This is a genomic window from Chryseobacterium lacus (assembly GCF_003336205.1).
In the GTDB taxonomy this organism is placed as follows: domain Bacteria; phylum Bacteroidota; class Bacteroidia; order Flavobacteriales; family Weeksellaceae; genus Chryseobacterium_A; species Chryseobacterium_A lacus.
In genome coordinates this window covers 230,687-288,357 of the sequence record NZ_QPIE01000003.1, presented here as the reverse complement: position 1 = coordinate 288,357, position 57,671 = coordinate 230,687, and the positions used below count along the sequence as shown (strand labels likewise).

At 40.5% G+C, this 57,671-nt stretch carries 49 protein-coding genes (2 of these 49 running past the window's edge); 33 read left to right on the top strand and 16 right to left on the bottom strand.

The features are described from left to right. Positions 1-470 carry the 5' portion of an alpha/beta fold hydrolase gene (locus DQ356_RS05165; RefSeq protein ID WP_114303403.1) on the bottom strand. Its footprint begins 292 nt before the window's first position, so the window shows 470 of its 762 coding nt (coding positions 1-470); its start codon is at positions 468-470; its stop codon lies beyond the left edge, outside the window. A 267-nt stretch (positions 471-737) separates the two neighbouring features. Here DQ356_RS05165 and mraZ point away from each other — a divergent pair, with 267 nt between their 5' ends. The 14 genes from mraZ to DQ356_RS05095 are packed head-to-tail and all read left to right on the top strand — an operon-like array spanning position 738 to position 16,842. Continuing rightward, positions 738-1,205 carry a division/cell wall cluster transcriptional repressor MraZ gene (mraZ, locus tag DQ356_RS05160; RefSeq protein WP_114303402.1) on the top strand — a complete coding sequence of 156 codons (468 nt, stop codon included), beginning with the start codon at positions 738-740 and terminating at the stop codon, positions 1,203-1,205. A gap of 44 nt (positions 1,206-1,249) precedes the next feature. Beyond that, positions 1,250-2,143 carry a 16S rRNA (cytosine(1402)-N(4))-methyltransferase RsmH gene (gene rsmH, locus DQ356_RS05155; RefSeq protein ID WP_114303401.1) on the top strand — a complete coding sequence of 298 codons (894 nt, stop codon included), beginning with the start codon at positions 1,250-1,252 and terminating at the stop codon, positions 2,141-2,143. 8 nt (positions 2,144-2,151) lie between these two features. Beyond that, complete coding sequence (locus DQ356_RS05150) at positions 2,152-2,511, top strand: FtsL-like putative cell division protein (RefSeq protein ID WP_114303400.1); 360 nt, start codon at positions 2,152-2,154, stop codon at positions 2,509-2,511. Then, positions 2,501-4,492: a penicillin-binding transpeptidase domain-containing protein gene (locus DQ356_RS05145; protein WP_114303399.1), complete on the top strand. Its 1,992-nt coding sequence runs from the start codon at positions 2,501-2,503 to the stop codon at positions 4,490-4,492. The genes DQ356_RS05150 and DQ356_RS05145 overlap by 11 nt, the downstream gene beginning before the upstream one ends. Before the next feature lie 21 nt (positions 4,493-4,513). After that, the gene (locus DQ356_RS05140) at positions 4,514-5,974 is read left to right on the top strand and encodes a UDP-N-acetylmuramoyl-L-alanyl-D-glutamate--2,6-diaminopimelate ligase (RefSeq protein WP_114303398.1); all 1,461 of its coding nucleotides are present in this window, start codon (positions 4,514-4,516) and stop codon (positions 5,972-5,974) included. Positions 5,975-5,995: 21 nt separating this feature from the next. After that, entirely contained in the window at positions 5,996-7,237 is a 1,242-nt protein-coding gene (gene mraY, locus DQ356_RS05135; RefSeq protein WP_114303397.1) for a phospho-N-acetylmuramoyl-pentapeptide-transferase, read from the top strand. Between the two features lies 1 nt (position 7,238). Beyond that, a complete protein-coding gene (murD, locus tag DQ356_RS05130; protein WP_114303396.1) occupies positions 7,239-8,567 on the top strand; it encodes a UDP-N-acetylmuramoyl-L-alanine--D-glutamate ligase in 1,329 nt (442 codons plus the stop codon). Beyond that, positions 8,567-9,805 carry an FtsW/RodA/SpoVE family cell cycle protein gene (locus DQ356_RS05125; RefSeq protein WP_114303395.1) on the top strand — a complete coding sequence of 413 codons (1,239 nt, stop codon included), beginning with the start codon at positions 8,567-8,569 and terminating at the stop codon, positions 9,803-9,805. The genes murD and DQ356_RS05125 overlap by 1 nt, the downstream gene beginning before the upstream one ends. 10 nt (positions 9,806-9,815) lie before the next feature. Further along, positions 9,816-10,955, top strand: a complete 1,140-nt coding sequence (gene murG, locus DQ356_RS05120; protein ID WP_114303394.1) for an undecaprenyldiphospho-muramoylpentapeptide beta-N-acetylglucosaminyltransferase — start codon at positions 9,816-9,818, stop codon at positions 10,953-10,955. Beyond that, a complete protein-coding gene (gene murC / locus DQ356_RS05115) occupies positions 10,952-12,304 on the top strand; it encodes a UDP-N-acetylmuramate--L-alanine ligase (RefSeq protein ID WP_114303393.1) in 1,353 nt (450 codons plus the stop codon). Before murG ends, murC begins: the two co-directional genes overlap by 4 nt. A 1-nt stretch (position 12,305) precedes the next feature. Further along, positions 12,306-13,136 carry a cell division protein FtsQ/DivIB gene (locus DQ356_RS05110; protein WP_228420644.1) on the top strand — a complete coding sequence of 277 codons (831 nt, stop codon included), beginning with the start codon at positions 12,306-12,308 and terminating at the stop codon, positions 13,134-13,136. A gap of 21 nt (positions 13,137-13,157) precedes the next feature. Continuing rightward, positions 13,158-14,522: a cell division protein FtsA gene (gene ftsA / locus DQ356_RS05105; protein WP_114303392.1), complete on the top strand. Its 1,365-nt coding sequence runs from the start codon at positions 13,158-13,160 to the stop codon at positions 14,520-14,522. A gap of 20 nt (positions 14,523-14,542) precedes the next feature. Beyond that, positions 14,543-16,375: a cell division protein FtsZ gene (gene ftsZ, locus DQ356_RS05100; protein ID WP_114303391.1), complete on the top strand. Its 1,833-nt coding sequence runs from the start codon at positions 14,543-14,545 to the stop codon at positions 16,373-16,375. Between the two features lie 20 nt (positions 16,376-16,395). Beyond that, complete coding sequence (locus DQ356_RS05095; protein WP_114303390.1) at positions 16,396-16,842, top strand: GatB/YqeY domain-containing protein; 447 nt, start codon at positions 16,396-16,398, stop codon at positions 16,840-16,842. Positions 16,843-16,938: 96 nt separating this feature from the next. On the opposite strand, the gene thiL is transcribed toward DQ356_RS05095, so the two are convergent. Both thiL and DQ356_RS05085 read right to left on the bottom strand, forming a co-directional pair. Then, on the bottom strand, positions 16,939-17,982 hold the full coding sequence (gene thiL / locus DQ356_RS05090) for a thiamine-phosphate kinase (protein ID WP_114303389.1): 1,044 nt from the start codon (positions 17,980-17,982) through the stop codon (positions 16,939-16,941). A 17-nt stretch (positions 17,983-17,999) separates the two neighbouring features. Further along, positions 18,000-18,503 carry an acyl-CoA thioesterase gene (locus DQ356_RS05085; protein ID WP_114303388.1) on the bottom strand — a complete coding sequence of 168 codons (504 nt, stop codon included), beginning with the start codon at positions 18,501-18,503 and terminating at the stop codon, positions 18,000-18,002. Positions 18,504-18,821: 318 nt separating this feature from the next. On the opposite strand from DQ356_RS05085, the gene DQ356_RS05080 reads away from it, so the two are divergent. From DQ356_RS05080 to DQ356_RS05060, 5 genes are read left to right on the top strand one after another with little or no spacing between them, the layout of a single operon-like run. Next, positions 18,822-23,819 (top strand): translocation/assembly module TamB domain-containing protein, encoded by a 4,998-nt coding sequence (locus DQ356_RS05080; protein WP_228420651.1) that lies wholly within the window; start codon positions 18,822-18,824, stop codon positions 23,817-23,819. Then, positions 23,819-26,137: a translocation and assembly module lipoprotein TamL gene (tamL, locus tag DQ356_RS05075; RefSeq protein ID WP_114303387.1), complete on the top strand. Its 2,319-nt coding sequence runs from the start codon at positions 23,819-23,821 to the stop codon at positions 26,135-26,137. The genes DQ356_RS05080 and tamL overlap by 1 nt, the downstream gene beginning before the upstream one ends. A gap of 34 nt (positions 26,138-26,171) precedes the next feature. Then, complete coding sequence (locus DQ356_RS05070) at positions 26,172-27,101, top strand: YihY/virulence factor BrkB family protein (RefSeq protein WP_114303471.1); 930 nt, start codon at positions 26,172-26,174, stop codon at positions 27,099-27,101. Positions 27,102-27,145: 44 nt separating this feature from the next. Then, positions 27,146-28,348, top strand: a complete 1,203-nt coding sequence (locus DQ356_RS05065; protein ID WP_114303386.1) for a BaiN/RdsA family NAD(P)/FAD-dependent oxidoreductase — start codon at positions 27,146-27,148, stop codon at positions 28,346-28,348. A 33-nt stretch (positions 28,349-28,381) separates the two neighbouring features. Beyond that, positions 28,382-28,765, top strand: a complete 384-nt coding sequence (locus DQ356_RS05060) for an energy transducer TonB (protein ID WP_114303385.1) — start codon at positions 28,382-28,384, stop codon at positions 28,763-28,765. 2 nt (positions 28,766-28,767) lie between these two features. Here DQ356_RS05060 and mutS read toward each other — a convergent pair whose 3' ends face one another. Then, positions 28,768-31,353, bottom strand: a complete 2,586-nt coding sequence (gene mutS, locus DQ356_RS05055) for a DNA mismatch repair protein MutS (protein WP_114303384.1) — start codon at positions 31,351-31,353, stop codon at positions 28,768-28,770. A 184-nt stretch (positions 31,354-31,537) separates the two neighbouring features. Here mutS and DQ356_RS05050 point away from each other — a divergent pair, with 184 nt between their 5' ends. From DQ356_RS05050 to DQ356_RS11435, 6 genes are all read left to right on the top strand, one after another. Continuing rightward, positions 31,538-32,074 carry an RNA methyltransferase gene (locus tag DQ356_RS05050; RefSeq protein ID WP_114303470.1) on the top strand — a complete coding sequence of 179 codons (537 nt, stop codon included), beginning with the start codon at positions 31,538-31,540 and terminating at the stop codon, positions 32,072-32,074. A gap of 100 nt (positions 32,075-32,174) precedes the next feature. Next, entirely contained in the window at positions 32,175-32,828 is a 654-nt protein-coding gene (locus DQ356_RS05045; protein ID WP_114303383.1) for a CBS domain-containing protein, read from the top strand. Between the two features lie 10 nt (positions 32,829-32,838). Continuing rightward, a complete protein-coding gene (locus tag DQ356_RS05040) occupies positions 32,839-33,699 on the top strand; it encodes an NAD kinase (protein ID WP_114303469.1) in 861 nt (286 codons plus the stop codon). Positions 33,700-33,782: 83 nt separating this feature from the next. Further along, positions 33,783-34,853, top strand: coding sequence for a class II fructose-bisphosphate aldolase (gene fbaA / locus DQ356_RS05035; RefSeq protein ID WP_114303382.1), 1,071 nt, complete (start codon positions 33,783-33,785; stop codon positions 34,851-34,853). 113 nt (positions 34,854-34,966) lie between these two features. Continuing rightward, entirely contained in the window at positions 34,967-35,818 is an 852-nt protein-coding gene (gene accD / locus DQ356_RS05030) for an acetyl-CoA carboxylase, carboxyltransferase subunit beta (protein ID WP_114303381.1), read from the top strand. A 54-nt stretch (positions 35,819-35,872) separates the two neighbouring features. Next, a complete protein-coding gene (locus DQ356_RS11435) occupies positions 35,873-36,382 on the top strand; it encodes a DUF6973 domain-containing protein (protein ID WP_114303380.1) in 510 nt (169 codons plus the stop codon). 10 nt (positions 36,383-36,392) lie between these two features. Here DQ356_RS11435 and DQ356_RS05020 read toward each other — a convergent pair whose 3' ends face one another. The 3 genes from DQ356_RS05020 to xrtF are packed head-to-tail and all read right to left on the bottom strand — an operon-like array spanning position 36,393 to position 38,081. Beyond that, entirely contained in the window at positions 36,393-37,130 is a 738-nt protein-coding gene (locus DQ356_RS05020; RefSeq protein WP_114303379.1) for a WG repeat-containing protein, read from the bottom strand. After that, positions 37,123-37,560 (bottom strand): exosortase F system-associated membrane protein, encoded by a 438-nt coding sequence (locus tag DQ356_RS05015; RefSeq protein ID WP_114303378.1) that lies wholly within the window; start codon positions 37,558-37,560, stop codon positions 37,123-37,125. Before DQ356_RS05015 ends, DQ356_RS05020 begins: the two co-directional genes overlap by 8 nt. Continuing rightward, positions 37,557-38,081 (bottom strand): exosortase family protein XrtF, encoded by a 525-nt coding sequence (gene xrtF, locus DQ356_RS05010; RefSeq protein WP_114303377.1) that lies wholly within the window; start codon positions 38,079-38,081, stop codon positions 37,557-37,559. Before xrtF ends, DQ356_RS05015 begins: the two co-directional genes overlap by 4 nt. Here xrtF and DQ356_RS05005 point away from each other — a divergent pair. From DQ356_RS05005 to DQ356_RS04985, 5 genes are all read left to right on the top strand, one after another. Continuing rightward, positions 38,064-39,158 (top strand): aminoglycoside phosphotransferase family protein, encoded by a 1,095-nt coding sequence (locus tag DQ356_RS05005; RefSeq protein ID WP_317048683.1) that lies wholly within the window; start codon positions 38,064-38,066, stop codon positions 39,156-39,158. The two genes, xrtF and DQ356_RS05005, sit on opposite strands and share 18 nt — an antisense overlap. Before the next feature lie 7 nt (positions 39,159-39,165). Further along, positions 39,166-39,582, top strand: coding sequence for a RapZ C-terminal domain-containing protein (locus DQ356_RS05000; RefSeq protein ID WP_114303375.1), 417 nt, complete (start codon positions 39,166-39,168; stop codon positions 39,580-39,582). Then, complete coding sequence (locus tag DQ356_RS04995) at positions 39,579-40,292, top strand: nucleotidyltransferase family protein (RefSeq protein WP_114303374.1); 714 nt, start codon at positions 39,579-39,581, stop codon at positions 40,290-40,292. The genes DQ356_RS05000 and DQ356_RS04995 overlap by 4 nt, the downstream gene beginning before the upstream one ends. Before the next feature lie 7 nt (positions 40,293-40,299). Continuing rightward, on the top strand, positions 40,300-41,061 hold the full coding sequence (locus tag DQ356_RS04990; protein WP_114303373.1) for an LOG family protein: 762 nt from the start codon (positions 40,300-40,302) through the stop codon (positions 41,059-41,061). A 109-nt stretch (positions 41,062-41,170) separates the two neighbouring features. After that, entirely contained in the window at positions 41,171-41,596 is a 426-nt protein-coding gene (locus DQ356_RS04985; protein ID WP_228420642.1) for a DUF6702 family protein, read from the top strand. A 329-nt stretch (positions 41,597-41,925) separates the two neighbouring features. Here DQ356_RS04985 and DQ356_RS04980 read toward each other — a convergent pair whose 3' ends face one another. Both DQ356_RS04980 and DQ356_RS04975 read right to left on the bottom strand, forming a co-directional pair. Beyond that, a complete protein-coding gene (locus tag DQ356_RS04980) occupies positions 41,926-43,332 on the bottom strand; it encodes a DUF5689 domain-containing protein (RefSeq protein ID WP_114303371.1) in 1,407 nt (468 codons plus the stop codon). A 34-nt stretch (positions 43,333-43,366) separates the two neighbouring features. After that, entirely contained in the window at positions 43,367-46,231 is a 2,865-nt protein-coding gene (locus DQ356_RS04975; RefSeq protein ID WP_114303370.1) for a carboxypeptidase-like regulatory domain-containing protein, read from the bottom strand. A 229-nt stretch (positions 46,232-46,460) separates the two neighbouring features. Here DQ356_RS04975 and DQ356_RS04970 point away from each other — a divergent pair, with 229 nt between their 5' ends. Next, positions 46,461-47,660 (top strand): endonuclease/exonuclease/phosphatase family protein, encoded by a 1,200-nt coding sequence (locus tag DQ356_RS04970; RefSeq protein WP_185123768.1) that lies wholly within the window; start codon positions 46,461-46,463, stop codon positions 47,658-47,660. 81 nt (positions 47,661-47,741) lie between these two features. Here DQ356_RS04970 and gdhA read toward each other — a convergent pair whose 3' ends face one another. From gdhA to DQ356_RS04955, 3 genes are all read right to left on the bottom strand, one after another. After that, complete coding sequence (gene gdhA / locus DQ356_RS04965; protein WP_114303369.1) at positions 47,742-49,100, bottom strand: NADP-specific glutamate dehydrogenase; 1,359 nt, start codon at positions 49,098-49,100, stop codon at positions 47,742-47,744. A gap of 180 nt (positions 49,101-49,280) precedes the next feature. Next, positions 49,281-50,393: a DNA-processing protein DprA gene (dprA, locus tag DQ356_RS04960; RefSeq protein WP_114303368.1), complete on the bottom strand. Its 1,113-nt coding sequence runs from the start codon at positions 50,391-50,393 to the stop codon at positions 49,281-49,283. 30 nt (positions 50,394-50,423) lie between these two features. Continuing rightward, positions 50,424-51,197, bottom strand: coding sequence for a rhomboid family intramembrane serine protease (locus tag DQ356_RS04955; RefSeq protein ID WP_114303367.1), 774 nt, complete (start codon positions 51,195-51,197; stop codon positions 50,424-50,426). 160 nt (positions 51,198-51,357) lie between these two features. Between DQ356_RS04955 and DQ356_RS04950 the strand changes: the two genes are divergently transcribed. After that, on the top strand, positions 51,358-52,473 hold the full coding sequence (locus DQ356_RS04950) for a DUF3078 domain-containing protein (protein WP_114303366.1): 1,116 nt from the start codon (positions 51,358-51,360) through the stop codon (positions 52,471-52,473). Between the two features lie 40 nt (positions 52,474-52,513). Here the strand turns inward: DQ356_RS04950 and sufD are convergent, their stop codons facing one another. The 4 genes from sufD to DQ356_RS04930 all read right to left on the bottom strand — a co-directional run bounded on the left by sufD (position 52,514) and on the right by DQ356_RS04930 (position 56,516). Beyond that, on the bottom strand, positions 52,514-53,818 hold the full coding sequence (gene sufD, locus DQ356_RS04945; protein WP_114303365.1) for a Fe-S cluster assembly protein SufD: 1,305 nt from the start codon (positions 53,816-53,818) through the stop codon (positions 52,514-52,516). Positions 53,819-53,874: 56 nt separating this feature from the next. Then, entirely contained in the window at positions 53,875-54,618 is a 744-nt protein-coding gene (gene sufC / locus DQ356_RS04940; protein WP_114303364.1) for a Fe-S cluster assembly ATPase SufC, read from the bottom strand. Positions 54,619-54,731: 113 nt separating this feature from the next. Further along, entirely contained in the window at positions 54,732-56,180 is a 1,449-nt protein-coding gene (gene sufB / locus DQ356_RS04935; RefSeq protein WP_114303363.1) for a Fe-S cluster assembly protein SufB, read from the bottom strand. 6 nt (positions 56,181-56,186) lie between these two features. Next, the gene (locus DQ356_RS04930) at positions 56,187-56,516 is read right to left on the bottom strand and encodes a HesB/IscA family protein (RefSeq protein WP_114303362.1); all 330 of its coding nucleotides are present in this window, start codon (positions 56,514-56,516) and stop codon (positions 56,187-56,189) included. Between the two features lie 170 nt (positions 56,517-56,686). Between DQ356_RS04930 and DQ356_RS04920 the strand changes: the two genes are divergently transcribed. Then, positions 56,687-57,671, top strand: the 5' portion of a protein-coding gene (locus DQ356_RS04920) for a M1 family metallopeptidase (RefSeq protein ID WP_114303360.1). The gene runs 860 nt beyond the window's last position; 985 of the gene's 1,845 nt are visible here — the first part of the coding sequence; it begins with the start codon at positions 56,687-56,689; its stop codon lies off the right edge, out of view.

The window sequence follows — 57,671 nt, the reverse complement described above, 5'->3', positions numbered from 1 at the left end:
TCTACCAGATCTTCTGTAGCAACAGTAGGGTCATAAAAAACTTCCTCTGCTTTTTTGCGGATATAATTGCGGTCATTTTTTCTGGGAAAACTGTCTCCAAAACTTCTTTCATATAACCCGGAACTACCTGTCAGCACCAGATATTTCACTAAATCAGGACGCGAAAGTGTAAGGATTAAACCTACATGTCCACCCATAGAATTGCCTATCACAATAGCCGGTTCGCCTACTTCTTCTGTTATAAATCTGGCTACAAATTTTGCGATGCTTGTTAAGTTCGTATTTAAAATTGGAAGATCATAAATGGGCAAATTCGGAAAGTAAACTTTATATCCTCTCTGAGAGAAAAAATCGATCAAAATGGTGAAGTTACTCAAACCGCCCATTAAGCCCTGTAACAGAACGATAGGCTGCCCTTCACCTTCTTCGATGAAAGTGTATTTTCTCTTTTTCTTTAATTTAAAAATCATAGATTTCAGTCAATCGCTGCAAAATTACAAATAACCCTGCATTATCATAATTTATAGCAAATATTTTATAAAAATAAAACTTAATTGTGAAACTGTGATCCCTTAAATGTTAAAATAAATCTTCAGCCCTACCTCCATTGCTTTAAGAGATTGTAAGCAAGCAAATTAGCACCAATAGTTTTACGATGAACAAAAAGTTATACACATTAAGTCAAAAAGTGGGAAAAAGTGGGAAGTTTTGGAAATTATTATATAAATTTGTCCCAAATGAAGAATTTCATAGGCACATACGAATGTAAAATTGACGACAAAGGCCGCGTTAAAGTTCCCTCTTCTCTGGCGAAGCAGATGGAGGATTTTGGCGGAGCTACTTTTGTCATCAAACGTTCTGTGTTTCAGAACTGTCTCGAAGTTTATCCGATGCAGCACTGGGACAGCCTGATGGAAAAAATCAACAAACTGAACAGGTTTGTAAAAAAGAATGCCGATTTCATCAGGATGTTTACCGCCGGAGTAAAAACCGTTGAACTCGACAGTGCCGGCAGGTTGCAGATCTCCAAAGATTTAACCCTGTTTGCCGGACTGAAGAAAGAAATGGTCATCACCAGCGCGGGAGAACTCTTTGAAATATGGGATAAGGACGCTTATGAACAGGTGATCTCGACAAACGAAGCAGACTTCGCAAATCTTGCAGAAGAAGTAATGGGCAGTACTGGCTCGGATGAATTAAATTAAAGCTGGATTCTACCAGCGCTCGCTGTAATTTGAAACGATAAAAAATGTATCACAACCCCGTATTGTTGAAGCAAAGTGTTGATGATCTGGTCACGGATCAGGATGGGATTTATGTAGACTGCACTTTCGGTGGTGGCGGACATTCAAAAGAAATACTTGCCAGACTCTCAGAAAAAGGAAAACTCTACAGTTTCGATCAGGATGCGGATGCACTTCTGAATAAGATTGGAGACAAACGCTTCACCCTGATCAATCAAAATTTCAGGTTTCTGGAAAATTCATTGCTGATGCACGGTGTAACGCAGGTAGACGGGATTTTGGCCGATTTGGGCGTATCCTCCCATCAGTTCGATGAAGCAGAACGTGGATTTTCCATCCGAAGCAATGCGCCGCTGGATATGCGAATGAACGTGATGCAAAGCTTAGATGCGAGAAAAATAATTAATAAATATGAAGAAGAACATCTCGCTGATCTTCTCTACCATTTCGGAGAACTGAGAGAAGCTCGAAAACTAGCAAGAACCATTGTTCATCACCGGAAAATCAGCGCGATAAAAACGACAGAAGATTTAAAAAAAATATTCAGTTTTATACCGCCACACAAGCAGAATAAGTTTTTTGCCCAGGTTTTTCAAGCCATTCGTATTGAGGTAAATCAGGAACTGGAAGCCTTAAAGGAAATGCTTCTTCAGGCATACAAAATCCTGAAACCACAGGGACGACTGGTGGTGATTTCGTATCACTCTCTGGAAGACCGGCTGGTGAAACGTTTCCTGAAAAACGGAATGTTCGAAGGTGAACCGGAAAGAGATATTTACGGAAATTACCGGAAATCATTCGAGCTTTTAAAAACTAAAGCCACCATTCCCGATAGCAGCGAAATAGAAGAAAACTCGCGTGCGAGAAGCGCAAAAATGAGAACAGGAATAAAATTATAAAACCAAAATTGGCCAAAGGAAAAACATACAGACCGAAAAAGAAGCTCACTTTCATTGACATTGTGAAGGGCAATTTCCTGAACCGAGAGGAAATCAAAGCGCATTACAAGTATTTTCTGTTGTTGTTTTTACTGATGATGATGATGATTTACAGCAATCATCTGGTCAATCAAAAAATAGAAATCATCAATGAGCTGAAAGAGCAGACGGAAGAATATAAATCCCGGAATGCCTATGCTCAAAGCAAACTGATAAAAGTAAGAATGGAATCTGAGCTGGGCAAAGAAATGGTTCGGGACTCATTACTGCCTTTGGAAAGCCATCCGCATAAATTGTTGATAAAACTCGATAGTACACATGCAGAATAAGAATAATTTCGATAACAAAAGACGGAAAACGTTAAGATGGGGATACCTGTTCGCACTGGTGGCCTTTCTTGCTTTTACGTTGTTTCTCGGAAAAATTATCGTTTTGCAGAACACCAATGTTCAGGAAATAAAAGACGATTACATCAGTAAAAATTACCGCGAAGCCAAATTAAAAGCTGCAAGAGGAAACCTTTACGCTTCAGACGGCTCCATTCTGGCGACAACGGTAATGCGTTACGATATTTATCTGGATCTCAAAACCATTAAAGATTCTGTTTATAAAAATAATATCGGCTCACTGACGGATTCGCTGAATGCAATGTTTGGCAAACCCCGAAATATTTACAGACAACGGTTGGATGAGCAGCGCCGGAAAGAAAACCAGTATTATTCTCTGGTAAAAGGCTTGGATTTCGACCAATATGACAGGATCCGAAAATTTCCGATTTTCAATAAAGGAAAACACAGAGGCGGCTTTATCGTTGACAGGAAATACAGGCGCGAACTTGCCACCACCGAAATAGGAGCCGGAACCATCGGAATGGACAACGGCGAATACAAATCGGGGTTGGAAGCAGCTTTTTCTAAATATCTTTCAGGAACGGACGGAACCCGTTTGGAACAACGGGTGAACTCCAACCAGTGGAAACCTATTGATTACTGGAAAGCAATAGAACCTGTAGACGGGCAGGATGTGTACACAACTCTGGATCTGAGAATTCAGGACATCGCCAGTTCTGCATTGGAAAAACAACTGATCGAATTTGATGCAGACCACGGAAGCGTTGTAGTAATGGAAGTTGCTACAGGAAAAGTGCGAGCTATGGTAAATCTCCGAAGAACAGAACCCGGAATTTATATTGATGCCTACAATTATGCTTTGAAAGATGCTACCGAACCTGGTTCCACTTTCAAAACCGTATCGCTGCTTGCTGCCATGGATGACGGATTTATCGACGAAAATACGACTGTAGATATCGGAAACGGACACTGGACTTATGCCGGACAACCCGTTTCGGACGGGCACGGAGGTGGAATTTATGACATCAGCGATGTGTTGGCTAAATCGAGCAATGTAGGTTCAGCCAAACTTATCACACAGTTTTATGGCGAAAAACCTCAGGTATTTCTGGATCATTTAAGACGGTGGAAAATGTTCGATAAAATGGATATTGAACTTCCCGGCATTACAAAACCATTTATACAGACACCGGAAAGCCCGAAATGGAGCAAAGGCGCATTAGCCTCTTTATCCTTCGGATATGCTTCGAGATTTAATTTATTGCAACTCACTACTTTCTACAACGGCATTGCCAACAAAGGGAAAATGGTGAAGCCACTGTTTATCGATAAGATCATGAAGGACGGACAGGTTTTTTACAGTGCAAAACCGGAAATTATGGTCAATAAAATGGCGTCTGACAAAGCGATTAAAATGATGACTCAAGCCCTCACAAAAGCGGTGGAGAAAGGAACTGCAAGAAGTATATTTACCCCCAATCTTAAAATGGCCGGAAAAACCGGAACAGCGCGTTTCGAATACTGGAAACCTGGTCCTGCGAAATATCAGGCTTCTTTTGCCGGGTTTTATCCCTCTGACAATCCGAAATATACGTGTATTGTAATGGTGAATCAACCGGATAACTCCAAAAGCTATTATGGTTCTACCGTTGCGGCTCCCGTTTTCAAGGAAATTGCAGGAAAAACATTTTTGAAAACGCCTCAGAATATCGAACCTCATCTTTTAGAAGATAAAAAAGTAGATCTCACGAAACTCACTGAACCCAATGTGAAAATTGCTTTTCAGGGGCAGAGAATGCCGAATGTTGTCGGACTGATTGGCAGAAATGTGATTCCTCAACTGGAAAACGCAGGATATAGAGTAGAATATAAAGGGGTAGGAAAAATTCAGGAGCAGTTTCCTTTAGTAGGAACGGTGATCAACAAAGACCAGAAAATTTACCTGAATTTACAGAATTAAAAAAGCAACGCAAGACGATAAATGAGAGCATTAGAAGTATTCAATAGAATCCCAACCTTGGAAACCCACGGCACGCTGGAAACAGAAATCTCCGGAATCGTTTTCGACAGCCGTAAAGTGACCGCAGGCGCACTGTATATCGCCGTAAAGGGTGTTGTTACAGACGGCCATGCTTTCATTGCCAATGCTGTGGACAAAGGTGCTTCTGTAGTTGTGTGCGAAATATTTCCTGAGCAATTAAAAGAAAATATCACTTACATAAAGGTCAAAAATTCAGCGAAAACTTTGGGCAAGCTGGCTTCTAATTTTTACGGAAATCCTTCCGAAAACCTACAGCTTATCGGCATTACAGGAACCAACGGAAAAACCTCTGTAGCAACACTGCTTTACGGAATATTCAAAGAATTAGGCCTGAAGTCGGCACTTATTTCCACTGTGGAATACAGAATCGGAGATGAAATTATTCCTGCAACACACACCACGCCTGATATCATCACCATCAACAAATTGTTGGCGAAAGCTCTGGAAGAAGGTTGCGAATATGCCTTTATGGAAGTCAGTTCACACGGCATTCATCAGCGAAGAATAGAAGAACTTCAGTTTTCAATAGCAGGATTTACCAACATCACCCATGATCATTTGGATTACCACAAAACTTTCGATGAATATCTGAAAATAAAAAAATCGTTTTTCGATCAACTTCCCGCTTCTGCCATCGCCATAACCAACGGCGATGATAAAAACGGAAAAATAATGCTGCAAAATACGTTAGCAACGAAGAAAACATTTGCCATGAAAACGATGGCAGATTATCACGGAAAACTACTGGAAGCCGACTTCAACGGAATGTTGCTGAACTTCAACGGAAAGGAATTCTGGACTACCCTCACGGGAAAATTTAATGCCAATAATCTGCTTTTAGCTTTTGCCATAGCATCTGAACTCGGCCAAGAGGAATCCGAAATTCTGCAAGCGATCTCGCGGCTGAAAAGAGTGAACGGAAGATTTGAAACCATGAGATCCGACGGCGGAATTTTCTTCATCGTAGATTATGCACACACGCCGGATGCTCTGGAAAACGTGTTGGACAGCATCAACGAAATTCGCACAAAAAATGAAAGATTAATCACCGTATTCGGTTGTGGTGGCGACAGAGACAAGGAAAAGCGAAGCGAGATGGGAAAAATCGCGACTCGGAAATCCACCCTCTCCATCCTTACTTCCGATAATCCGAGAACGGAAGATCCAGGAGAAATAATCCGCGAGATACAAAAAGGAGTAGAACCGCAGAATTATAGCAAATACACCACAATTCCCGACAGAAAAGAAGCAATAAAAATGGCAATTAAATTTGCCGAACCTAAAGATATTGTTCTGGTAGCTGGCAAAGGCCATGAAACCTATCAGGAAGTGAACGGCGTGAAACAGGATTTCGATGACAGAAAAATCATTGAAGAACTCTGGAAAATGATGAGTAAATAAAAACAGAATAAATTAAAAAACATGTTGTACTACCTCTACGAATATTTGACAGCCAACGGAATTCACGTTCCAGGGCTCAATCTGTTACGGTACATTTCGTTCCGCGCTGCGGTTGCTGTTTTGCTTTCTCTCATCATCGCCATGGTGTACGGCAAAAGAATCATCAATTACCTCCGGAAACGACAACTTGGGGAATTGGTACGCGATCTTGGACTGGAAGGGCAAAAGCAAAAAGAAGGAACTCCCACTATGGGCGGGCTTATCATTATTCTCGCTACCCTTATTCCGGTACTTCTTTTTACCAAAATTCTAAATATTTACATCCTGCTCCTCATCGTTTCCGTACTGTGGATGGGAGCCATCGGTTTTATTGATGATTATCTGAAGAAAATTAAGAAAAATAAAGACGGGCTCAGCGGGAAATTTAAAATTATAGGACAAGTCGGCCTGGGGCTCATCGTAGGCGTTACCATGTATTATCACTCAGATATTACTGTCAAAAGAAAATATGCAGATGCGCAGGTGTTGAACAGAAATAATGTGGAACAGAACTTTATGCCAACGGAAAAATCGACTGTTTCAACCGTTCCTTTTTTCAAAAACAATGAGTTTGATTACAGTAAAATCCTCTTTTGGATGGATGAAGAAGAACAGCAGGAATGGGCCTGGATCATCTTTATTCCCATGGTAATTTTCATCGTCACAGCCGTTTCCAATGGTGCCAATATTACTGACGGCATCGACGGCTTGGCAGCTGGAACCAGCGCCGTTATTTTGCTTACACTGGCTTTTCTGGCGTATGTTTCGGGGAATATCATTTTTGCAGATTATCTCAACATTATGTTCCTTCCAAATATGGGTGAAACCACCATTTTTGCTGTAGCCATGGTAGGTGCCGTCATCGGATTTTTCTGGTACAATACCTATCCTGCGCAGGTTTTTATGGGAGATACGGGAAGTCTGATGTTAGGAGGCGTTATCGCTGTTCTGGCGATTATTTTAAGAAAAGAACTGGTAATTCCTGTGTTGTGCGGAATTTTTCTGGTCGAAAATATCTCCGTCATGCTTCAGGTAGCCGTTTTTAAATACAGAAAGAAAAAATACGGACTAGAATATGCCCAAAACAACAGATTATTTAAAATGTCACCACTTCATCATCATTATCAGATGAATGGATATCATGAGAGTAAAATTGTAAACAGGATGATTATTATCGGAGTGATGCTCGCCATCATTTGTTTAATAACGCTGAAAGTAAGATAGTATGAGAACAGTAATTTTAGGTGGAGGAGAAAGTGGCGTCGGAGCAGCATTGTTGGCCAAAAAGAAAGGAATGGAAGTATTTCTTTCCGATATGGGCAGCATCCGCGAAAATTACAGGCAACTGCTGATTCAAAATGATATTGATTTTGAAGAAGGCATGCATACGTATGAAAAAATACTGAACGCGGATTGGATTGTAAAAAGCCCCGGAGTTCCAAAAAAAGCAGATATTATTTTGGAAATTAACCAAAAAGGAATCCGGCTTTCATCAGAAATTGAATTCGCTTCTGAGTTTACGGACTCCAAAATTATCGCAGTCACAGGCAGCAACGGCAAAACCACCACCACTTCCCTTATTTATCATATCCTGAAAAATGACGGACTGAAAGTAGGTCTGGGTGGAAATATCGGAAAGAGTTTCGCAAAACAGGTGGCTGAAGAAAATCACGATTATTACGTTTTGGAGGTAAGTTCCTTCCAGTTGGATGATATCCAGAATTTCCGGCCTTACATCTCCCTTTTGCTGAACCTGTCTAAAGATCATCTGGATCAGTACAATTACGATTACGAGGAATATGCACTGGCGAAATTCAGAATTACCGAGAATCAGGAAAATGATAATTTTTTCATTTACAATAAAGATGATGAAATGAGCAGAAACCTCCTCGAAAAACTGGAAATAAAAGCGAAAATGCTTCCTTTTTCTACGTCTGAGACTTTAGCGGAAGGAGCCTATGCAGATGAAGACCGTATTTTCATACAGCTTCATGAGGAGTTCTCACTGAAAATCGAAGAACTGGCACTCATGGGAAAACACAATGTCGCCAACAGCATGGCAGCTTCTATTGCCGGGAAACTACTGAACATCAGCAACGAAAGCATCCGGAATTCGCTGATCACGTTTCAGGCTGTCGAGCATCGTCTGGAACTTGTTTCGGAAATCAACGGTGTGCAGTACATCAACGACAGCAAAGCGACCAACGTGAACGCTACATATTATGCTTTGGAAAGCATGAAAAAACCCACCGTTTGGATTGTAGGCGGAGTAGATAAAGGAAACGATTATACGGAAATAGAGGAACTGGTGAAGAGAAAAGTAAAAGCCATTGTTTGCCTCGGTCTTGACAATCAAAAGATTATTGATTTTTTTAAAGATAAAAAACAGGCCATTTACGATACCTCCAGTATGGAAGAAGCCGTCGCGGTTTGCAGAAATATTGCAGAGAAAGGAGATACCGTATTGCTTTCGCCTTGTTGCGCAAGCTTTGATCTCTTTGAAAATTATGAAGACAGAGGAAAGAAATTTAAAGAAGAAGTCCTGAAAAAATAATGAACGGAATAACTACAGAAAACAAATTTGAATACCTGAAGGGCGACAAGGTTCTTTGGACCGCTATCATTTTGATTTCGGCATTTTCTGTTTTTCCGGTATATTCTGCGAGTTCCAATCTGGAATATATCGTGAACACCGGAACCACAACAGGGCATTTGCTAAAGCATCTCTTCTTCGTGATCCTCGGTCTCGGCCTTATGCGTGCGGTAGGATTTGTAAAATATGAATACATCGGAAAGCTCAGCACCATTTTATTAGGAATTTCAGCCATATTACTGGTGGTTACCATGTTTACAGGGCAAACCATTGATGGTGCAAGTGCTTCACGCTGGCTCAAAATTCCGGGAACGCCGTTCTCCTTTCAGCCTTCTTCGTTTGCTTATCTCATGCTCGTCATTTATTTGTGCAGGTATCTTACGAAAAAAATCAACAGGGAGAGATTGCCTATTGAAAATATCTTTTACATTTTCGGGCCGATACTTCTGGTGTTTTTCCTTGTTGCAAAAGATAACGGCTCCACAGCGTTGATGATCATGTTGGTTTCTATCGCAGTGCTCATCATCGGCCAGCTGAACTGGAAATATATCGCCGGATTTATGGCGACGGCTTTCGTAGCAGGAACCATGTTTGTGATGGTAGCCCTTCATACAGACCTCATAGGTAGCAACAGAGTTCATACCTGGATGAGCCGCGTAGAAGTTTTTTTTGATTCAAAAGATAAATCCGCCGAACTGCCGACTGAAGAATTTAAAGCAAAAAACTATCAGGTAATGCAGGCGAAAGCGGCCATCGTTCACGGTGGAATTACGGGAATGGGACCCGGAAAAAGCGCACTGAAACAAATGCTTCCACAGTCTGCATCGGATTTTATTTTTGCCATTATTGTAGAAGAATACGGCTTTATCGGAGCTTTTGCACTCATTATACTTTACCTGATTATCATCATACGAATCGTAATGATTGCCAGCAAAATGCCTGCTTTCTTCGGCTCGCTGCTCGTTATCTCCATGGGAGTGATGATTTTTATCCAGATTGCTGTCAATATTGCTGTGGCAGTCAATCTCATTCCGGTAACGGGACAGCCGCTTCCGCTCATCAGTTATGGAGGAACTTCCATGCTGGTTACCTACTTCCAGTTGGGAATAGTCTTGAATGTAAGTTCAAGAATTCAGGTGTATGATGAGGAAGGAATGGGCAAAAAACAAAGTATTGAAGAAATAAACGATATCGCATAAACAGCAGAAAATGAAAAATAATGCCACCGAAAATACCCGGAATACAAGACCGCTGCATATCCTGATGAGCGGCGGCGGAACCGGTGGGCACATCTTTCCTGCTGTTGCCATTGCCGATGAAATAAAGAAAAGATTTCCTGACGCTGAATTTCTTTTCATCGGAGCCAATAATAAAATGGAAATGGAAAAAGTTCCTGAGGCAGGATATAAAATTCAGGGTTTGAATATTACCGGCATAGACCGTGGGAATAAACTGGCAAACATCAAACTTCCCTTCCGGTTGATTTCCAGTATTTATAAAGCAAAAGATATTGTTAAGAATTTCAAACCGGATTTGGCTATTGGAACCGGCGGATTCGCCAGCGGGCCTGCACTCTATGCTGCTGCAAGCTTCGGAATCCCGGTTTTTATTCAGGAGCAGAATGCACATGCCGGGATCACCAATAAAATCCTGAGCAAAAGCGCTCAATTGATCTTTACGGCGTATCCGGAAGTAAAAGGGTTTCCGGCACCTAAAACAAGATTTTTAGGAAATCCGATTCGGGAAAGCATCATTTCCGGGCGCGTTGATTCCAAAGAAGCAAAAATAAAATTAGGCTTAGATCCTGAGAAACTGGTGATTCTTTCTGTTGGAGGCTCACTGGGTTCCAAAACGCTAAATAACAGCTGGTTGGAGCATTTAGATCTGCTCAAAGAAAGCAACTGTCAGCTCATTTGGCAAACCGGAAAACTGGAGTATCAGAAACTAGAATCAGATTCAAAAATAACCCGCCTTGGATCGCAAATCCTGCTCAGGGAATTTATTACTGATATGCCGATGGCTTATTCCGCTGCGGACATCATCGTTTCCAGAGCGGGAGCCATTGCCATCTCCGAACTTTCCGTAGCTGGAAAACCGGTGATTCTGGTTCCTTTCCCCTTTGCGGCAGAAGATCATCAGACCATGAACGCCATGAAATTGGTGGAGAAAAATGCCGCGAGAATGGTAAAGGATTCCGAAATGAAAGACAAATTTTGGGCAACGCTAACTGAACTCTGCAATGATCAGAATCTAAGAGCTACGCTGTCGCAGAATCTCAATTTCTTTGCGAAACCTAATGCTACACAGGAAATCGTGGATGAAATTTTAAAAAAATTAAAAACAGAATGAGCGTCTTAGATAAATATCAAACCTTCTATTTCGCAGGCATCGGCGGCATCGGCATGAGCAATCTTGCCCGCTATTTCCATGCTTCCGGGAAAAACGTTCTTGGATATGATAAAACAGAAACCAAACTGACCAAAGAACTTGTGGCAGAAGGGATTTCGATTACTTTTGAAGACGATATTCATAAAAATATTGCGGATTTAAATCCCGACAACACTCTGGTGGTGTATACTCCGGCCATTAAAAACCTGAAGATTCTGGATTATTTTAATGAAAATAACTTTCAGATTCTGAAACGGGCAAAAGTCCTCGGACTCATCACGGAACACACTGAATGTATTGCTGTGGCAGGCACGCATGGCAAAACCACAACGTCTACCCTCATCGCACATTTATGCAACGTGGCTGGACTTCCTTTCTCCTGTTTTCTGGGCGGAATCTCTGAGAATTTTAAATCGAATTTCCTCTATAAAGGAAATCAATATTCCGTCGTGGAAGCGGATGAATACGATAGAAGTTTCCTACAGCTTTCTCCGGATTGGGCTATTATCACTTCCGATGATGCTGATCATCTGGATATTTATGGCGATGCTGAAACCATCCGCCAGGGATTTCAGGATTTCGCAAATCTCATTCCGGAAAACCGACACCTTTTTGTGAGGAAAGGAACTCATTTAAATCGGCCCTGCATGACCTACGCCGTCAACAGTCCGGCTGATTTTTATTCGGATGAGCTTCAGATTGAGGAAGGACGGATGCATTTCAGCTTTCATTATGAGGGAAAAACAACGTCGTTTTCTTGGGAAATCCCGGGAATTCATAATGTGGAAAATGCCACAGCCGCTATTGCCCTTCTCAGCAGTTTGGGAATAGATATGCCCACATTGCAGGAAGGCATCAGCAGTTTCAAAGGCATTAAAAGAAGATACACCATTCATCATTTTGATGATAAAATTTACATCGATGATTATGCGCATCATCCCACGGAACTGGATGCTATTTTAAACTCTATCCGTACCTTTTATCCCGAGAAAAAGTTAATGGTCGTTTTCCAGCCGCACCTGTTCAGCCGCACCCGCGATTTTGCCGACGGATTTGCAAAAAGCCTCTCCAATAGTGATGAGCTGCTGTTGTTGGACATTTATCCGGCAAGAGAACTTCAGGAAGATTTCCAAGGAATCACGTCCGAATGGTTATCAGAGAAAATTATTCATCAGAACAAAAATGTAACATCGCTGGAGAACAGCCTGGAACTGATAAAAGAAAAAGATTTCGATATTATCCTTACTGCGGGTGCCGGAAATATCGACCGGCTGTATGACCCGATAGTAGAATGGCTCAGCAGAAAATAGCATGAAGAATAAGTGGAGAATACTGAAGATACTCGTAACAGTGATCCTTTTTGGGTTTCTGTTAAGCTTCTCTTTGCAGCGTTTCAGCGATGCACCAATGGAGCAGGTATCTGTCAATTTAGTAGAGCTGCAGGAGAGTGAAAAGGTATATTTTATTGATGAAAAGGAAATCAGAAATTTAATTAAGAAATCAAATCCTACTAAAAAGATTGGTGATATTGATATTCCGGCACTGGAAAAAAAGATCAGCAGGCTTCCGTCCATCGACAGTGCCAATGTGTATCTGAACCTGAACGGACGGCTGAATGTGGATATCGTACAGCGTGTTCCCGTCTTTAGGCTGAACAAAAACGGAAACGATTTTTATGTGGACCGCAAAGGCAATGAATTTCCGGTTTCCAGAATTTATTCGCATCCGTGCATGCTGGTGACGGGAAATGTAAAAAAGGAAGAATACATTCCTTTGGCAGAGCTGATCGACAAGATCAACCAGGATCCTTTCAGTAAGAAATACTTTATTGGTATTTCAAAAGTGAAAAAGGACTACAACCTCCTTACCAGCGAAGGAAATTTCAAAGTAGAAATAGGAAATCTGGAGAATATCGAATTCAAAGTGAAAGGCTTCAAAACCTTTGCGGAGAAATTCCTTGTCTTTCAGGATCAGAATAAATACAACAAGGTTTCCGTAAAATACGACAATCAGATTGTCACCACGCTCAATCCGCAGTATGAAGGAAACGACAGTATTTTAACGGTGCGGAAAAAGCAACTGGCAAAAATTCCTGAACTCGCCGAAAGGAAACAAGAAATGATCAGAAAAAAAACAGAATAAATCAAATCAAATCAATATACAATGCAAAATCAAGAGTATTCAGTAGGACTGGACATCGGGACAACTAAGATTGTCGCCATTGTCGGACGGAGAAACGCTCATGGGAAAATCGAAGTCATGGGTGTCGGAAAAGCAAAAAGTTTGGGCGTGCACAAGGGAATTGTGAACAATATTTCCCAAACCATCAATTCCATAAAAGCGGCCGTTGCAGAAGCACAGGCCAGCGCAGGAGTTCCTATTCATAAAGTAACCGTCGGGATCGCCGGAAAGCATATTCGCTCGCTTCAGCATTCCGATTATATTATGAGAGAACATCCCGATCAGTATATTACAGAAAAAGACATCGAAGCCCTGAAAGAACAGGTGAAAAAACTCGTCATGCTTCCCGGCGAGGAAATTATTCATGTTCTTCCTCAGGAATATAAAGTGGACAGTGAAGGTGAAATTCATGAACCTGTCGGAATGCACGGAAAACGCCTGGAAGCTAATTTTCACGTTGTGGTAGGACAGATGGGAAGCATCCGGAATATTGCAAGATGTGTAAAGGAAGCCGGATTGGAAATGGAAGCGCTCACTTTGGAACCCCTCGCTTCTTCCGAAGCCGTACTCACCAAGGAAGAAAAAGAAGCCGGAGTTGCTATCATTGACATAGGCGGCGGAACCACCGATATCGCAATTTTCAAAGACAACATTATCCGTCATACCTGCGTCATTCCTTATGGTGGAGGAATTATTACGGATGACATCAAGGAAGGCTGTTCCATCATCGAAAAACATGCAGAACAACTGAAAGTGAAGTTTGGCTCTTCCCTTCCGGACATGGAGAAGGAAAGCACTTTTGTCACCATTCCGGGACTGCACGGAAGACAGGATAAAGAAATTTCCCTGAAAACACTGGCGCAGATTGTAGGTGCCCGTGTAGAAGAAATTCTGGAAATGGTAAACACTGAACTGAAAGCTTACGGCGCCTTCGAGCAGAAGAAAAAACTGATTGCGGGAATTGTCCTGACGGGCGGCGGATCCAACCTTAAAAATCTTCGTCTGCTGGCCAATTACACCACCGGTTTCGACAGCAGAATCGGTTTCGCCAACGAATATATTGTGAATGATAAAAACCAGTATCTGAAAGGGCCGGAATTTGCCACCGCAATTGGATTACTGATGGAAAGTTTAAAAATCCGAGACAAAAAATCCTATACTACGGAAGTGGAAAATACCGCTGAAGCTACTGAAAGCACTCCCGCTGAAATGGTTTCTGACAACGGACAGGAAACAGTTTCAAATGAAGAAACCGGCGAATCCAATGCTGAAAGGAAGAGAAAAGGCCTCACTTTCGGACAGTCGTTAATGGAAAAAGTTAAAAAGTTCTTTGAAGAAGTAGAATAAATCAAATTAAAATAAGCAATATGGAAAATTATAACACACAAGGATTTTCGTTCGATCTGCCCAAAGGAAATTCGTCGATCATTAAGGTTATTGGAGTCGGCGGTGGCGGTAACAACGCCCTGAAACACATGTACGAGAGAGGAATTCACGGCGTAGATTTCGTGATTTGCAATACCGATGCACAGACATTGGACAACAACCCCGTTGCCAATAAAGTTCAACTGGGAATTTCCACCACAGAAGGTTTGGGCGCAGGTGCCGACCCGGAAGTCGGAGAAAAAGCTGCCATCGAAAGCATCGATGAAATAAAAGCAGCGATGGGACAAAACACCAAAATGGTCTTCATCACAGCCGGAATGGGTGGCGGAACCGGTACCGGAGCAGCTCCCGTTATTGCAAAAGTGGCAAAGGAAATGGGAATCCTGACTGTAGGAATCGTAACCGTACCTTTTAGTTTTGAAGGAAAAAGAAGGCTGGATCAGGCGGAACTCGGATTGGAAAAACTGAGAAATAATGTGGATTCTCTGATCGTAATCAATAATGATAAACTTCGCCAGCAGTTTGGAAACTTAGGCTTCAAACAGGGATTTTCTAAAGCCGACGAAGTGCTGACCAATGCAGCAAAAGGAATGGCCGAAGTCATCACAGGATATTTTGATGTGAATATTGACTTCCGTGATGCCAAATCGGTGCTTCAGAATTCCGGAACTGCACTCATGTCCACAGGATCCGCTTCCGGTGAAAACAAAGCCGAAGAAGCCGTGAAAAAGGCCCTTGATTCTCCGTTGTTGAACGATAATAAAATTACCGGCGCCAAAAATGTCCTGCTACTCATCAGAAGTGGTTCGCAGGAAGTCACCATGGACGAAATCGGAATTATTATGGATCATATTCAGCAGGAAGCCGGAAATACCGCCGATATTATTTTCGGGGTCGGAACTGATGAGGAATTAGAAGAGCAAGTGAGCGTATTGGTCATTGCCACTGGATTTGCCAAAGACAATCAGAAAAACACAGCTTTTACCGAGAAAGTAAAATACAATCTGAACGATACACCAAGAAACTCTCCATTCAAATGTGCTTCAGAAAGAGAGGAATCATCAGCAAAAGACTTCAGTTCGCCGACGCTTTTCCGCCTAGATGATGAAGATGAAACAGGAACTCCTGATTTTCCGAAAAATACCGCTGCAGTAAAGGAAATTAAAAGTGATTTTAAAATCATTGACCGAGAAGAAAAGTACCGACAATTTGAAGAAAATGATGATTCTCATAACGCTGAACCTCTTTTCTCGGGAAATGCCGAACCGTTAGCCGAACAGGATCTGGAAACACAGTCGTTCCGTTTTGAAACAGAAGAGAAACCTGCCAAAGATGAAAATACTTTCGGAAATGTGCCGCCAGTTTCTTCGCAACAGCAAGACGAAGAAAAACCGATGGAATACAGCTTTTTCATAAATAATGCGATTCCCGAATTAAGTTTTGAAGAAGAAAAGGAAACTTCCTCAAAGTCGGAAGATTTTGCAAAACCGGAAAATAATACAGCAAAACCGGAAACCCAGCTCATTCCTGATGCAGAGCCGACTATGGAAACGGAAGAATTTACTTTTATCAATAAAACCGTTCATTCGGACAAAGTGGCAGAAAGAAGAAACAAACTGAAAGAATTCAATTCCAGATATCTGGTAACGGAGCATGAAAGTGATTTCGAAACCATTCCCGCTTTCAGAAGAAAAAACATTACCATCGATGGAAATAATGCTTCGGAGCAACATGTGCAAACCTTCCTTTCCGAAAACGATAAGGGACAAATGCAGGTTCGCGAAAACAGATTTCTAAATAAAGATGTAGATTAATCTTTTAAAAAAAGCAAAAAATGAGTTTAGAAAATACCATCAATGATGCCATCAAAACCGCAATGCGGGAGAAAGACAAAACGGCTCTCGATGCTTTGCGCGCCGTAAAATCGCAGATTATTTTGCTGAAGACAGAAGCCCGTGGTGCAGAAGTTTCTCCCGAACAGGAAATCGCCATTCTTCAGCGGATGATCAAACAGCGGAAAGATTCCTATGAGCAGTTTACTGCACAGGGAAGAGATGATCTGGCGACCGTGGAAACGGATCAGATGAAGGTCATCGAAAAGTTTCTGCCGGCACAGCTTTCGACTGCTGAACTGGAAACAGAAATTAAGAAAATTATAGAAGAAACCGGTGCCACTTCTGTCAAAGATCTCGGGAAAGTAATGGGGACAGCCTCTAAAGCTTTAGCCGGAAAATCCGACGGAAAAAGCATCTCCGAAATGGTGAAAAAGTTGCTTTCCTAAGCAGCACATCACTTTTCGGCATTGTGTGGATATCCAACCTTTGCATATCGATTTGATTGAAGCCCGGAACCTCATTTGGTTCCGGGTTTTTTTACATTAAAAATGTTTCCATCCCTGAGCGGTAATTTCCGCCAGTTCGTTGCTGCCGCTCAGCACCAGATGATTGCCCTGAGAAAGCTCAACAGCATGGCCGATCACTGTAAAATCCAGATGGTTTTTGATCTTCTCAAAATCCTTTGGTGCAATGGTGAGAAGAAGCTCATAATCCTCACCTCCGTTCAGCGCACACATTACGGGACTGATGTTGAATTCCTCCGCCGTAGAAACCGTCAGCGGATCCAGCGGAACTTTATTTTCATAAATTCTGAAACCGACCTCCGACTGTTTTGAAAGGTGAAGTACTTCTGAAGCCAGGCCATCCGAAATATCAATCATGGCCGTCGGAACGATTTCCAAACCTTCCAGAATTTCCTGCACATCGGTTCGCGCTTCGGGTTTCAGCTGCCTTTCCAACAGATAATCATAACCTTCCATTTCAGGCTGCATCTGCGGATTTGCCAGAAATACAGCGTGTTCCCTTTCCAGAATCTGAAGTCCGAGATAGGCACCTCCCAGATCTCCGGTCACCACCAACAAATCGTTTTCTTGGGCACCTTTCCGGGTGACAATTTTATCCTGATCCGCAGCGCCGATGGCGGTAATGCTCATCACCAAACCGGAGGTGGAACTCGTGGTATCGCCGCCAATTAAATCCACTTTATATTTCCCGCACGCCAGCGCAATTCCTGAATAAATCTCTTCCAGTGCTTCCACCGGAAAGCGGTTGGAAACTGCCACAGAAACCAGGATTTGAGTGGGCACCGCATTCATTGCAGCAATATCGCTGAGGTTGGCCACAACGGTTTTATATCCCAGATGTTTCAAAGGAACATAACCCAGGTTGAAATGTACGCCTTCGGCAAACAGATCTGTGCTCACCACCATTCTTTTTCCTTCGTGAAAAATAACAGCGGCATCATCGCCAACACCCAGTTCGGACGACGGATTCTTCAGGCTGAACTTTTCGGTAAGGTGACGGATAAGGCCAAATTCGCCTAAAGTTGAAATCGGCGTCAGGTCCTGATTTTTATTTTCAAGCATCAGTGAAAAATTTAAAATTAAGGTTGAATAGTAAAGAGTTTTGGATCCACATTCTCCGGCCGGAAAGGCAAGGCTTTCAGATGATCTTTGGTGAGAACCTCAGCGTTTTCCGAACCGTAACGTTTCATGAACACGAGGATATCATCCGGCGGCGTGGTGGATTTTCTCAGCATCATATCAATCCAGACTCCCAAAGCTTCGGATGTCGCACAGTGGGTTCCATCCGGAAGATAAAATTGGTGAAGAAAACGATAAATTCCTCCATCTTCAGAGAATCCGTTGATTTCCAGGCTTACTTTTATTTCCTGATCAAGATAAATTTCCTTAAAAAAAGAATACTGTTCATGCAGAATCACCGGGCCAATTCCCCAGCGGTTCAGTTCGCTGAGACCCATTTTATTTTTTCCCATAAAAGACATTCTCGTTTGGGCACAGTATTCTACATAAGCAGAGTTGGCGAGGTGCTTGTTGGCATCAATATCACTCCAGCGCACTTCAAAAGTATGATAGTAAACAGACATATTTCAGATTTCTGCAAAGATAAAGATTTGGGAGGGAAGTGATCCGTGTATTAATTTTTTTATCAATCCACAAAAGAACTATGAAGCAATAAAAAAACATAAAAACTGTAACTCTTCCAATAAACCATTTTTTTTATTTCATTAAAAAAAGAGTTGTAATTGGTATATTTTTTATAAAACCTAATAACATCAATAGTTTTGAAAATACAGAGTAATAAACCAATTTCATCACCCAAATCCTATAAACCTCTTCCTCAAATCTTATAAAGCAAGCTTAGCCAAAATGTTTATTTTTGCTGAAACCCTATTGAAAACCCACTGAAAAAGATAGTAAAATACACGCTGATTGGCCTGGCCTCTCTTCTGGTGCTTATTGTTGGCCTGATTCTAAGCCTGCAGATTCCTGCTGTACAAAATTATGTGAAAGACCAACTCGTGGTGTATCTGGAAGAAAAAATCAAAACCGATGTGAGTCTTGAACGGGTATACATCGATTTCCCGAACAGCCTCGTGATGGAAAACCTCCACCTTCAAGGTCAGGAACTGGATACCCTGCTGTCCGTAAAAAAACTGGATGTCGGGCTTCATCTTCTGAAACTCATCAATTCCACCGCCGACCTTACCTCAATAGAAATGGAAGGCGTGCGCGCTCATGTAGTTCGCGATCAGGAAGGAAGATTCAATTTCGATTATATTCTGGACGCTTTCGCCACCGAAGATAAAGAAGAAAGCCCTTCCAAACCCTTCATTATTTCGCTGGATAAAATCCACCTGAAAGACATCGGCGTCATTTTTACTGATCTTCAGGCACAAAACGATATTCGTTTTCATTTTAATGAACTGAATACCCGAGTGCGAACTTTCGATCTGGAAAATAATAATTACGCGGTCAATAACATTGATCTCGACGGACTGAAACTGAAACTTCAGCAGGATCTCATAGAAGAAGTGGCGGAAGAAGTGGAAGAAACCATCGATTCCCTTAACCGGAAAAAACCAATGTCAATTGACTTGAACAGTGTAAAATTTACCAATTTTGATGTAGATTACGGCGATGACAATTCACGGGCTTCTGCAAAAGTGATCTTCAAAGAACTGAGCACAAAGATCAATAAAATTGATATTGAAAACAACGCTTTCGATATCGAAAACCTGAAACTGGCAGGAGCAAGAATCCGTTCGGACCTTTATCTTCCTTCCAGCAATAATTCCCAAACTCCGCCGGAAAATGCAGCAGATGAAACACAAAAACCCATGTCACTTTTATTGGGAAAACTGACTCTGGAAGACGTGCAGGTGGAGTACAACAATACCGCAGCCGCACCAGCCCGGCGCGGAACGGATTTCAATCACCTGAAGTTCAGTAATATCAACCTGAATCTGGAAGATTTCAAAATGGAAAACGGAACCTTTGCTGGAAGGGTAAACAGTGCTGAGATCCGGGAAAACCGCGGACTAAACATTCAGGAATTCAGAACCGATTTTGCTTACCGGGAAAAGCAGGCTTTCCTGAGAAACCTGTATTTACAAACTCCAAAAACGCTGCTTCGGGATGAGATCGTCCTGAATTACAATTCCATCGAACAGCTTTCAGAGAATCCGGGCTCTGTAAAGATTTCAGCGAATATCAGAAATTCTAAAATCGGATTTGCAGACCTTCTTACTTTTGCGCCCGACCTTAGAAACACTGCGCCGTTCAGCCAATATCCGAACGCAATCCTGAATCTGCACACCCGCATGAGAGGAACACTGAACGATCTTCATATCCAAACGCTTCAGCTTTCGGGTTTGGATCAAATGAAAGTGAACGCCTCAGGGAAGATCAGAAACGCGATGAATCCGGATCATTTGTCTTATGACCTCAACATCCGCGAGCTTTCTTCCGCTTCTAAAACGATTTATAATCTTGTTCCAAAAGGAACCATTCCTTCCAATATTACCCTTCCCTCTTTTTTCACCCTTTCCGGAAATGCGAAAGGAACTACGCAACAGGTGAACACCGAACTGAAACTGATTTCAACATTGGGTAATGCTACGGTCGATGCAGCAGTCGATATGCGCCGCAAAAATCAGGAATTGTACGATGTAAAAGCCAACCTGCAGAACCTGCAGATCGGCAGAATCACTCAGAATAAAGACCTCGGAATAGTGACGGCTCAGATTGCAGCGAAAGGCCGGAGTTTTGATCTGAACCAGGCCAATGCCGATGTAAAAGGAATCGTAAAAGAAGCGGATTATAACGGTTACCGATACCGGAATATGAATCTGGACGGAAGCATGAACCGTGGTGCGTACCGCCTGAACCTGGATTCCCGCGATCCGAATGCCAACCTGAAACTGGCCGCATCGGGAATATACAACGAAAACAATCCGTCCGTAAAAATAAACGGTGATATTGTCCGCCTGGATCTGAATAAACTCGGGTTCTATCAGGATCCGATGATTATCGCCGGAAAACTGGACGGGGATTTCACCAACCTGAACCCCGATTTCCTGAACGGTGAACTTCGCCTTCAGAATTTTGCCATTTCCGATACCAAAGATGTTTTTCCGCTGCAGGAAGTGTACCTGAACGCCGTTTCGACCGACAGCCTGAATCAGCTTACACTCCAGTCCCAAGTTGCCGATATTGAACTTTCAGGGAAATACAAAATGACCCAGATTTTCGGCGCCTTGCAGGAAACATTGAATCAGTATTATCAGTTTCAAAAACCCGGAACCCTACAAAAAACCGATCCAAATCAGCATTTCACTTTTAATGCCAGCATCAAAAACGATGATCTGATCCGCAGGTTTGTCCCCGATCTTAAAAGTTTTGAGACCATAACTTTGAACGGAAATTTTGATGCCGATTCCCGCAGACTGGAAGTGAACGGAAGCATTCCCCAACTCTTATACGGTGAAAATACCGTAGAGGATGCCTCGTTGCTTATCACCAATGAAAACCGGGCTTTACAGGTGAGAATGGACGTCGCAACTTTGCAGAGTGAAAGCTTTGCCCTGGATAAAATCAACATCAGCGGAGATGTAGCGGACAATACCATCCAATATTCTGTCACCACAAAAGATGAAAAAGACGTTACCCAATATCTGATTGCGGGAACAGCAGCTTCCGTCAGCTCAGCTACGGAAATTGCACTGAACACGGACGGTTTGAAATTAAATTATGACGACTGGACAGTGGCTCCGAACAATAAAATTGTGATCGGAGAACAGGGAATTTTTGCAGACAACTTCCGGATTTCAAATGCGGGAAGTGAAATCCTTCTTCAGTCTGAATCCATGGCAGGCAACAGTCCATTGAATGTTTCATTGAAAGATTTTAAAATTGAAACCCTCACCGAAATCATCAAAAAAGATTCTCTTCTGGCACAGGGCACCATCAACGGCACTGCACAACTTCGCAACCTGAACAGCAACATGACCTTTGTGTCCGATCTGGATATTACCAATCTTCTCGTGTATGGAAGCCCGGTCGGAAATCTGGATTTGAAAGTTAACAACACCACCGCCAATGTGCTGAATGCCGACGTTACCCTTTCCGGAAACAACAACGATGTGAAAATTCTGGGCGATTACAATACTTCTTCAGGAACGTTTGATCTGGATATGAATATGCGCCAACTGCAAATGCAGACAGTTCAGGGATTTTCGATGAATGCCGTCACCAATACCGAAGGCTATCTCTCCGGAAATATGAAAATCAAGGGAACGGTGGAGAATCCTGACCTTAACGGAAGCCTGAAATTCAATAACGCCGGACTGATGATTGCCCAAACCGGCAGCGACTTCCGGAATATTAATGATAAAATCGACTTCACCGGCCGTGGAATTGAATTCAACAGATTTAAAATCAATGATAAAGACGGAAACTCTTTAGTGATTGACGGACAAATCCTCACAGACACTTACCGTGATTTTAATTTTAACCTCGATGTGAATGCACAGGATTTCAAAGTGGTGAATTCTGAAAAATCCAATGATGCGATGATGTATGGAATTCTGGCTGTGGATGCGTCATTACAGGTTCGCGGAAATATGGATCTTCCCAGGGTGGACGGGAGAATTGCAGTTGCCGACAATACCAATTTCACTTTTATTATTCCTCAGTCCACACCTTCTTTGCAGGAGCGTGCAGGTATTGTGGAGTTTATTGACCAGGATCAGATCGCCCTTCAGGAAACCATCAAAGCAGATTCACTGGTTGCCGAAACAAAGATTCAGGGAATGGACGTGAATGTGAATATCGAAGTGGACAAAGAAGCCAAACTTTCCATTATTATCGATAAGGCTAACGGAGATTTCGTGGAACTTCAGGGCGAAGCGCAACTCACAGGGGGCATTGATCCTTCCGGCAAAACTACGCTGGTCGGCGTTTATGTTGTGGAAGAAGGAGCCTACGAACTTTCTGTCAGCATGCTGAAACGCCGGTTCGATATTGAAAAAGGAAGCACCATCACCTGGACGGGTGAACCCACCACCGCTGACCTCGACATCACCGCCGTGTACAAAACCGATGCAGCCCCCATCGATTTGCTGGAGCAGCAACTTTCTGGCAGGTCGGCAGAAGAAATGAACCAGTACAAACAGAGAATTCCGTTCAATACTTTACTGAAACTCAGCGGCGAACTCCTGAAACCTGTCATTACTTTCGATATTACAACCGATGAGGATAATGTGTCGGTATCCACTCAGGTGTTGGATGATACCAAAGCCAAACTGGCACAGTTGAAAAATGACGAAGCGGAAATGAACAAGCAGGTTTTTGCGTTATTATTGCTGAACCGCTTTATCGGCGAGAATCCTTTCCAGAGCGAAGCCGGCCTTTCTGCAGGAACTATGGTGCGGCAGAGTGTCAGTAAAATCCTGTCTCAGCAGCTGAATAATCTGGCTTCAGATCTTATTGAAGGGGTAGATCTGACCTTCGATTTGGAATCTTCCGAAGATTATACAAGCGGGGCCAGAAATACGAGAACCGATCTGGGTGTGGACATCAGCAAAAAACTGCTTGATGACAGATTGAAAGTTTCCGTAGGAAGCAATTTCGGACTGGAAGGCGATGCCCGCCAAAACGAAAACACCACCAACATTGCCGGCGATGTAACGGTTGATTATAGCCTCTCAAAAGACGGAAGGTATATGCTGAGAGCGTATCGAAAAAATGAATATCAGGTTGCCTTGCAGGGTCAGATCATAGAAACAGGAGTAGGATTTATCATCACCTTGGATTACAATAAATTCCGGGACATTTTCAGGAAAAAAGAAAGAAATAAAAACCGCCGGAATCATAATAAGAACAGTGTAGAATTTAAATAATGAAAAGAAATACTTTTACATTCAGCAAATATTTTCTTACTGCAGTTCTTGCAGGAATTTTCCTTTCGTGCAATACCAAATATCTCGCGGAAGGCGAAATGCTGTACACCGGAGCGGAAATCAATATCGTCAGCGATACAATAAAAAAGAAAGATAAAAAGGAACTGAAAGCTGCTCTGGAAGACAACCTGGTTCCGAAACCCAATACTTCTTTTCTGGGGCTCCGGCCTAAACTTTTCTTTTACAATATCACCAAGGAACCTGAAAAAGACAAAGGCTTCCGTTATTGGATGAAATACAAATTGGGCGAAGCACCCGTGCTCATCAGTGATGTAGACCGGGAATTCAACAAAGATATCATTGAAAATTATTCCGAGAACAAAGGATATTTCAATGTGAGAGCCACCTATGATACCGTATCCAAAAACAAAAAAGCCAAAGTGATCTACACGGTACATCCGGGTGCGCGATACCTCATCAGCAATGTCAGTTTTCCGGCAGATTCTTCAGTAATCAATCAGGAAATTCAGAAAACAACGGACAAAACATTCCTGAAAAAAGGAGATCCTTTCGATCTCGACATTATTAAAGCTGAAAGAGAAAGGATAGACAACAGCCTGAAGGAAAAAGGTTTTTATTACTTCCATCCGGACAACATCATCGTTCAGGCAGACAGTACCGTGAGCGAAAATCAGGAAGTGGAGTTGATTGTTAAACTGAAAGACAACACTCCTCCGCTGGCAACAGAACAGTTCAGAATCAATAATGTGATCGTTTTTTCTGACTATGACATCCGAAGAAGAGCCAACAGAACGTATGAAATTCCGATGCACTCGGATTCACTGACGACCCATATCTATAATGACATTTATGTGGTGGACCCTGATAAGAAATTCAAACCCATTATTTTCGACCGCGCTTTGTATTTTAAAAAAGGAGATTTATACAACAGAGCGGATCATAACCTCACGCTGAACCGCCTCATCAGTCTTGGGGTTTTTAAATTTGTCAAGAATGAATTTGTGGTTTCAGACTCACTCAATCATCAATTTGATGCCTATTATCTTTTGACTCCGAGAGAATTGCAGTCACTTCGCCTGGAAGCTTTGGGTAGAACCAATTCTGCCAATTATGCCGGAAGCGAAGTGAACCTCAACTGGACTCATCGCAATATCTTCCGCGGTGCCGAGCAGTTGAAAATCTCAACCTACGGCGCATTTGATGTTCAAATTGGCGGCCCGAAAGACGCTAACAACCTTTTCCGTGCCGGAGCGAATGCACAACTTTCCATCCCCAGAATTGTGGCCCCTTTCCGTTTTCAGTCTTCCAGTGCGTTCGTACCTCGAACCAATATTACCTTGGGCTACGAATTTCAGAACCGGACCAAGTATTATACGCTTAATAATTTCAACACTTCTTTCGGTTATGTCTGGAAAGAAAATGTTCGGAAAGAACATGATTTAAAATTGATCGATATTACTTTGGTACAACCGGCCAATGTCACACCGCTGTACGATTCTATTGCAGTAACACCTGCGCTGCGTCGGGTTGTGGAAAAGCAACTTATTTTCGGGCCGGTGTATACGTACACGTACACCAACACTATGCTTCCCAGAACCAATACCATTTATTACCGTGGAATGCTGGATCTTGCAGGGAACCTCGCCGGATTACTGTCCGGAGCCAATGCAAAAAACGGAAATCAGAAGGAAATTTTTGATATTCCTTTCAGCCAGTTTGCCAAGATGGAAAACGACTTCCGTTTCTATCATAAATTCACAGAAAAAACCTCCTTTGCCTCCAGAATTATTGCAGGAATCGCCTATCCCTACGGAAATTCAGAATATATTCCTTTCTCCCGACAGTTTTTTGCGGGTGGAAGCAACAGCATCCGGGCATTTCGGGCACGGACTTTAGGGCCGGGAAGCTACGATCCGCGAAACAATAACGGGTTTTACTTTGATCAGTCCGGTGATATTAAACTGGAATTAAATGCGGAATACCGTGCGAATATTGTCAGATTTTTGAACGTCGCAGCCTTTGCCGATGCCGGAAACATCTGGCTGGTGAACGAGGATACTTCACGCCCCGGAGCAAAATTTTCTAAAGACTGGTTGAGTGAAATCGCTGTAGGCGCGGGCGTCGGACTTCGTCTGGACTTTTCGATTCTTATTTTACGTCTGGATCTTGCCATGCCGCTCCGGGTTCCGTACTATGAAAAGGGCGACCGCTGGACTTTTGATAAAATCAATTTCGGAAGCAGCCAATGGCGCCGGGACAATCTTATCCTGAATATTGCCATCGGTTATCCTTTCTGATGCCGGCCAAAAGAATGAAAATTGTAAAAGAATCATCATGAAAAAAATTAAATTTTTATGGCCTGTTATTAAAGATACTTTTAAAGAGTGGAATAACTCCAACGCCTCTAAAGATGCGGCTGCATTGGCTTATTATGCTATATTTTCCATTCCGGGATTGTTGATTATTATCATCTGGATTGCCGGCGGTTTTTTTGGGGAAGAAGCTATTCGGGGTGAAATCAGCAAACAGATCAGCGGGTTGATGGGAAGCGATGTTTCTAAAAGTGTAGAAGACATGATTGCCGGAGCACTCATCGACAAAGAAAATATTTTTATGAAAATTGTCGGAATCGGTTCTCTGGTTTTTGGTGCCACCACTTTATTCTTCCAGCTGCAACGCTCCCTGAACGAGCTTTGGGATGTAGAACCAGCACCGAAAAAAGCACTGATAAAATTTCTTCTGGATCGTGCGAATTCTTTAGGAATGATCCTCATCTTAGGATTTCTGCTGATGATTACCATGATTCTATCTTCATTAATCAGTATTTTCAACAACTGGATTACACAATATTTTGGGCTCGAAACCTATCTGCTGGCAGAGTTTGTTAATTTTGCCGTTGCTTTCGGAGTCGTCACTTTTCTTTTTGCACTCATGTTCAAAGTGTTGCCCGATGTTGAACTAAGCTGGAAACCGGTTTGGAGAGGCGCACTCATGACGGCCGTTTTATTTACATTGGGTAAATTTCTCTTGAGTCTTTATTTCTCAGAATTCAAACCTACCTCTGCTTTTGGGACTGCCGGAACGGTCATTCTTATAATGATGTGGATTAATTATTCCTGCATGTTGGTCTTCTTCGGCGCGGAATTTACCAAACTATATTCCTACAAAAAGGGTTATCGCATCATCCCCTCACAACATGCAAAATGGAGCAAATTGAAAGCGTATAAAGAAGAATTGAAAGAAGAGGAAGAAGAATCCTGATCTTTTCTGACTATTTTCGGAACTTTGAGGCGTAATTTCAACGAATGAAAAAAAAAATCATTGTAGTCGGCGGCGGAGCAGCCGGATTTTTCTGCGCTGCAAATCTTGATGAAAAGAAGTATGAAGTAAAAATTCTGGAGCAGAATTCCGATGTTCTTCAGAAAGTAAAAATCTCCGGTGGCGGAAGGTGCAATGTAACACACGCTTGTTTCGATCCCAGAGATCTGGTGAAATTCTATCCCCGAGGTAATAAGGAATTGCTCAGCGTGTTCAGCAAATTTCAACCTGGTGACACGATGGAATGGTTCGCAAACAGAAATGTGCCGCTGAAAATAGAAAACGACAACCGGATATTTCCCGAAAGCAATTCTTCACAAAGCATTATCAATTGTTTTAAAAAAGAAATTCAGGAAAAGAACTTTGAAATTGTCACCAAAACGACCGTTCGGGAAATTCAGAAAACCGAAAATCAGTATCTGGTTAAAACCAATATCGGCGAATTCATCGCTGATTATATAATCTATACCACCGGAAGTTCACCGAAATCCCTGAAAATCCTGGAGAATCTCGGCCATAAAACCGTGCCTGCTGTTCCTTCGTTATTTACTTTTAATATTCATGATGAATTGTTGAATGAACTGCCCGGAACCAGTTTCGAATGGGCAGAAGTCTCGATTCCGAAACTGAAAATTGAGGAAAGCGGCCCGCTACTAATTACCCATTGGGGACTTTCTGGGCCGGCCATTCTTAAAATCTCTGCATGGAAAGCCCGTGAACTTTTTGACCTGAATTATCAGTTTGAAATAAAAGTGAACTTCAGTGCAGAAACCATAGAAGATGCCGAAATAATCTTCGCAGAATTTAAACAGCAACATCCCAAAAAGACCATCGGGCAAAGTAAAATATTCAATGTAACCCAACGTTTCTGGAATCAGCTTTTGGCAGTTTCACGGATAAACCCTGAAAAACAGGTGGCTCAGATTTCACAAAAAGAAATGAGAAGTTTGTTGGACCAACTCTGTCGGAAAACTTTTAAAGTAGAGGGAAAATCGACCTTTAAAGATGAATTTGTAACGGCAGGAGGCGTTGAACTGAAAGAAATTAATTTCAAAAACATGTCGTCCAAAATTCTGGAAAACTTCTATATCGCCGGCGAGGTCCTGAATATTGATGCCGTAACCGGCGGTTTCAACTTTCAGGCCTGCTGGAGCGAAGCATGGCTAATGGCTGAGGATTTGAATGGTTAGTGATATTTACCAAATATTTACTACTTTTAAAAAATGAAAAAAATATATCCCCTTTTGTTCGTTTTCTTAGGCCTTTTTGTATCCGCTCAGGAAACACCTGTAAAAACAGATTCTATTTACACTATGGTAGAAGAAAACGCCGAATTTCCCGGAGGTATAATTGAATTCCGTAAAGCAATAACAAACGGTTTTGATGCGTCAAAAATTCGTGGTAGCGGCAGCTTATCTTGTGAAGCTACTTTTGTCATCGATCGAGAAGGAAAAATTTCCGACATCCAATATACGGGGAATGCTTCATTGGGAAAAGAAATCGTACGCACCTTATCCACAATCAAAACGCGGTGGCGTCCCGCCAAAATTAATGGAGAGCCGGTGAAATTCATGTTCAGATTCCCTATCACCATGAACTTTCAATAATATTACCTCCCGATCATTTTTTTAATCGCATTCAGTTTCATCAGTGCTTCAATAGGAGTAAGGGTATTGATGTCGATTTTGGTAAGTTCCTCGCGGATATTTTCCAGAACGGGATCATCCAGCTGAAAGAACGAAAGTTGCAAATTTTCCTCTGTGATCTTTTTAATGTTTTCTTTGGAACTCCCTTGAGTACGGCTTTCTTCCAGTGTTTTCAGGATCTCATTTGCACGGTTCACCACTTTTGCCGGCATTCCTGCCAGCTTGGCAACGTGAATTCCGAAACTGTGCTCGCTCCCGCCCTGAACGAGTTTTCTTAAAAAAATGATGTTCCCTTTGTTCTCCTGAATAGAAACGTGAAAATTCTTGATTCTTTCGAAATTCAGCGTCATTTCATTCAGTTCATGATAATGGGTAGCGAAAAGGGTTTTCGCCTGCGTAGGATGCTGATGCAGATATTCGGCAATGGCCCACGCAATGGAAACACCGTCGTAGGTTGAAGTTCCGCGCCCAATTTCATCCAGCAGAATAAGGCTTCGTTCCGAAATATTATTGAGAATATTGGCCGCTTCATTCATTTCTACCATAAAGGTTGATTCGCCCGCAGAAATATTATCGCTGGCACCAACCCGGGTGAAGATTTTATCCAAAACCCCGATCTCCGCATGCTTTGCGGGAACAAAACTTCCTACCTGCGCCAGCAGACAAACCAATGCAGTCTGACGAAGAATTGCGGATTTACCCGCCATATTCGGGCCTGTCACCATAATGATTTGCTGCGAATCCCTGTCCAGATAAATATCATTCGGAATATATTTTTCTCCTAAAGGCAGCGCATTTTCAATAATCGGATGCCGGGCTTCCCTCAAATCTATCGCAAAACCATCGTTCAAGATCGGCTTTGTATAACTTTCTGAAACTGCCAATTCGCTGAAACCTACCGCGACGTCCAGCTGCGCAATAAGATGGGCATTTTCCTGAATCTGATCCATATAATTCATCACATTTTCGCAAATACTGCGATAAAGTTGATGCTCCAGAACAGAAATCTTCTCTTCAGCACCCAAAATCTGGGTTTCGTATTCTTTTAGTTCTTCAGTAATGTAGCGTTCGGCATTCACCAACGTCTGTTTGCGGATCCAATCGGAAGGAACTTTGTCTTTGTGAGCGTTTCTGACTTCAATATAGTAGCCGAATACATTGTTAAAATCAATTTTAAGCGAAGAAATTCCGGTGCGTTCTACTTCACGCCGGCACATTTCCTCCAGAAACCCCTTGCCTTTTGTCTGAAGGTTTCGCAAACGGTCGAGTTCCTCATTCACTCCTTCTCTGATCACGTTTCCTTTAGACAGGCTTACAGGAAGTTCTTCATGGAGATGAGAGCTCAAAAAGCTAATGACTTCCGAAAGATCGTTTAGAGGCTGAAGCCAGGCCAAAAGATCATGATGAGGTTTCAGTTTTTCCTTGATTTCTTTGATTGCAATTAAGCTTTGCCGCAGATAACCTAATTCTTTCGGTGAAAGTTTTTCCGCAGCCAGTTTTCCCATCAGCCGGTCCAGATCTGATATAGATTTCAGCAGATTATAAATTTCAAACTTCAGAAAATCTTCATTGTTGAAAAACTCAATCAGTGAAAGCCTTCTGTTGATTTCATCTACATTTTTCAGCGGAAGAATCATTCTTCTCCTTAAAAGCCTTCCGCCCATCGGGGTGGCCGTTTTATCCACAATATTGAGCAGGCTTTTCCCATCTTTGCTGGATGGATAAACAATTTCAAGATTGCGCAGTGTAAAATTATCCATCATCAGGAAATCATCCTGAGGTATGCGCTGAATCTTCGTGATATGCGACAACAATTTATGATGTGTATCTTCCACCAGATAAGCGAAAATAGCACCAGCAGCGGTAATTCCCAATTGCATTTCTTCAATCCCAAATCCTTTTAATGAATTGGTTTTAAAATGGCCGGTGAGTTTTTCAGATGCATATTGATGCTGAAAAGCCCAGTCTTCCAGCTTGAAGGAATTCTTGTTTTTCAACGGTAAAGGGAGTTCTTTTGTTCTCTGGTAAATGATTTCGCTGGGATCGAAAGTGTGTGCTACATGAAGCAGTTTTTCCAGATTTCCTTCTGAAACTAAAAATTCACCGGTAGAAATGTCAATTAATGCAAAACCGTATTTTTCTTTTTCCTTATGAACGGAAAGCAGAAAGTTATTGGTTTTGGAATTTAAAACCTGATCATTGAAAGTCACGCCAGGTGTCACCAGTTCTGTAACGCCTCTCTTCACAATACCTTTTACCGTTTTTGGATCTTCCAACTGATCGCAAATGGCTACGCGAAGCCCTGCCCGAACAAGTTTTGGCAAATAAGAATCAATGGAATGGTGCGGAAATCCAGCAAGTTCAATGTGAGAATCACCGTTATTTCTTTTGGTCAAAACAATTCCCAGAATCTGTGAAGTTTTGATGGCATCTGTACCGAAGGTTTCATAGAAATCCCCAACTCTGAAGAGCAGCAAAGCATCAGGATATTTCGCCTTGATGGTGTTGTACTGCGTCATTAACGGGGTTTCTTTCTTTGCTTTTGCCATGGGGTTATTTCTCACAAATTTCAAAGATTTCACAAATGATATTATTAAAATTTGTGACTGCTTTGATTTTGATTCTCACAGATTGCACGGATTTTACCAGATGGATTTGATTAAATTTTTCTGTACGCCGTGACAAAACTTTGTGACTTGGGGTTTAAAAATTAATTTTGCCAAAAATACGAAAATGTCAACCACCAAAAAACTGAAACTCGAGGAACTGGGAAGAATCGATGTGGAAACCTTTAAACAAACGGAGAAAATCCCGCTGATTGTAGTTTTGGATAATGTTCGGAGTATGCATAATGTAGGTGCTGTTTTCCGGACTGCTGATGCCTTTATCATAGAAAAAATTGTTCTGTGTGGAATTACACCGGTTCCGCCGCACCGTGAAATTCATAAAGCTGCACTGGGAGCTACGGAAAGTGTAGACTGGATTTTTGAAAAGGAAATCTCAACGGCACTTCAGAATTTAAAAAAAGAAGGTGTGGAAATTATCGGGATTGAACAAACCACCAACAGCCAAAATATTGACGATTTCAGTATTCAGAAAAATAAGAAATACGCCCTGGTGCTGGGAAATGAAGTGGAAGGATTATCCGATGAAGCTTTCAAGAGTTATGATGCTTTCCTCGAAATCCCTCAATTGGGAACCAAACATTCGCTGAATGTTTCGGTGTGTGCCGCAATCGCGATGTGGGAGTTTTTCAAAAAGCTGAAATAATACAAAACACGACTCATATTTAAAGAAAACCTCATTTTCTTTTCTAATATTTCACTATTTCTCAAAATGTTCTTTCTGTAATTTTTAGTATTTTAGCATAATGTTTATTAAAGATTATGTTTCGAAAGATTATCCGGCATTCAGTACTTCAGATTCGATAGAAGAAGCTTCGGAAATTGCCAAAGAATTTGGATATTCTCATATTTTCATAAAAAAGAAAGGAATTTATTGTGGTGCGCTGAGCCAGAGTTTTTTAGAAGAAAGCCCGGAAGGCAGCCTGAGCACGCTGGAACTCCATTATGAGAAATTTGCCATTATGGAAGACGGAAGTATTCTGGATACTGTGAAACTCTTTCATATTTTTAATGCCAATGTAGTTCCTGTGATCGGTAAAACCGAAAAATATCTGGGGTACATTTCCTGCGACGACGTCTTTACTGAATTTTCCAAATATCCACTTTTCTCTGAAAATGGTGCAATACTGACGGTGCAAACGACTTCCAAGCACTACTCTTTCACGGAAATTGCAAAAATAGTAGAGGAGAATAATGCGAAAATTTACGGTTGTTTTGTGAGTGCCATTCATGAAGATAATTTCTGGCTAACATTGAAAATAAGCGGTGATTCCCTGAGTTCTGTAGATGAAACTTTCGAAAGATATGGCTACAATGTCGTTCAAAAACATTATATTGACGAAAAAGAAGACCTGCTGAAAGACCGATTTGATTTTTTCCAAAAATACCTTGAATTTTAATCTGATTTCTATGAAAGTTGCTATCTATACGCAGAAAACTGATCTGGATACTTTCTTCTACCTCAGCAAATTCATTTCAGAGTTGGACGAAAGAAAGGTAACACCCGTGCTTCATGCCGAAATTGCAATGCAGTTTTCAAAAAATATAGAATCCTTTTCCTCCAAAGAAGATTTATTGGATAAAAAGGTAGATCTTTTTTTCACTTTTGGCGGCGATGGAACTTTGGTTACCTCACTTTTATTTGTTCAGGATAGCGAAATTCCGATTGTAGGTGTGAATACGGGACGGTTAGGTTTCCTGGCAAGTTTTACAAAAGAGCAGGTTTTCTTGGAACTGGACAGCTTGCTGAAAGGAAAATATAAAATTTCCAAAAGATCCGTCATCGAAATTGTATCTCCCAAAATACCTTCTTTTTTTCCGTTTGCGCTGAATGATATCACGATTTCCAGAAAAGAAACCACTTCTATGATAACGGTGGAGAGTTATATTAATGATGAATTCCTGAACGTTTTCTGGGGTGATGGCGTCATTATTTCTACGCCGACAGGCTCTACAGCGTATTCCCTGAGTTGCGGCGGCCCTATTATCTCTCCAGAAAATGAAAATTTTGTCATCACGCCTATTGCGCCTCACAATCTGAACGTACGGCCTCTTATTGTAAATGATCATTCAGAATTTCGTCTTCTGGTCGACAGCCGGGTATCCCAGTTTTCACTTTCATTAGATTCCCGTTTGGTACATGTAAATACCGAAACCGAGCTCATTATCAGAAAAGCACAGTTCAAGATTTTGCTGATCCAGCCCGACAACCTCAGTTTTTATGAAACCATTCGCCAAAAACTGCTTTGGGGAAAAGATAAAAGGAACTGAGAGCCCGTTTCTTTTGTTTCAAATTCCTTAACTTTACGGAATATTTAATAACCCAAAAATTTCAACATTAAAAAGTAAAAATTATGAGTAGAATGTTCCCGGCAGGTGTTGCCACAGGTCAAATGGTTTCCGACATTTTTGAGTATGCTAAAGAAAATAAATTTGCGCTTCCCGCTGTGAATGTCATTGGCTCCAGCAACGTGAATGCCACTATGGAAACAGCAGCCAAACTGAACTCGCCTGTTATTATTCAGTTTTCCAATGGCGGTGCAGCTTTCAACGCCGGCAAAGGCTTGAGTAACGATGGACAAAAATCTGCCATTCTGGGCGGAATTGCCGGTGCAAAACATATTCACACACTTGCAGAAGCGTACGGAGCAACCGTGATTCTTCATACCGACCATTGCGCTAAAAAACTTCTTCCATGGATTGACGGACTAATGGATGCCAACGAAGAATTCTACAAACAAACCGGAAAATCTCTTTATTCTTCTCACATGTTGGATCTTTCTGAAGAAAGCATCGAAGAAAACATGGATATTTCCTGTAAATATTTTGAAAGAATGGCGAAAATGCAGATGACTCTTGAAATAGAACTTGGCGTAACCGGTGGCGAAGAAGATGGTGTGGACAACACAGGCGTTGATTCGTCAAAACTGTACACACAACCTGATGAAGTAGCCTACGCTTATGAAAGACTGAAAGCCATTTCCCCTCATTTCACTGTAGCTGCTGCTTTCGGAAACGTGCACGGTGTTTATAAGCCCGGAAACGTAAAACTAACGCCTGAAATTCTTCATAATTCACAAAAATTTGTTCAAGAAAAATTCGGAACCGGCGAAAAGCCAATCAACTTTGTATTCCACGGAGGATCTGGATCTTCATTGGAAGAAATCCGCGAAGCAATTGATTATGGTGTGATTAAAATGAATATTGATACCGATTTACAATTTGCTTATACGGAAGGAATCCGCGATTATATGGGTGAAAAAGGAGAGTATCTAAAATCGCAGATCGGCAATCCTGAAGGTGACGATAAGCCGAATAAGAAGTTCTATGACCCGAGAGTCTGGATCAGAAAAGGCGAAGAAACCTTCAATACGAGACTTGTACAAGCGTTTGAAGATCTGAACAACATCAATACACTCAAGTAATTTTAGATTAAAGATTATAAAATCGGATTTATTGCAGGAAATTTGACTTTAACCGTTAAATTTGCAGTCTCAAAAATTTATAGTCTACGATTTTCAATGTAAAATTTCAAAACATGGCATTCGACTGGTTTAAAAGAAAAGCAAAAAATATCACTACTTCCACCGAAGACAAAAAAGATGTTCCGAAAGGGCTTTGGCATCAGACTCCTTCAGGAAAAATTGTGGAGCACGAAGAATTGAAGCGCAACAATTATGTTTCGCCGGAAGATGGATTTCACGTTAGAATTGGCAGTAATGAATTTTTTGATATGCTGTTTGATAACCAGAAATTTACGGAGTTGGATGCAGGAGTTGAAAGTGTGGACATGCTGGATTTCAAAGACACTAAATCTTACACAGACCGGCTAAAAGAAGTAAAAGCAAAAACCAAACTTACCGATTCTATCAGAAATGCAACCGGAAAAGTGAACGGCACCGAAATGGTGATTTCCTGTATGGATTTCTCTTTCATTGGTGGCTCTTTAGGTTCTGTGATGGGCGAGAAAATCCGAAGAGCGGTAGATTATTGTATAAAGCACAAACTTCCGTACATGATTATATGCCAGTCCGGAGGTGCAAGAATGCAGGAAGCAACGTACTCGCTGATGCAATTGGCTAAAGTTCAGAGTAAGCTGGCGCAACTTTCAGAAGCAGGCTTGCCATATATTGCATATCTCTGCGACCCGACTTTCGGAGGAATTACCGCTTCATTTGCCATGACGGCTGATATTATTATGGCAGAACCCGGTGCACTGATCGGTTTTGCCGGGCCAAGAGTGATTCGGGAAACCATAGGACGCGATTTGCCGGAAGGTTTTCAAACTTCAGAATTTATCCAGGATAAAGGTTTTGTAGATTTTATTGTGAAAAGAACAGAAATAAAAGAAACTGTTTCCAAAACAGTGAACCTGCTGTACGGAACCTGAAAAACAACCTATAAATAAGTCATCTCTCCTCTCATCAAAGGAGAGATTTCTTTTATGAGAAAAATAGCAAAAATAATATTCAACACGCTGGGGACCCTGAGTTTGAAGAAAATAATCAAGCTGCTCTCCTTAGTGCTTCCACACCCTCTTTTTGCTATATTAAGCTTTTATGCAACGATAAAAAGTTTCACATTGGCTCAGAAACATTTCCCCAAAACCAATTCTAATGATGGTATTGGCAACGCTTTCCGGCACGCACTGTGGTGTTGTTTGATAATGATGTACTGCTGCAAAATTTCCTCGCCCGAAAAATCTTTGAAATGGTGTAAAAAAATGACGGATCTTCACGAAGAACTGTTTCCGAATGAACCGCTGCAAGCCCAGATGGATCTGCATAATAATAAAGTAGGAATGAATCTTTTTATGGAGCTGCTTCCCGGAATTCACCGGCAATTTTTTGAAACCGGATTTTTTATAGACGTTTTGCTAAAAAAAACTAAAACTGCTGTAGTATTAAAACATCCAGACGAAAATCACGGCAACGAACTGGTGTATCTGGAATAAAAAATTAAGTTTAGTATCCCTGATTTTTAGCATCTATAAAATAATAGTTTTTTCCGTCTTTGGTCACTTCGAATAATCTGGCCAATTTCCAACTGTAATTTCGTTTAATATCTTGATACTCAAACGGAATAACGATATTATTATTGATATCAATAACGCCAAAATAGTCATTAAAAGAGGCAATAATCATCGGATTATCCAAATCGTCACCTTCCATTACATGTAGATAATGGTATTGCGGATAGATTTTATATTGGCGAAAATCTTCCTGATCATAAAATTTGCTTTCTTCAATAATTCCGTAAAATCCGTTCTTAACATAGGCATAAAATCTCTGTTTTTTAAATTCTGACGGACATTTTCCCAAATCAGAATCTTTAAATTGATATGCACGCTTACCAGATCGGTCAATTCTGAAATCAATGCCATTCCGGCGAACGGAAGCATAAGCAGCGGTTCCGAATTTCTGTGCTTTTTCATTCGGGGAATTCAAGAGATTACAATCTTCGGTGAAAAATCCCACATTGCTGTATTCAGGCTGAATGACCATCTTTCCCTGCTGATTTACAAAGCCGAATTTGCCGTTTCTTTTATGAGGAATCAAAGAAGGAATGGAATCGTTACTGTTTTTAATTTCAGGTTTAATTTCAGGAACCGAATGGTTTACGTGATTTTCCTGTGCCTTTAAAAAACTCAAAAGAAATACTAATGCAACAGCCAAAGCCTTCGTCATATTTTTTTTATTCATCGTTGTGGTTTATTTTCATTCTATAATAAAAAAGAGGAACAATCAACAGCAATACCAAAGGCTGAATGACAAATCTTCTCATATAAAAAGAAAAAACATATCCTATTTCAAATTGTGTGTAAATGCAATAGAGATAGACGGCAAAGGTAATAACAAAAAAAATAAGCATCAACAAAGCTGCCTGTGCTGTCCACATTTTATTTTTGAAGAGAAACTGAATAATGATCAACGAAAAAAGAACATTCAGACTCCAGCGTAAAATATGATGCAAAACCAAAGGAATCCATTCAAAATCCGGAAAAGAAATGCTGGGATTGGCTTCTTTAAAGAATGAAAGAAAAGGATCGTAAAACAACGCACCTTCCACCACACGAACGGATATTAACCCGCAGATTCCTACAAAAATCAAAAGCCAGTTAACGATTTTCATCTTTTCTTTACTGCAAAAAACTGAATCCAGACGAGCCAAAGAACGACGACCATTCCGTAAATAAATCCGGGAAACAGATAATCGTGTGTCAATTTTCCATATTGCGGATATTCGTACAACACAATATTCAGTCCCATGATTCTGAAAATATTCATCAAATGGAGAAAAATAATGCCGCCTAAAACAAACCACACCGTTTGAAAACCTTTGTAAAACGCCAGTACAAAGGAAGCAAAGAGGATCATCACTGATAATGCATTACAACCTTCCACCATTCGGGAAACAAACTTTCCGTTGATGGCAAATCTTTCTGTCCGTAGCTCCTGAACGTGGTGAAGTGTTGTCTCGTATCCCGCAAATTCCTGTATTTTCTTCACTTGTTGCGCCACCGAACGCGAAAAGGGATCCAAACCTAGTGGTGCTGTCCGGTTCAGATACGTCTGATACACCAAAAAAAGCAGAAGATAAATTCCCGCGAATCTTAAAAGTACGATCAATGACGGTTGAAATTCCCTGAACATCCTGCAAATATAGAAATAAGAACGCAAAATGGTTATCTTTGTGCTTTACGGAAACCATTGGAAAAAGCCCGGTATTTTTTTGAGCAGTATATTCAAGGGAAGGCTTCCCGATTCACAGCCCTTCCACAGAGCGGATCTTCGCGAAAAAATTTCGTTGGAGCTACTGCCGACCGCCAGTACATCATCACTTTTAACGAAAATCTGGCTGAAAATGAAAGTTTTTTTTATTTTTCAAAAGTGTTTTCAAAGTTAAATCTTAATACCCCAAAAGTTCTTGCTATTTCTGACGACCGTAAAATTTATATTCAGGAATATCTCGCAGATCAAACGCTTAGCGAAATCATTGAAAAGGAAGGATTAAGCAACAATGTAAAAAATCTGGTGAAAGTTTCTTTACTGAGGCTTTTTGAAATGCAACAAGCTACGTTACATCAGATTGATTATTCCAAAACGTTTGAATATTCAGTTTACGATACGATTCCTATTTCCAATGACTTGAATTATTTTAAATTTCTTTTCGTCGATATTCTTGAAATTCCCTATCACAAAACGAAATTGATTACTGAATTCAGACACCTTGAAGAAGCAATAGCCAACTTGGGACCGAAAAGCATTATGATTCGAGATTTCCAGGCAAGAAACATCATGGCGGCAAAAAACGAAATTTATTTCATCGACTATCAATCCGCAATGAACGGACCGAGAATGTACGATGTGATTTCCTTTCTTTATCAGGCGAAGGCCAATTTTCCGGAATCCTTCCGTCAGCAAATGATGGACTATTTTATTTCGCTTTTTAAAGATGAAAAAGAAAAAAAACAGTTACGGACTTCTATTATGCCACTGCGCCTTATCCGGTCGTTACAAGTCTTGGGAGCTTATGGTTTCCGAGGTTTGGTTCAGAAAAAACCCCATTTCAGACAAAGTATCGGACAGGGTTTGAAAAATCTGAAAACGATCGAAAAAACATGGCCGGAAATTAACCAGTATCCGGAATTGAGAAAATTGATTTTCAGTTTAAATTCCGATTCTATTTTAGAAAAAATACACCACTTTAACAACGATATAAACCCATAATTTTGATATGAGCTTAACCATCGAAATTCATAGTTTTTCATACAAAAAAGGAGGTATCCCAAAAGATCTTAGCGGAAATGGCGGCGGATTCACCTTCGATTGCCGTGGAATTTTAAATCCGGGAAGGCAGGAAGAATATAAATCATTAACCGGAAAAGACCTTTCTGTACAGGATTTTCTGCGTTCCCAAACCAGAATGCCGGAATTTCTGGGGCACATTATTAACCTCATTTCCATCACTATAGAAAATTACCTGGATCGGAATTTCGAGCATCTTCAGATTAATTTTGGATGTACCGGCGGACAACACCGCTCGGTATTTTGTGCTGAAGAAACCGCTGCATTTATCCGTGAGAAATATCCTGAAGCCAACGTGGTTGTCCATCATGACGAGCAACCGCAGCTCAATGTTTCCCTTCCATGAAAGCGATGATATTTGCTGCCGGAAAAGGTACTCGTCTGCGCCCTTTCACAGATCACCATCCGAAAGCCATGATGGAAGTGAACGGAATTCCGCTTATTGAAAGAAATATCCATTATCTGCAATCGTTCGGAATTAATGATTTTGTGATCAATCTTCACCATTTCGGGGAACAAATTGTGGATTTTTTGAAAGAAAAAAACCATTTCGATGCACATATAGAATTTTCTCATGAGAAAGATCAACTTCTGGAAACGGGAGGTGGTTTAATTTTTGCAAAAAAGCTTTTGGATCAGGAAGAGGATTTCCTCATTATGAATGCAGATATTCTGACGGATATGAATATCACCGATTTCGTGAATTTCCACCGTGAACAAAATAGCCTCGTTACTTTGGCAGTTTCCGACCGAAAAAGTTCAAGAAAACTACTTTTCGATAATGAAATGATTCTCAGAGGCTGGATGAATACGGATACCGGGGAACAGCGTCTTGCCGGATTCAATAATAATTATAAAAAACTGGCATTCAGCGGAATTCATTGTGTTGATTCCCAATTTTTTAACCATATCACAAGAACCGGAAAATTCTCCATTATGGAAGAATATCTGGATCTGATGATGACGGAAGAAATTTATGGTTTTGAACACAGTGCCAAATTGGTAGATGTAGGCCGTCCGAAATCTGTTTTGGAAGCGGAGCAGCATTTTAAATAAGAATTTTATGAGCAAAAAAATACAAAGAGGAAAAGGATTAACTAAAGTAATTGCTGGTCCTGAATTGGAAATAGATCAAAGGGTACAAAGCCATTTTGAAGAAAAGACTTGGGACGAAACCATTACCAAAGACAGCTGGATGGTGTTCAAAGTAATGGCCGAATTTGTAGATGGTTACGAAAAGCTGGCGAAAATTGGCCCTTGTGTTTCTATTTTCGGTTCAGCACGTTTAAAGCCTGAAGACAAATATTATGAAGTAGCGGTTGAAATCGCCGAAAAAATTACGCAATTGGGTTTTGGAATCATCACCGGAGGCGGTCCCGGAATTATGGAAGCCGGAAACCGAGGTGCCAAAAATGCGGGTGGAAAGTCTATCGGACTAAACATAGAATTACCTTTTGAACAACATTTCAATCCATATATCGACAAGAATTATTCGATGGATTTTAATTACTTTTTTGTAAGAAAGGTGATGTTTGTAAAATATTCGCAAGGATTTATCGTCATGCCCGGAGGTTTCGGCACTCTGGATGAATTATCGGAAGCTTTGACTTTGATTCAAACCGCAAAAATTGCCCGATTTCCCATCGTTTTGGTAGGTTCTAAATTTTGGAGCGGTTTGTTGGATTGGTTTAAGGAGACGTTACTTTCGCAAGGAATGATTTCTGAAGATGATCTTCAACTTTACAGAGTTGTGGATACAGCGGATGAAGCTGTGTCTCATATTAAAGCGTTTTATGAAAAATACGCCATTACGGTTAACTTTTAATTGGCATATCTTTTGTCAAATATTAAAACAATTATATTTGTACTTTAAATAATATAACACTTAGATGAAAAATTTTTTACATATTATAGGCCTTTTAACATTATTTATAATGTTAAGCTTTTCGGATGCCGATTTTTATTCATCAATGACGAAAGCGGATTACAATGAAGGAAGCAAAACACTAAAATTTACTACCAAGCTGAATACCAAACATATATCAGACGCGATAAAAATAAATCCCAATACAGCGGGTTTTGAAGCGGAAGTGAAAAAATACGTCAATAATAACTTCGATCTTTACATCAATGGATCTGCGAAAACATTAACTTTCACAGGAAGCCAGGTGAGTGGAGAAACCGTTTGGGTGTATTTTGAGACCAGCGGCGTTGCAGAAATTACTACTTTGCGAATTAGAAATTCCATCCTTCTCGGAACTTTCCCAAGACAACTCAACCTTGTGAATATCGCTTATAAAGGCAAACAACGCACAATGAATTTCCAACGAGGAAAAGAGACCAATGAAGTGACCTTTTAATGAAGTGGATATACTACCCACTCCTTTTTAAATCATAAACCAAAATTCACTTTTTTTGGAGGATTTATTTTAGGTTTTATTGTTTTTTAATTACGTAGCAAACTACAGCGTTGTAAGAAGCACTCATTATTTCTTTTTTTGCAAGCCTGCTTACATTGTTATTTTTTAGAAAGAGAGAACTGAAGTAACTTTCTAAGTAAAATGAAAGCATCAACTATCATTGGGAATTCTGAAATTATTTTCGCTATTATTGCTTCGTTCTTAAGATATTCAATACAAAAAAGACTGCCCTTTTCAGAGCAGTCTTTATATATTATTATAGGTCAAATTTAGTTCACCGTAATGTCATCCAATTGAATGGTAGTTGTTGCGCCAGGATTTGCTCCAGTGTATTCAAAAATTACAAAACCATTACCCTGCAATGCTGGATTGAAAGTATGCGATCCTGCATTGGTAAGCACTCCATATCCTGAAGCCGGAGTTGTAGGAATGGTAAAGCTGGAAGTAATATCTGTAAGTGTAGCTGCAGAAATATCTCCCATAGGAACGTAATCTGTAGAAGTATACACTTTCAATACATTCCCATTATGGAAACCAACATTCACTCGGAAAGAAACCTGATTAGCCGTAGTGAAATCTACAGGAACTATAAAATAGGTCTTATAAGCTCCTTGCCCGGCATTCGCACTCAGTTGGATATACTTGTTTCCTCCGAATTCTTTTAGCTGCCAATATCTATTCCCTAACAAAGGATCATTGATGTATTTTGGGAAAACTTCCTGATTTACCGGGCTGTAACTTTCGAAGTTTTCTGTAAAATTCCCCAAGTACTGAATGTCTGTACCTCCTTTTCCTGGAGTAGCATCAAATCTCGGTTCTGTAAAATCAACATCTTCTGTACCTCTGATCAGCATTTGAAAGTTAGTGTTGTAACGGCTCACCACGAAAGTAAGAGTACCACTTTCTTTTGGTAATAATGTTTTTCCAAAAGTTACAAAAGAAGAATTTCTAATGATAGTAGAACCTCCTGTTGCATCTTCCACAGTTCTGTCGGTATCTGCAGCGATTCCATTTGCATACTCCAGATAAGTTTTACGGTCAGCTTCCGGAACTAACAATCCGATGGGAAACTGCACATTCGGCACAGAAACCAGCATATTCAAATATTTTGGATCTTTAGCTTCAGTCAGACTCGCTAATGGAAGCGGTGTGATTTCCTGAATGTCCAGCGTGTTTCCATTACAAACTCCTGAAATATATTTAGAAACTAAAACTCCCGGAATTCTACCGATGGCAAAACTAGGATCTACAGCACCCAGTTTCACAGTTCCTCTGTCGAGACCCAATACCAAACCGTTTACTCTGATTCGGATATGAGTTCCCACAGGATAATCTGCAAAATTCCCCGATTTGTCTACTTCAATCTGCATTCCTGCAGTTGGATTCGACGGAGCGTCTTGGAAAGAAATTGTTTTGTAGAAATTACCGTGTTCGTCTGAAGATACTACATATCCATCAATAATAACGTCTGTAACGCCCTCACCGTCAGGGAATTTTATTGTACCCGAAGCTGGTGCCATCGCGATAAAATCCTTCAGCGAGATGGTAGGCGCAGCAAATTTGTTCTCACAATTGATCGGCGGGGTATCCCAGTCGTCATTGTGTACGCAGGAAGCTAATGTAGCCGTAGCAAATACAATACTTAATGCCGTTTTTAAAAGATTTTTGATATTCATTGTTGATTATTTTAGTATGAATGTAAAAAGTAAATTAGAATCTAAGTTGTAAATTAATAAAGTAAGATCGCCCTTGAGTGTACCAGTATTTTGGTCCAAACTGCGTAAATTCTCTGTCCTGATCCTGCTGAAAACCAGGGAAGGAAACATTTCTTGTTTGCTCGAAGCCACCGGTAATGTAATCAGTGTTATCCAAAATATTATTTACAGAAGCGGTAATGAGAACATAGTATTTCCCTAACAACCATGATTTTCCAACATTTGCATTGATGAAGAAAGCAGACGGCAGTTTGTGTGGCTGAAGCAATCTTCTAAGTTCACTTTCGGTGATTCCTGCAAACGGTGTTGAAGTTTCAGGGTTCTGTACAAATCTTTCTGATCTGATAATCGCAGACGGATCTAAATAATTGTCATCAAGGTAGTTCCAGTTGGCTCCAATCCACCAGTATTTAGGCGAATTATAACGAACTCCTAAGGAATATCCCTGCTGTGGCGTTCCACCTTGTCTGTAACCGTCGAGGTATGCTTTTCCTAACTCAAGGAATGAATTTCCATCTGCAAAAACTCCGGCAGCATCAGAAGCGAAATATGTTTCAGGATTATTTTTATAAACATATTGTCCGTAGCTTGCCAATCCCTGAAGTTCCCAGGAAGGAGTCAGTTTATAGGAAAGTCCGAGTTCTACACCCATATTTCTTTTTTCTACGTTCGACATCACCTGAGTGACGAAAGCACTCTGCAATGGAGTTACATTTCCTTGGTCATCGGTGGTTTCCAATTGAATTCCGTCTGCAAAGAAACGCTGTACATTGGTTTCGTTTTCGCTGTCCACTATAAATCCTGTAAGTCTCATTTTTACAAACGGAGAATTCAGGACGTAGCTAAGGTCATTAGCATAATATACCGTACTCTTAACATTAGGTGCAACCGAAGAATTCACTCTTGGATTGATGAAAAGATCTTCCAAAAACGGTGCCTGATTGAAAGCAGCTCCGTTATAAACGAGGAAGTTTCTACCGTCAATTCTGTAAATCGCCTGACCTTTCAAACCGAAATTCCAGAAATCATAATCCTTGCTTTTACCGTATGAATCTTTATACAAATAATGTCTGAACATTCCTTCTCTGCTGGAACTTGAGTATCCTGCCATTGCAGAAACAAAAATATCCCATTTAGATGTAGAAAATTTCAGACCCGGATTTATTTTTGCTTCCTGTCTTCTGAAAGTATAATCGTATCCAATTTTATCGCCTTCTCTTTTAGCGATATTGGCTTCTCCTTCATTTAATAAACCTGATTTCCCCGGTTGATTTCTGCTGGCAAAAGGATCAATATTAAAAGCAAAATCGCCACCTAATAGGTCTTTGATTTCTCTGTATTGATCTGCTCTGTAATTCTGATAGGAAAGGTTAAGGATAAAACGGGTAGCATCATTAAAGTTGTGTACGAAATGTGTAGCTGCATTCCAGATTTTATCATCGGAAACATCATTTACCTGATAAACAACTGATCTTCTTCCCGTAACACCATATTTTGAAATAACAGGCTGCGCTGCGTTGTTTCTATAGATTTGGTCCCAATCAATCTGTGTGAAAGCTGGGTTTCCGCTCGACCAGGCTTCTTGTGCTGTTTTCAATGCAGTTTCAAGCCCTGAAACATCAGCTGCCGGATTAGCAGCTAAAGCATCCTTTATTTGATTTGCGTAGAAACTCGGTAAATCTCTGTAATAAGTAGGCGATGGATTGGGCACGTTTTGCCAGTCTAAACGGGAAGCTTTGTCTTTTCCGAACTGGTAAGAAACGGTAGTCCAAAGGCTGGATTTATCGCTTAATTTAAGGAAATCCTGCAACTGGAAAATTGGCTGGAAGCCTTGTCTTACCCTTTCGCTTCTTTTTTCTCCATCCTGATACCCCCAATAAGAGTTGTAATGAACTCCTCTGTAATTGTAGACTTCCTGTGTGCTCGGGCTAGAAGTAGATCTTTTGTAAGGCGCACCAATAGCGTTGAAAGTAATGGTGTGTTTGTCATTAATTTTCTTTTCAACCCCAATAAAACCTCCGTAAGCATCGTAGAAAGTTCCTTCCTGGATACCTTCCTGAGCCCATCTTCTGGCACCCATCACCGTGAAAGCCCAGCCTTTGCTGTTCATCCCGGAACTGTAACGCAGTGAAGTACGATTTCTATAATTTCTGTTGGTAAGAGATTGGGTAAACTGAAAGCCTTTTCGGTATTCGCTGGCCTTTGTGTTTTTGTAAATCACGGAACTTACTCCGCCGAAAGCATATTCCGAAGGAGAATGATTGGCTGCAATTTCCGGATAACGGGTAATTTCGTTGAGTCCTCCCCAATTTCCGAAATCTACATTTCCATTGTCAGATTTTACCATGGAAACACCATTCATCATAACTTCACCGTTTCTTCCGTCGATTCCTCTTGGCCTGAACCAATATGCTCCCAGGTCGAAAGCTGCAATTCTGCTGAAAACATCCTGAGAAGATTGTAAAAGCCCGACTGTGGAAGCTTGGCTGGAGTTCTCTTCATCACCGGTGCTTTCAATAAAGGCAAGGCCTTGTTCGGCTCCCGTCAATGCAGAGTATAAGGTAATGACACCTAAATCCCTTCTTTTTTCATCCGCTGTTACATCAAATTCCAGAACTTTGGTTTCGAAATTCGGCTTTGTAATAACAACCTGATAGTGCCCGGGCATAAGATCTACAAACTGAAAGTACCCGATTTTGTCTGCCGAAACATCACCTTCAGTTCCTTTCAGGTCAATTTCAGCGTTCTCTACAGGTTTCGCATCAGCATCTTTCAGGTAGCCATACACTGTGGTCTGCGCAAAGTAGTACGATGCGGGTAGCAGTGTAAACATGGTGATAAATGATAACCTTTTAAACATAAGTTTTATAATTTAGTTGCTTTTATATGCTAATATCCAGCTATTTAAAGATGGGGCACAAATTTACGCCTTATTTCTAAATATTTTATCTTTTTGAGTTAATTATTTTTAACATGTGATATTGATCAGCATCTAAGACCAGATTGATTATATTTTTTGCCCTATAAAATTACCAATTTTTAAAATTGCGCTTATTTAAATTTGAATTACTTTTGCAAAAGAATATTTAATGAAAATGAAAAAATTATTTATTGCACTATTGCTTTCTGTTTTTTTTATGGGTTTTTCCCAAGACCGTCAACTGCGGAAAGTAGCCACTATTGGCTTTATGAATGTTGAAAATCTTTGGGACACTATACAGTCTGCGGATTATATAGACGGCACCAAAAGCATTAGTAACCCTGCTTTTCACCGAAGCATTCCTGTGGATTCTATTCCTTTTTTAGAAGTTACTGAAGAATATTTCGGACCTTGGATTAATGAAGCTCTGATTGGCAAAAAAGTGGTCCGTCTCCAAGGCCAGTCTGAAGAGTTTACTCCCAAAAGCGGAAAAAATTACAACACAAGTGTTTATAAGAAAAAACTCGAGAATTCTGCCCGCGTTATTTCAGAATTAGGAGTACAATATACCAACACCGCTCCGGCCGTTGTAGGACTTCTTGAAGTGGAAAACCGCCAGGTGATTGAAGACCTTATCAAGCAACCATCTCTTGCAAGACACGATTACGGTATTATTCATTACAATTCTTACGATTACCGTGGCGTAGATGTCGGGCTTATTTACCAGAAAAGAAGATTTACCCCAACCTCATCTTATAAAAAGGAAGTTCCTATTTTTAATTCCGACGGAAAAAGATCTTACACACGGGATATCCTTGTGGTGATCGGCTATCTGGATAATGAAAGAGTGGCATTTTTTGTAAACCACTGGCCCTCCAGAAGTGGTGGCGAAGCAGCCTCGGCACCAAAAAGAAATGCAGCGGCTACTGTTTTGAAAAAAGAAATGGATGAAATTATTTCTAAAAACCCAAATACAAAACTGTTTGCCATGGGAGATTTCAACGATGATCCGGTGAGCGGCAGTTTGAAAGATCACTTAAAAGCAGCCTACACTCCAAAAGATTTAAGCCCGGAAAAACCTTATCTTAATTTAATGTATCCCCTTTATAAAAGAGGCGTTGCTTCTCTGGCTTATCGGGATGCACCGAATTTATTTGATCAGATTATTGTCTCTCAAAATTTGATTTCCGATACTGTTGGAAAAGAATATTCTGTATACAAAACAGAAGTGTATGCGCCACGCTACCTGATTACCAAACAAGGAAATTTCAAAGGATATCCTTTCCGTTCGTGGAGCGGCGATACTTTTACAGGTGGATATAGCGACCACTTTCCGGCGTTTGTCATTGTACAACGACAGGCTCAATAATAGATTAAATCATAACAGAAAATTGCCTCCGATGTGGAGGCATTTTTTTTCATTAAAACAGAAATAAATCTGGAGTTATTTTTAAACTACACCTTGAGCAAGCATCGCTTCGGCTACTTTTACAAAACCTGCGATGTTAGCTCCTTTTACATAATTCACATAACCATCCTCTTCTTTACCATAATTTCTACAAGCCTTGTGAATTCCTACCATAATTTCTTTTAATCTGGCATCCACTTCCTCGGAAGTCCAGTTTAAACGAATAGAATTCTGAGTCATTTCAAGGCCGGAAGTGGCTACACCGCCTGCGTTAGAAGCTTTACCTGGACTGAAAAGAACTTTATTTTCAAGGAAATAATTGATCGCATCCAAATTCGACGGCATATTTGCGGCTTCGGTAATGCAAATCAATCCGTTTTTAACCAATTTTTTGGCATCTTCAAGATCGAGTTCATTTTGCGTAGCTGCGGGAATGGCCACATCGCATTTTATTTCCCAAGGCCTTCTGCCGGCAAAAAATTTTGCTTCAGGATATTTTTTAATATAATCTTCAGCTCTGTTGTTGCCAGAAGATCTAAGCTCCAATAAATAATCTACTTTTTCGCCACTAATTCCTGTTTCATCATAAATAAAACCATCAGGCCCGGAAATGGTAACCACTTTCCCGCCCAATTCGTTTACTTTTTTAATAACTCCCCACGCTACATTCCCAAACCCGGAAACGGCGAACACTTTACCTTCTATTTTTTCGTTGATAGTACCCAGCATTTGTTCACAAAAATAGACCACGCCGTAGCCGGTTGCTTCAGGACGAATCAATGATCCGCCATAAGCAAGCCCTTTGCCTGTGAGCACTCCGGAGAATTCATTTCTTACTTTTTTATATTGCCCGAATAAATAGCCTATTTCTCTTGCACCTACGCCAATATCTCCAGCCGGAACGTCTGTTTCCGGGCCTATATGCTTGCAAAGTTCCGTCATGAATGCCTGACAAAACCTCATAACTTCCATATCCGATTTTCCTTGAGGATCAAAATCCGAACCTCCTTTTCCGCCTCCCATCGGAAGTGTTGTAAGAGAGTTTTTAAAAACCTGCTCAAAAGCTAAAAATTTCAAAACGGAAAGATTCACAGTAGGATGGAAACGGATTCCTCCTTTATAAGGTCCGATCGCTGAATTCATCTGAATTCTGAAACCACGGTTGACATGGATTTCACCTTTGTCATCTACCCATGGAACACGGAAAATTATTATCCTTTCTGCTTCTACCATTCTTTCCAAGAGCTTCATGCCCTGATAGTCTTTCCGGCTTTCTATGAACGGAATCACGGTAATTGCGACTTCTTTTACAGCTTGTAGAAACTCAGGTTCGTTAGGATTCTTCGCTTCTACTTGGGCAATAAAATCCTGAATTTTTTGATCTATGTTATAATCTTCCATAGGTGGATGTTGTTGATTACAACAAATTTAGTTTTTTTTTCAAGACTTCCAAGGATTTTTTTTCTTTTTATTGAATATTTAATAATTTTAGAAGGATTATCTATATTTATTCACAAAAAAGCGCATAAAATTATTAAAAACAAAATGTTCCTCCCAAAACAGTGATTTTTTATAAAATAATCACGCAATTTGAAACTGTTTCCCGGAAAAAGTTTTGATGAAACCGGAAAGCTCCAGTTCTAATAAAATCGGGAGTGCCTTGTGTGAAGGAAAACCGCATTGCTCCGCAATATCATCCAGAGCAACGGGTGAATCATATTTCTGCAAAATATCATAAATTTTCTGTTGCTTTTCCGAAAGCATTGCCTTAATATCTGAATAGGGAAAAAGTTCTCCAACTTTAGATTTTGGCTTATCTATATCTAACTCCTCAATCAAATCTTTGATGGATGAAATAGTTCTTGCTTTATTCTGAGCAATAAGCTGATTGCATCCTTGGCTATATTTGTCGGTGATTTTTCCGGGCAATGCGTACACTTCCCGGTTGTAATGGTTCGCAAAATTTGCTGTGCTGACTGAGCCGCCTCCGAAAGCAGTTTCCACAACCACTGTAGCTTCCGAAAGACCAGCGATAATTCTGTTACGTTGAATAAAATTTTCTCTATCCGGTTTCTGTGACGAATTAAATTCCGAAAGCAAAACGCCGTTTTGTTCCAAAATTTTTTCAGACATTTTCTTATTCCTCGAGGGATAAAGCGTATGAAAGCCGTGTGCAAGTACGGCAATTGTAGGAATATTGTGCTTCAATGACTGTTGATGAACTTCTGTATCTACGCCTAAAGCAAGACCGCTTATTGATGTGAGTTTGCTGTCTTTTATTTCTTCAAAGAAATCTTCAAGAAACTTCTTTCCATAATGGGTCACATTTCGTGTCCCTACGATGCTGAGCGGAGTAAGTTTTTTATTAAATTCTCCTTTCTGATATAAAATGGCGGGCGCATCTTCGCACTCATTAAGTAAATTTGGAAGATCTCCAAGATGGCGGAGGTTGATTTTGATCTGTTGGTTTTCACAAAATTTAAGTTCGCTTTCTGCAAATTTTATAGATTCAGCATTTCCAATATCGTAGATCGTTTTAGCCCCAATTCCTATAATAGCAGCAAGATCTTTTTTCGGAAATCCCCACACTTCCTTCGCAGAACCCACTGCGCTCACGAGTTTATAAAAATTAATATCACCGATTTGGCTGCATTTTCTTAACGCAATGGAATAGAGGTGTTCATCAGTAAACATGGAAAAGCTAATTTATCCAAAGATAGAAAATTATTCGTCTTTTTTTCTCAGTTCTTCAAGACGTTCCCAAACTTCATCTTTCTTTCTGGGTGAAGAATCTTCAAAATCTTCGGGATGTTTTTCGCGGTACTGCATCCACAATTCATCATCTTTTTCATTATAATAATTGGGAAACTCCCAAATAAACTTCCTTTTCTTCTCGCCTTTGTTTTTAAAGAAAAATGCCAGAGCAGTACCGATAACGGCACCCGAAAGATGAGATTGCCAGGAAATTTTACTGGGTTCATCGAGTGTGGAAAATAACTCTTCAGGCAAAACTCCCCATATCAAACTCCCGTAATACATGGCTACCAAAAGGGAAACCGTGAGGAGTTTCATATTCCACTGAAATACGCCACTGAAAAAAAGAAAAAAAGCCAGAACGTACACCACGCCACTAGCACCGATGGTACAGGTATACATATATTGCCCTGTAAAAATATCAATCGGCGGAAGCAGCCAAACCAGAAGACCTGTAAACAACCATCCCAAAATAAAAATTCTGTTGGCAAAGACCGGATAAAACTGAAACAACAGGAACATCAGCACTGCGATTGGAAAAGAATTTGCCACCAAATGACCCATATCACCATGCAAAAAAGGGGAAAAAATGACACCCTTCAACCCTGCAGGAACCAGCGGAATGATGGCTCCTGCACAATTCCCAAAAAATCCATGAACCTGAAAGTAGTATACTATCCACATCATGGCAATCATGAGAAGCGGATACAAGACGGCTTTCGGGGAAATATGGTATTTCTGCATAGCGGTGGTTTTTCAAAACAGAAGCCAAACCATTGATAAGGTAAATTTGGCGAATAAATTTGAATTAAAAATGAGTTTCTCAGACAAAATGTTCGGTAATTGTATTTGGGGAAATTCATTTCAATCATAAGCCTTATTTTTGCAAAAGTTTTAGATCAGCATGATGAAAAGGATTTTTTTAGTATTATTTTCTGTAGTTTCAGTACACATTTTTTCTCAAGATGAAAAAACAAACCGTGAGATTCTGGATTCCATCAATCACCAACGCTGGAAAGCCGTTTCACTAAACCTTGACAGTCTTGCCAAACCAGCAATAGAGGATGTGCCGACAAAATTTCAGGATACTATTTTTCTTCCTCCGACCATTCAGTTGCCGGAACCATCGCAGGAACTTCCCATTACGCCTTTCAGTCTCAATCATTTCAAGGAGTCAAAAAAATGGTATTTCCACGGACAGAATAATGTAGTGTTCAATCAGGCTTCTTTTTCCAATTGGTATTCCGGCGGAATTAATAATATTGGAGTTCTAGGCAAAATAAATTACAATTTGAGCTACCGGAATAAGAAACATTTTCTGGAAAATATTCTGGAATTGAAATACGGATGGATCGCTTCGGAAGGCCAAGCAAGCCGAAAAACCGAGGATTATATTAATCTTGCGCTGAATTACGGATACGACGTGGGAAAAAATTTCTATATTTCTTCAGGATTCAAATTCGTTTCGCAATTCGCTCCGGGCTTCAACTATACCGAAACTCCCGAACCTTCTTATTATGACAGAATTTCTAATTTTTTAGCGCCGGGTTATCTGAATGCAGGTGTCGGGCTTTCATACAATCCGAACGAAAATTTTCAGGTGATCTTCAGGCCTGTAAACGGAAAATTTACTTTTGTTATGGACCCTATGCTTCAGAAAGCAGGAAAATACGGTTTAGAGAGGGACGGCCAGTCTTTCCGGCAAGAGCTGGGAGCGATGATGAACGTTATTTACCGTTGGAAAATTTATAAAGATATTATATTAGACAATCAGGTGAATTTATTTAGTAATTACGTCGAGCATGCAGAAAGAGTTGATATTGCTTATAAAGGTGCATTAACACTGAGATTCAATAAATTTATTTCCACATTGGTCACGTTGGATTTGAGTTACGATCATGATCAAATCCGGGCTTTGCAACGAAAACAAACACTCGGTATTGGATTCTCATATAATCTGGGCGTAAAACATGAAGCCGAAATTAAGAAAAAAGCGATAAAACCTTATGTTGCGCCTTAAAAAAAACCGCTTCATTACTGAAGCGGGCGATTAAATGATTTTAAAATTCCATACTGACTTCCAGTTTTTCGGCAAGAAGTTTGGAGATTTTTATTCGCAGCGGTTCAATATCAATATTCTGCATCGCATCATTGGCGAATGCGTATAGCAACAAAGCCTGCGCTTCCTTTTCAGAAATTCCTCTCGTACGGAAATAAAACATTGCATCTTTATTCAGCTGGCCAACAGTACAACCGTGGGAACATTTCACATCATCTGCGAAAATTTCAAGCTGAGGTTTGGTATCAATACTGGCTCCTTCATTGAGAAGAATGTTGTTATTCTGTTGATAAGCATTGGTTTTCTGGGCAATTTTATTTACAAATATTTTCCCATTGAAAACTCCTTTCGAAGAATCTTTGAAAATTCCTTTATAGTTCTGGTAGCTTTCACAATGGGGCTGATTATGATGAACAGCCGTGTGATGATCCACCAATTGCTGATTTCCAATAATCGTAATCCCGTTCATGAAGGAATTGATATTGGAACCGTTCTGAATAAAATCGAGATTGTTTCTCACCAGTTTTCCGCCGAAAGAAAAGGTATTTACCGTAGTAAGGCTGTCTTTTTCCTGATGCGCAAAAGTATGATCTACAAGAAAAGAAGTATCGCTGTCGTTCTGCACTTTATGCCAGTCTGATTTGGCATTTGGATAAGTGAAAATTTCAGTAACAGAATTGGTGAATACGAAACTTTCATCAAAATTATGATGGCTTTCGATAATTTCCACCTTGGCACCTTCTTCTACAATCAGCAGGTTTCTGGTGTTGTAAATTGTATTTCCGTCCTGATTCTGTGAAATATAAAAAATGTGAATCGGCTTTTCAATCACAACATTTTTTGGCACTTTCATGAAAAATCCGATGTTGGCATACGCCATGTTCAACTGTGTGAAAGCGAGATCTTTTTGAGAAATTTTATTATAATATTGATCAAAAACTTCTCTGTGAGCAGGGCTGTTCAGCGCATGCCGAAAAGAAAGCAATTCCACATTTTCTATAGAAATATTGGACAATTCCTTGCGCAATTTTCCGTTAACAAAAGTGATCCATTCAAAATTTTCCTCGCCCAGATGCAGTTCGTCCAGTTGTTCCTGCGTTATGGTATGTTCTTCGGATGGAAAGAAATTATATTGTTTTTCCGTAATTTCTTTCAGGGAAGTGTATTTATATTCTTCATCTTTTTTGGTAGGAAAACCCATTTCAGCGAATCTTTGGAGGGCAGAAATTCTTTCTCCGTCCAGAAAACTGTGTTCCAGAGTTTTCAAAAAAGTATGATGATTGTTTATAATTTGTTCGTTCAACATTTCGTTATTTCCTCTTTTTAATATTTACCAACTTTATGAAATAATTCAAGTTGTCATTAATTCAAAAGCCAATCGTACCCTTTTTCTTCCAATTCCAGAGCCAGAGATTTATCTCCCGTTTTGATGATTTTTCCATCTGCCAGCACGTGTACATAATCGGGCTGAATATAATCAAGAAGTCTTTGATAATGGGTGATGACCAAAACTGCGTTCCCTTCATTCCGGAACGAATTTACACCATCGGCTACAATTCTTAATGCATCAATGTCCAGTCCGGAATCCGTTTCATCCAACATCGCTAATTTGGGATTTAGCATGAGCATTTGAAAAATTTCATTTCTCTTTTTTTCACCTCCTGAAAATCCTTCATTGAGGGAACGTCCCAGAAAATCTTTTCTGATACTCAGTTTTTCAGCATTTTCGCGTACCAATGCCAAAAGCTCTTTCGCAGGCATATCGGAAAGGCCCTTTGCTTTTCTGTTTTCGTTAATGGCGGCTTTTATAAAATTGGTAACAGTAACACCCGGAATTTCCACGGGATATTGAAACGAAAGGAAAAGCCCTTTATGTGCTCTTTCTTCTGGAGCATCTTCTACAATATTTTCGCCTTCAAAAATAATTTCTCCCTGGGTAACTTCGTAATCTTCTTTCCCTGCAATAACTGAGGAAAGCGTGGATTTTCCGGCACCGTTTGGGCCCATGATGGCGTGTACTTCTCCGGGTTTTATTTCAAGATTAATTCCTTTTAAAATTTCTACGCCTTCTTCGATTTGAGCGTGTAAGTTGTTGATTCTAAGCATTGTTTTTATTTTTTATCTCAAGGACAAACAAAGGGTTTAAAAGTTCGTGTTATTGTCAGAAAACACAAAACCGCTTCGCTTATCAAAGTAATACCGTTCTTATGTATTTAAGTTTATCCTACTGAACCTTCCAGAGAAATTTCCAGTAACTTTTGAGCTTCGATGGCAAACTCCATCGGGAGTTTATTCAGAACTTCCTTACTGAAACCATTTACAATGAGTGCGATGGCTTTTTCGGTATCAATTCCGCGTTGGTTGCAATAGAAAATCTGGTCTTCACCAATTTTGGAAGTAGTCGCTTCGTGCTCCAATTGTGCTGTCGGATCTTTTATTTCGATATAGGGAAAAGTGTGTGCGCCGCATTCATTTCCCATCAGCAGCGAGTCGCATTGTGAAAAGTTTCTTGCACCTTTCGCTGTGGGCATTACTTTTACCAATCCACGGTAAGAATTATTGGATTTACCGGCAGAAATTCCTTTGGAAATAATGGTGGACCTGGTATTTTTCCCGATGTGAATCATTTTGGTTCCAGTGTCTGCATACTGATGATTATTGGTTACCGCGATGGAATAAAATTCTCCAATTGAATTGTCGCCTTTCAGAATGCAACTTGGATATTTCCAGGTTACTGCAGATCCAGTTTCCACCTGAGTCCAGGAAATTTTCGCATTTTTTTCACATATACCCCTTTTGGTCACGAAGTTATAAACCCCGCCTTTCCCTTCGCTATCGCCGGGAAACCAGTTCTGAACTGTAGAATATTTTATTTCCGCACCGTCCATTGCAATCAGTTCCACAACGGCTGCGTGCAGTTGGTTTTCGTCTCTCGCAGGTGCTGTACAGCCTTCCAGATAGGAAACGTAACTACCTTCATCGGCAATTACCAATGTTCTTTCAAACTGTCCGGTTCCGGATTGATTAATTCTGAAATAAGTGGAAAGTTCCATCGGGCATTTAACTCCTTTTGGGATGTAGCAGAAACTGCCATCGGAAAAAACTGCGGAATTCAGCGCAGCATAGAAATTATCTCCTCTTGGGACCACTTTGCCAATATATTTTTTTACCAGCTCGGGATATTCGCGGATTGCTTCAGAAATCGCACAGAAAATAATTCCTTTTTCTTTCAGTGTTTCCTGAAAAGTCGTTTTCACAGAAACGGAATCTATGACAATATCTACGGCAACTCCTGCCAATCGCTTTTGCTCTTCGATATTGATTCCTAATTTTTCGAAAGTTTTTAAAAGTTCCGGATCTACCTCATCCAGGCTTTCCAATTCCGGCTTCTTTTTGGGTGCCGCATAATATCTTATCGCTTGAAAATCAGGTTTTTCATATTTTATGTTAGCCCAATCAGGCTCTTCCATTTTTTGCCAGATTCTAAACGATTCCAACCTCCATTGGGTCATCCAATCCGGTTCTTCTTTTTTTTCTGAGATAAGTCTGATGATATCTTCATTAAGGCCGGTAGGGAAATCATCATACTCAATATCGGTGTAAAAACCGGCTTCGTACTCTTGGGTTTTCAGATCTTCCCGTAAATCCTCCTCTGTATATTTTGCCATAATTTTTTATAAACTGAATGATTCTCCACAGCCGCAGGTTCTTGCAGCATTAGGATTATTAAAAACGAAACCTTTACCGTTCAATCCTCCGGAATATTCGAGAACGGTTCCGGCCAAATAAAGCACAGATTTCCTGTCAACCGCTACGCGAAGGCCGTTATCTTCAAAAACCTGATCGTTTTCCTCTGTTTTATTATCGAATTTCAAAACATATTCCAACCCCGAACAGCCGCCACTTTTTACGCCCACTCTAACAAAATCGGTTTCTGCGTTGTAACCTTCTTCTGTCATCAGCTGAATTGCTTTTTGCTTTGCTTGATCACTTACTTTTATCATTTTATTATTTAGAATGATTTTAGATTGCAAAAGTACGAACTATTATACTGAAAGTCAAATCCTGTGGTTTATTTTAACTATAAAGATTATGGGTATTTCCATTCGTTCAACAGAAATCGCCAAAAAAATAAAAATCAGTATCTTTCGGCTCAATTTAATAAAAAGCAGCAATGAAAAAGGGAATTTTGATTTTATTTTTATTGATTTTTAGTATTTCTCCGGCTCAAAAAGGGCCTTATTACCAGCAATTTGCCAAATATAAAATGGAAATTGATGTAGATGCTGCTCAATTTACTTACCAAGGCAAACAAACTTTAACGTATACCAATAATTCTCCGGATGAATTGAAAACCGTTTATTTCCACCTGTATTGGAACGCTTTCAAAGCAGGATCCATGATGGACCAAAGAGTGCAAAGTCAAGGAAAAAACGGCGACGGAAGACTTCAGCAAAACGGAATTTCCAGACTGGCTTCTATTCCGGAAAATGAGGAAGGTGCTCAAAACATCCATTGGATCAGGCAAAACGGAAAAAACCTGAAGTTTGAAATTCAGGAAACCATTATGAAAGTGGAACTTGCAGAACCCATAAAACCTAATTCCTCCACTACATTTACCATGGAATGGGATGCTGTGATTCCGAAACAAATCCGGAGAGCAGGCCGGAATAACAGAGAAGGAATCGATATGTCCATGTCTCAATGGTATCCGAAAATCGCAGAATACGATTACGATGGTTGGGCTACTTTTGATTATATTGGAAGAGAATTTCACGCACCGTTCGCAGATTTTGAAGTGAACATCAATATCGATAAAGATTATATTATCGGAGCCGGTGGAATTTTGGAAAATCCCTCAGAAGTGAAAGGATACGATCCACAGGCAAAAATAAAAACCAATAACCAAAACAAAGCTACATGGAAATGGACCGCCAAAAACATCCTCGATTTTGCTTGGGCAGCAGATAAAGATTACACCGTAGAAAGCTTCACTGTACTGGACGGCCCGAAGATTTATTATGTATATCAAAAATCTGGAAAAACTGCTTTTTGGGAATTGAGCAAACCGTATGTTCAGAAGTTTTTCCAATTGATGAACGCTACGTTCGGACGCTACGCTTATCCCACTTACTCTTTCGTACAAGGCGGTGATGGCG

Bases quoted from the DNA above. Each gene is read 5' to 3' on its own strand.
- mraZ (WP_114303402.1), top strand. From the start codon at position 738: ATGAAGAATTTCATAGGCACATACGAATGTAAAATTGACGACAAAGGC.
- rsmH (WP_114303401.1), top strand. From the start codon at position 1,250: ATGTATCACAACCCCGTATTGTTGAAGCAAAGTGTTGATGATCTGGTC.
- DQ356_RS05145 (WP_114303399.1), top strand. From the start codon at position 2,501: ATGCAGAATAAGAATAATTTCGATAACAAAAGACGGAAAACGTTAAGA.
- DQ356_RS05140 (WP_114303398.1), top strand. From the start codon at position 4,514: ATGAGAGCATTAGAAGTATTCAATAGAATCCCAACCTTGGAAACCCAC.
- mraY (WP_114303397.1), top strand. From the start codon at position 5,996: ATGTTGTACTACCTCTACGAATATTTGACAGCCAACGGAATTCACGTT.
- murD (WP_114303396.1), top strand. From the start codon at position 7,239: ATGAGAACAGTAATTTTAGGTGGAGGAGAAAGTGGCGTCGGAGCAGCA.
- DQ356_RS05125 (WP_114303395.1), top strand. From the start codon at position 8,567: ATGAACGGAATAACTACAGAAAACAAATTTGAATACCTGAAGGGCGAC.
- murG (WP_114303394.1), top strand. From the start codon at position 9,816: ATGAAAAATAATGCCACCGAAAATACCCGGAATACAAGACCGCTGCAT.
- murC (WP_114303393.1), top strand. From the start codon at position 10,952: ATGAGCGTCTTAGATAAATATCAAACCTTCTATTTCGCAGGCATCGGC.
- DQ356_RS05110 (WP_228420644.1), top strand. From the start codon at position 12,306: ATGAAGAATAAGTGGAGAATACTGAAGATACTCGTAACAGTGATCCTT.
- ftsA (WP_114303392.1), top strand. From the start codon at position 13,158: ATGCAAAATCAAGAGTATTCAGTAGGACTGGACATCGGGACAACTAAG.
- ftsZ (WP_114303391.1), top strand. From the start codon at position 14,543: ATGGAAAATTATAACACACAAGGATTTTCGTTCGATCTGCCCAAAGGA.
- DQ356_RS05095 (WP_114303390.1), top strand. From the start codon at position 16,396: ATGAGTTTAGAAAATACCATCAATGATGCCATCAAAACCGCAATGCGG.
- thiL (WP_114303389.1), bottom strand. From the start codon at position 17,982: ATGCTTGAAAATAAAAATCAGGACCTGACGCCGATTTCAACTTTAGGC.
- DQ356_RS05085 (WP_114303388.1), bottom strand. From the start codon at position 18,503: ATGTCTGTTTACTATCATACTTTTGAAGTGCGCTGGAGTGATATTGAT.
- tamL (WP_114303387.1), top strand. From the start codon at position 23,819: ATGAAAAGAAATACTTTTACATTCAGCAAATATTTTCTTACTGCAGTT.
- DQ356_RS05065 (WP_114303386.1), top strand. From the start codon at position 27,146: ATGAAAAAAAAAATCATTGTAGTCGGCGGCGGAGCAGCCGGATTTTTC.
- DQ356_RS05060 (WP_114303385.1), top strand. From the start codon at position 28,382: ATGAAAAAAATATATCCCCTTTTGTTCGTTTTCTTAGGCCTTTTTGTA.
- mutS (WP_114303384.1), bottom strand. From the start codon at position 31,353: ATGGCAAAAGCAAAGAAAGAAACCCCGTTAATGACGCAGTACAACACC.
- DQ356_RS05050 (WP_114303470.1), top strand. From the start codon at position 31,538: ATGTCAACCACCAAAAAACTGAAACTCGAGGAACTGGGAAGAATCGAT.
- DQ356_RS05045 (WP_114303383.1), top strand. From the start codon at position 32,175: ATGTTTATTAAAGATTATGTTTCGAAAGATTATCCGGCATTCAGTACT.
- DQ356_RS05040 (WP_114303469.1), top strand. From the start codon at position 32,839: ATGAAAGTTGCTATCTATACGCAGAAAACTGATCTGGATACTTTCTTC.
- fbaA (WP_114303382.1), top strand. From the start codon at position 33,783: ATGAGTAGAATGTTCCCGGCAGGTGTTGCCACAGGTCAAATGGTTTCC.
- accD (WP_114303381.1), top strand. From the start codon at position 34,967: ATGGCATTCGACTGGTTTAAAAGAAAAGCAAAAAATATCACTACTTCC.
- DQ356_RS11435 (WP_114303380.1), top strand. From the start codon at position 35,873: ATGAGAAAAATAGCAAAAATAATATTCAACACGCTGGGGACCCTGAGT.
- DQ356_RS05020 (WP_114303379.1), bottom strand. From the start codon at position 37,130: ATGAATAAAAAAAATATGACGAAGGCTTTGGCTGTTGCATTAGTATTT.
- DQ356_RS05015 (WP_114303378.1), bottom strand. From the start codon at position 37,560: ATGAAAATCGTTAACTGGCTTTTGATTTTTGTAGGAATCTGCGGGTTA.
- xrtF (WP_114303377.1), bottom strand. From the start codon at position 38,081: ATGTTCAGGGAATTTCAACCGTCATTGATCGTACTTTTAAGATTCGCG.
- DQ356_RS05000 (WP_114303375.1), top strand. From the start codon at position 39,166: ATGAGCTTAACCATCGAAATTCATAGTTTTTCATACAAAAAAGGAGGT.
- DQ356_RS04995 (WP_114303374.1), top strand. From the start codon at position 39,579: ATGAAAGCGATGATATTTGCTGCCGGAAAAGGTACTCGTCTGCGCCCT.
- DQ356_RS04990 (WP_114303373.1), top strand. From the start codon at position 40,300: ATGAGCAAAAAAATACAAAGAGGAAAAGGATTAACTAAAGTAATTGCT.
- DQ356_RS04985 (WP_228420642.1), top strand. From the start codon at position 41,171: ATGTTAAGCTTTTCGGATGCCGATTTTTATTCATCAATGACGAAAGCG.
- DQ356_RS04980 (WP_114303371.1), bottom strand. From the start codon at position 43,332: ATGAATATCAAAAATCTTTTAAAAACGGCATTAAGTATTGTATTTGCT.
- DQ356_RS04975 (WP_114303370.1), bottom strand. From the start codon at position 46,231: ATGTTTAAAAGGTTATCATTTATCACCATGTTTACACTGCTACCCGCA.
- DQ356_RS04970 (WP_185123768.1), top strand. From the start codon at position 46,461: ATGAAAATGAAAAAATTATTTATTGCACTATTGCTTTCTGTTTTTTTT.
- gdhA (WP_114303369.1), bottom strand. From the start codon at position 49,100: ATGGAAGATTATAACATAGATCAAAAAATTCAGGATTTTATTGCCCAA.
- dprA (WP_114303368.1), bottom strand. From the start codon at position 50,393: ATGTTTACTGATGAACACCTCTATTCCATTGCGTTAAGAAAATGCAGC.
- DQ356_RS04955 (WP_114303367.1), bottom strand. From the start codon at position 51,197: ATGCAGAAATACCATATTTCCCCGAAAGCCGTCTTGTATCCGCTTCTC.
- DQ356_RS04950 (WP_114303366.1), top strand. From the start codon at position 51,358: ATGATGAAAAGGATTTTTTTAGTATTATTTTCTGTAGTTTCAGTACAC.
- sufD (WP_114303365.1), bottom strand. From the start codon at position 53,818: ATGTTGAACGAACAAATTATAAACAATCATCATACTTTTTTGAAAACT.
- sufC (WP_114303364.1), bottom strand. From the start codon at position 54,618: ATGCTTAGAATCAACAACTTACACGCTCAAATCGAAGAAGGCGTAGAA.
- sufB (WP_114303363.1), bottom strand. From the start codon at position 56,180: ATGGCAAAATATACAGAGGAGGATTTACGGGAAGATCTGAAAACCCAA.
- DQ356_RS04930 (WP_114303362.1), bottom strand. From the start codon at position 56,516: ATGATAAAAGTAAGTGATCAAGCAAAGCAAAAAGCAATTCAGCTGATG.